The sequence below is a fragment of the Planococcus sp. CP5-4_YE genome (assembly GCF_019042655.1).
In the GTDB taxonomy this organism is placed as follows: domain Bacteria; phylum Bacillota; class Bacilli; order Bacillales_A; family Planococcaceae; genus Planococcus.
Map to the genome: position 1 here is coordinate 288072 of NZ_JAHPZO010000003.1, position 57671 is coordinate 345742.

Genomic DNA, 57671 nt, shown 5'->3' on the forward strand with positions numbered 1-57671 from the left:
TAATACAATAAAGACTAGAAGTGTGAAGTAAGTTGAGTAGCGCTGTGCTTTCTCGGAAACCGTGATTCCCCACGTTACAAAGAAAGACCACAATCCGTTCGCGAAATGGAACGTTGCGGACAAGACACCTACTACGTAGAACGCGAACATAAGCGGATTCGACAGGATGTTTTCCATCATGTTGAAATCTGCTTCTCCCGCTCCAATCGCCACTTGGAATCTTGTCTCAAACACGTGCCATGCGATAAAGACCACTAGGAAAACTCCGGTATAGCGCTGTGCAACAAATAACATGTTGCGCATGTAGCTGTAATGCCCCGGATTGTTTTTCGCCGTGAACGCTATGTATAATCCGTAGAAAGCATGATACATGAGCGGCAAGTAAATGACGAAAATCTCCAAGAAAATAACGAATGGAAGATTTGCCATGAAGTGGGCAGCTTGGTTAAACGCTTCCACGCCTTGCGTAGCGAAATGGTTGACGATCAAATGCTGCGTCAAGAACAAACCGATTGGAATGACCCCGAGTAAAGAGTGCAGCCTGCGCAGTAAAAATTCACGATTGTTATTCAAAAATTTTACCCCCCTCAAAAACATTAGTTGGCAGCGCGAAACTTTCCTATATCAGGAAAATATCTTCGCGTTGCTGTAAGCATCATGTACAAGAATATGACATTTTTATTGTACTCCCCCCCTCTAGGAGCGTCAAGGCAAGTAAGCCTTTTTGAGCGCCCCCAGTCTAGGGTCTGGGAAGGTTTTTTTGGATATTAAATAGGAAAGAATTCATGAAAAGCTATATTTTTATTTCAAAACAGGCGGGATATAGGCATCCGTTTCAAGGTTTTATAAGCTAACATAGGACCGCTATGCGGCCATTTTAAATTTGAACAAAATGTGAATTTTTACACAAACTTTCGAGAACGTAAAAAAGCCCAGCTTGGCTGGGTCTTTTCCTTATCTGACAGACGCTGGCGTCAGTGCGTATGCATCGTGGAGCGCATTTGCTGAACGTTCCATTTCACTCGCAGGCACGACAACAGATACTTTGATTTCAGAAGTGCTGACCATTTTCACTGGCACATCTTGCGCACGCAGAGTATCGAACATTTTCGCTGCAACACCCGGATTCGACACCATGCCGGATCCAACGATCGATACTTTCGCCAAGCCGGTTTCGATGTCGATGGTGTTATAGCCGATTTGCTCATGTGCTTCTGACAGCACCCGCTGCGCTTCAGCCAGGCTTTCCTCTTTTATCGAGAACGAAACAGATGGCGGAAACTCCTCACTGATGCTTTGCACGATGATGTCCACATCGATCAAATGATCCGCCAAGCTCGTAAAGATATTGGCAAGCGATCCGTTAAATGGTTTAGTGTAGCTGACAGTGATGCGGGCGATGTCTTTTTCAAATGCCACACCCCGCACGATAAGATTTTTTTCCACAGTGATCACCTCTTGTATGATAGTCCCCGGTTCGTTCGAGTAGCTGGCCCGTACAGAAAGGGGCACTTGATTGTTCTTAGCGAATTCCACGGCCCGCGGATGAAGGACTGCCGCCCCGAGATTAGCCAGTTCGAGCATTTCGTCGTATGAAATCTGTTCAAGTTTGCGGGCGCCTGTGACATAACGGGGATCGGATGTATAAACTCCGTCAACATCCGTATAAATCTCGCATTTTTCAGCGCTTAAAGCAGCCGCCAGCGCCACAGCGGTCGTATCGGATCCGCCGCGGCCAAGCGTCGTGATGTTGCCGCTCTTATCGACCCCTTGGAAGCCTGCAACCACGCAGAACAAGCCGAGGTCAAGCGCTTCTTCCAAACGCTGTGTGTGGATGGTTTCGATGCGCGCATTGCGCGGGACCGATTCCGTTTCGATTCCTGCCTGCCACCCGGTGAAGCTTAATGCATCATGGCCAAGTTTTTTGAACGCCATCGCCAACAGCGAAATCGTCACTTGTTCCCCTGTCGCGAGCAGCATATCCATTTCGCGCTTTGGCGGCTCAGCCGAAATCTCTCCGGCCAGGCCGAGCAGCGTGTCTGTCGTTTTACCCATTGCTGAAACAACGATGACGACGCGTTTGCCTTGTTGTTTTTCCCGGATGGCGCGTTTTGCCACGCCTAGGATTTTTTCCGGAGACGCTACGGACGTCCCCCCGAATTTCATTACGATTGTTGTCATTCTCTCCACTCCCACTTAAAGTAAGTGGCCCTCAATAAAAAAGAGGCAACTCGCCGATTGCCCGGCAAGCTACCTCTCTTCTCATGTACGATTTCAAACGTCCATGGATAGCCCTCCAGAGTTGAACTCTGACAGCCCTGCATCTTTTAAATGCAGGACCAGCATACGCGCAAGCAGTGCGTGTAAACTTCGGCGGGCGTCCCTTTCGGCATCCTTCACAGATTCTGCAAATCTCGGAATGCTTACTATTGACGTCCGCTCCTCTATCATCACTTTTTACAAGTGATTCAATTGTGTTTTTACAATACCACGAAGTTATTCCTGTTGCAACGGCTGTTCCTTGAAATGCCGCTCGATTTCCACGGCCAGTTTCTCGGGAATGCCGGCCTGCTGGATTTCGCCGGCGTTTGCTTCCTTGATTTTCCGCACAGAGCCGAAATGCTTGAGCAATTGCTGCTTGCGTTTCGGGCCGACGCCTTGCAAGCCGTCGAGCGCGGATTGAATCGAATTCTTGCCGCGCAATTGGCGGTGGAAGGTGATGACAAAACGGTGGACTTCATCTTGAATGCGCTGCAATAAATAAAACGCTTCACTCGTGCGTTTGAGTTCCACCATTTCGACCGGGTTTCCATACAACAGCTGGGACGTTTGGTGCTTGGCATCTTTTGCAAGCCCTGCGATTGGGATATCGAGGCCAAGTTCGTCTTCAACGATTTCGCGCGCCGATTCGATCTGGCCTTTGCCTCCGTCAATGATGATCAAGTCAGGCAAGGGCAAGCCGTCCTTCAGCACGCGGCTATAGCGTCTGCGGACCACTTCACGCATCGCCGCATAATCATCGGGCTTCTGCGCAGAGCGGGTTTTGTATTTCCGGTAATCTTTTTTCGACGGTTTGCCGTCAATGAAGACGACCATTGCGGACACGGCATCTGCCCCTTGGATATGGGAGTTATCGAATGCTTCGATGCGCAGCGGCGTGTGGATATTCATCGCCTCGCCAAGTTCATTGCAGGCACCGACTGTCCGCTCTTCTTGACGCTCGAGCAGCTGGAATTTTTCCTTAATGGCAATTTCAGCATTTTTTTGCGCGAGTTGTACCAAATCTTTTTTCTTTCCGCGCTGTGGGACGAGCACTTTCGCACCAAGCCATTCTTTTAGGAATTCCTCATCTTCCGCTTCTTGCAACAAGATTTCATTTGGCTTAATATGATCCGGTTTTTCATAAAACTGGCCAAGGAAAGTCAAAAATTCCTCGTCCGGGTCTCGGTATAAGGGGAACATCGAAACTTCACGTTCGATCAGCTTTCCTTGTCGCACGAAGAAAACCTGTATGCATATCCAGCCTTTATCGACCGCGTAAGCGAAAACGTCGCGGTTGGTGAAATCGTTCATGGCCATTTTCTGTTTTTCCATGACCGATTCGATATGGCTGATCTGGTCGCGATATTCTTTTGCCCGTTCGAACTCCAAGTTCTCAGCCGCCTCGCTCATCTTCTCGGTCAAATCCTGCTTCACTTCGCGGAAGCCGCCGTTCAGGAATCGGCTGATGCCATCGATCATTTCCTTATACGTGTCTTTCTCCACTGGCTTGACACAAGGCGCCAGGCATTGCCCAAGGTGGTAATAGAGGCAGACTCGGTCCGGCATTGTGTGGCATTTGCGGAGCGGATACAAACGGTCCAGCAGCTTTTTCGTTTCGCTTGCCGCATAGGCGTTCGGATAGGGCCCGAAATACTTCCCTTTGTCTTTTTTGACTTGACGGGTAATGACCAGTTTCGGATGCCGCTCGCCCGTAATTTTCAAATACGGATAGGTCTTATTGTCTTTCAACCGGATATTGTATTTCGGATCATGCTTTTTGATCAAGGTCAATTCGAGAATCAAGGCTTCTTTATCGGATGACGTAACGATGTATTCAAAGTCCTCGATCTCGTTGACGAGGCGCTGCGTTTTTGTATCGTGGCTGCCCGTAAAATAAGAACGCACCCGATTTTTCAGCACTTTCGCCTTGCCAACGTAGATGATGGTCCCTTGACGGTCTTTCATCAAATAGCAGCCGGGTTGGTCCGGCAATACTGCCAACTTATGTTGAATCATCTCATTTTTCATCTTCTCACCCTATTTAAAAAACCGGGTTCCACGAATGGGACCCGGTTTTGGAATTATGCGTGTTTTTCAACCAATTCAGCCAAAGCTTCTTTAGGACGGAAGCCGACGACTTTATCGACTGTTTCGCCATTTTTCATCAAAAGAAGTGTCGGGATGGACATGATGCCGTATTCGCTAGCTGTCTGCTGGTTTTCATCAACATCCAATTTCACGATTTTCACTTTATCGTCCATATCTGCATCGAGTTCTTCAAGAACTGGAGCGATCATTTTACAAGGCCCGCACCATGCTGCCCAAAAGTCTACCAATACGAGTCCTTCTGAAACTTCCTGTTTGAAATTCTGATCTGTTCCTTTAACGATTGCCATGTATAATTCCTCCTTAAGTGATAACCAAACTATATTTCGATTATAGCAGACGTGATTTACGCTAGCTATTTATTTGCCTAGCCCTTCCATACCCGGCTGTTGTTGGCGTTAAACTGCCTGGGGTTGAAGCAGTCAATGTATTTAAAGTCTAGGAAATTCTGCTACAGGGGCACGCTTTACAGCTCAAATTTTAGATTCCTAGTTATTTACTGCTAACATACTCATTAACGATTTCTTTTAAACAGCAACATAGGAGCCTTCATTCTCAAAAGCTTTCTACTGTGTACTTTGCAAAAAGTACTAAAAGGATAAATGAGGCAAGGAGCGATAAATAAGCCGTCGACTTGTTGCCTTCTTTAATATCCGCAATACCACTGAGTAGGAACGATGCTGCTAATAGGCCATAAATGACATTATATAAAATCATTATGTCCGCATTGAATAGATCCCAGATAATAAGCACTAAGGCAATAAAAGATAAGATTCCGCTTATTACTTTTAACATTTCCTCCCCCCCTTCTTTTACATATCCGTTAGAAAAAGTTAGACGAACCCGGAAACCTTGATCAACATACTGTATCATGTCTTTCATCATTAAAAAACAACCCGCATAAATGCGGGCTGCCGTGATTACATAACTTTCTTGAATTCTTCTGTGAGCAATGGGATGACGTCGAATAGGTCGCCGACGATTCCGTAGTCTGCCACTTTGAAGATGTTCGCTTCCGGGTCTTTGTTGATCGCGACGATGACTTTGGAGTTGGACATCCCTGCCATGTGCTGGATAGCGCCGGAAATTCCTGCTGCGATGTAGAGATCAGGTGTAACGACTTTCCCTGTCTGTCCGATCTGCAAGGAATAATCGCAGTAATCCGCGTCACATGCACCACGGGATGCTCCGACTGCGCCTCCGAGAAGGTCAGCCAGTTCTTGCAATGGCTCGAAGCCGTCTTTGCTCTTGACGCCGCGTCCGCCGGCGATGATGACTTTCGCTTCGGAAAGGTCGACGCCTTCTGCGGATTTGCGGACAACGTTTTTGATGATCGTGCGCAAGTTGGTGATATCTACTGACAAGCTCGATACATCGCCAGAACGCTCTTCGCGCTCAAGCGACGCAATGTTGTTCGGACGTACCGTTATGAAGACAACGCCGTCTTCTTTCAGCTTCACTTTTTCAAATGCTTTACCAGAATAGATTGGGCGGATGAAAACTGCGTCATCGCCTTCGCCTTCGATGTCCGTGACATCGGAAATCAAACCGGTTTGCAATTTCGATGCGATTTTTGGCGACAAGTCCTTGCCGACCGCAGTATGGCCGAAGACGATTGCTTCAGGCTGTTCCTGGTCAACAACCGCCATGAACGCCTGGCCGTAACCGTCAGATGTATAAGATTTCAAGTGTGGGTGCTCAACCGTGATGACGCGGTCAGCTCCGTAAGCTACCAATTCGTTTCCGAACTCGCTCACTGCTTCCCCTAGCAAGACAGCAACAACTTCCCCGCCGCCTGAAATTTTCTTGGCTGCGGCAATTGCTTCAAATGATACGTTGCGCAAAGCGCCTTCACGCGTTTCGCCCAATACTAATACTTTTTTCGACATAGTCCGTTAACCCCCTAAGTAGATGTGAAAATGAATGTGGCGTACGTTTATATAACTTTCGCTTCAGAGCGAAGCAAGCTGACCAGTTCAGAAACTTGGCTTGGAATTTCGCCTTCCAAAATGCGGCCGGCTTGTTTTTTCGGCGGCAAGTAAACTTCGATTGTTTCCGTTTTCGCTTCTACATCATCTTCTTCAATGTCCAGATCATCGAGCTCAAGCTCTTCAAGCGGCTTTTTCTTCGCTTTCATGATTCCTGGTAGAGATGGATAGCGCGGCTCGTTTAAGCCTTGTTGGGCTGTGACCAATAGAGGCAATGAAGTTTCAAGCTCTTCTGCATCCCCTTCGATGTCACGGACGATTTTCACTGTTTCGCCTTCGATTTCAAGGCTTGTGATTGTCGTTACGTAGTTGATATCAAGCAAATCAGCTACGCGTGGGCCGACTTGTCCGGATCCGCCGTCGATCGCTACGTTACCTGCTAGGATCAAGTCCGCTTCTTTGTCTTTTAAGTACTCTGCCAGTATGTAAGCTGCCGTAAACTGGTCCATTTCCTCGACATCATCTTCTGTATTGATCAAGACCGCTTTGTCAGCGCCCATTGCAAGTGCTGTGCGCAATTGCTTTTCAGCTTCTTCGTCGCCGATTGTGACTACTGTCACTTCGCCGCCGTGAGCGTCGCGGACCGTGATGGCCTCTTCGATCGCATACTCGTCATATGGGTTAATGATGAATTCAGCACCATCTTCTTGAATCTGGCCACCGGAGACAACCAGCTTTTCTTCTGTGTCAAACGTACGTTTTACCAATACATAAATGTTCATGAACGTAAACCTCCCAAGTATTATTTCCCTTTAAATTGTGCTTCGCGTTTTTCCAGGAAAGCGCTAATGCCTTCCTTCGCGTCTTCCGATACGAAGACCGTACCGAACGAATCTGCTTCTGCTTTGACCCCTTCTTCAAATGCCCCGCGCTTCGAATACTGAAGCATGTCGATGGCCGCCTTGACGGATACCGGGCTCTTTTTCGCAATTTTCTTCGCAATTGAAAGCGTTTGCGGAAGAAGGTCTTCTTCGCCGTAAGAACGATTGGCAAGACCGAGCTGCACTGCTTCTTCGCCTGTAATCGGATCACTCGTCAAGAGCATTTCAGCGGCCTTGGCCACCCCGACATAACGCGGCAAGCGCTGTGTTCCAGCAAACCCTGGAATTAAACCCAATTGCAGTTCCGGCAATCCCAGTTTAGCATTTCCTGTGACAAAACGCATATGGCAACTCATGGCGAGCTCCAAACCTCCGCCAAGTGCGGCGCCATGTATCGCGGCAATGACTGGCTTATGGAATGTTTCCACGCGTTCAAAAACAGCTTGCCCGCTTGCCGACAGTTTCGAGAATTCTTCCCCTGAGGACACTTCCGTAAACTCTTTGATGTCGGCTCCTGCCGAGAAGAAACGCCCTTCCCCGTGCAAGACAATTGCGCGGACATCCGAGTCGTTTTTCACTTCATCCAGAAGTGCATCGACTTCCAAAATCAGCGCGCGAGACAATGCATTTGCCGGCGGCCGGTTGATCGTTGCGATCGCAACCCCGTCTTCTTTTTTCCAGCTGATAAATTCCACCTGCTCATCCCCTCCCTTTACGCTTGCATGCCTTTCAGCAATAAGCGCTGCACTTTCGGTGCGAGTTCGACCAAATCATACTTGTGATCGTTCATCACCCAGGTAGTAATGGTCTCATCCATTGTACCAAAAACCATCTGGCGGGCTAAACGAATATCCATATTTTGATCAAATTCTCCTGATTCGATACCGCTAATCAAAATCCGGTCCATTAACTTCAAGTATCCCCGCAGCACATTATTGATTTTCATGCGGATATCATGATTGGATTGCCGGAGTTCAAGCTGCGTCACGATCGCCAGATGCAAATCGTTTGCAAGCAAACCGAAATGGCTGTTGATCATCATGCCAAGTTGGTCGGCAGCACTTGCGTCTTTGGCAATGATTTTTTCCAACTCACTGACGAACACGCCCATCTTCTCTTGGAAGACGGAAATAAGAATGTCTTCTTTGTTCTTAAAATACAAATAAATTGTTCCGTCCGCTACACCGGCTTGCTTGGCAATTTTCGAAACTTGCGCTTGGTGGTAACCATTCTCTGCGATAACAATAACCGCCGCATCGATGATTTGTTTATATTTCGGTTTATCCTTCTTTACCATCTTGTCACCACCCAAAAAAATATGAAAATATGAATGGCGATTCATTCATATTTTCATATTATCGTTTTGTTTAAATTGTGTCAAGCTTTTGCCTTAGTTAAGAAGGAACTGCTTCATCGCGTTTGGCGACCTCTTCATCCACCAGCGATCTGCGCAGTATTTTACCGACCGCCGTTTTCGGAAGTTCTTTGCGGAACTCGTAAATGCGCGGCACTTTAAATGCAGCAAGATGTTCGCGGCAATGTTTATCCAATTGTTCTTCTGTTACAGTATACCCTTCTTTCAACACGATGTATGCCTTTACTGTTTCGCCTCGGTACGGGTCCGGAATTCCTGCGACGACGCATTCCTGGATCGCTTCGTGTTCATACAGCACTTCTTCGATTTCCCTTGGATAGATATTGAAGCCTCCTGCGATGATCATGTCTTTTTTGCGGTCGACGATAAAGAATTGCCCTTCGTCGTCCATATAGCCAAGATCCCCAGTCAATAGCCAGCCGTCGACAATCGTAGCCGCCGTAGCGTCCGGACGGTTCCAATAGCCTTTCATAACTTGCGGACCTTGAATGGCGATTTCACCGATCTGTCCGTTCGGAACAGGGTCAGTCGTTCCCGGAAGGAAAATTTCACAATCCGTGTCCGGATACGGCATGCCGATCGAGCCTTTTGTCCGTTCGCCCCATACGAGATTCGAGTGGGTGACGGGTGATGTTTCGGTCAGGCCATAGCCTTCGACGAGCTTGCCCCCCGTGATGCGTTCGAATTTCTCCTGCACTTCTGTCGGCAGCGGTGCCGATCCGCTCAAGCATGCTTCAATGGAAGACAGGTCGTATTTCTTGATGTCCGGATGGTTCAGTAGGCCAATGTACAGCGTCGGTGCGCCAGGGAACAAGGTCGGTTTTTGTTTGTTGATGGTTTTGAGCGCCTGCTCTGGGTCGAATTTCGGCAATAGCACCATTTTATTGCCCTGCATGACAGACAAGATCAAGACAGTAGTCAATCCGTACACATGGAATAAGGGAATGATGCCCATGATCGTTTCTTCCCCACGCGTCGATTTATAAAGCCAAGCGTCGCACATCGTTGCATTGGAGATTAAATTGCGGTGCGTCAGCATGACGCCTTTTGGCGATCCGGTCGTTCCCCCAGTATACTGCAGCAGCGCCAAGTCCTCCTCAAAATCAAATGGCGGCTTAGTAATTTGCGGCGAAGCTGTTTTCATGATTTCCGTAAAGAGGTGATTGATTCCCCGGTGCTCAACTTTCACCGTCATGCCGTATTGCTTTTTCTGGATGAACGGGTACACGAGGTTTTTCGGGAATGTCAGATAATCTTTGATGCCCGTGACGATAACGTTCTCAAGATCCGTTTCTTTGATCACTTTATTGATCCGCGGGAACAAAATATCAAGTGCAATGATCGCCTTGGCACCGGAATCTTTCATCTGGTAGGAAATTTCCCGCTCCGTATAAAGCGGATTTGTCATGACGACGACACCCCCAGCGTAAAGAATCCCATAAAAACTGATGACCGCCTGTGGACAGTTCGGCAGCATGATGGATACCCGGTCGCCTTTTTGGATGCCTAGCTTCTGAAGGTAATTGGCCATCTTCATGGCAGATTGGTACAACTCTTCGTAGCTAAGGTCCTTGCCCAGGAAATGAATTGCGGTCTTTTGCGGAAAGTCTTCATAGGCTTTCGTCAAATATTCCTGGACCGGCATGCTCGGATACGTTAGCGTGTGCGGTACTTCCGCCGGATAATGAGCTAACCACGGTTTTTCGGACATACTTTCTACCTCCCCCTCTTTTATCGGAATCGTGAGAATATTCCTACTTTAAGTATAAAGAATTATGATAACGCTTTCAAACATTATTTTCTAAGGAGTTTTAATCCATAAAAAAAACGGCTCAATGGCCGTTTTTAAAACACGAATAGGAAGACGATTCCTACAAGCACAAACAAGATGCAAAAAACGATTAAGATTTTGATCAGGTTTTCCATTCGTTCCAACTCCTATGAAATACTTGCTCCGATAACATACGACAAGCCGACTGAGATGGTCATCGAAATCAAGCCGACCGAACGGTTGTCCCGGGCGATTTCTTCATCCACTTTGAACTTCGGTGTCAGAAATTCAAAGAGAATGTATGCAAAAATCAACAGCACGAATCCGAACAACCCCCAGCCAATCATTTCAAACAGCGTCGTGTGCTGTTCAATCGAAAAGCGGAAAATATTCGTGACGCCGAAAATCTTTCCGCCAGTCGCCATCGCCACGGCCAAATTGCCGCTTTTGATTTCTTCCCAGTTCTTATATTTTGTTACGATTTCAAAAATGACCATCGCTACGATCAAGCATAAGACCACTACACTGAAATAGCCAGCTGTCTCAACGAGCGGATGGGTCCAAAATCCTTCCTCGAACATCTCCAAGCTCCCCTTCCGCCCTTATTTCAATTCAGCGACTGTTACACCCGAGCCGCCTTCACCCGGTTCGCCAAAGCGGTAGCTTTTGACGCGTGGATGTTTTTTTAAATATTGCTGCACTCCTTGGCGAAGGGCGCCAGTCCCTTTGCCGTGAATGATGGAAACTTGGTGGTAATTCGCCAATAAAGCATCGTCCAAATATTTCTCGACGCGCGAAAGGGCATCCTCGTAGCGCTCTCCGCGAAGGTCCAACTCCATTTTCGTATAGCCTTCACGGCCTTTCAAGCTGGTCATCGTGCGGGTTTCTTTTTGCTTTTCAGGTTTTGTGTAACTAAGGTCGGATTCTGGCAACTTCATTTTCAAAATGCCCACTTGGACAATCCATTCGGTGTCGGAAACTTTTTCGACCAAGCTGCCTTTTTGCCCGTAAGACAGTACTTTCACTTCGTCGTTCGGCTTCAAAACAACCGGTTCGTTTTGCTTTTTCGCTTTTTTCAAGACGCGGTTTTCCGGCATGGCATTTTCCAGCCGTTTTTTTGCATCGATTAGTTGGTGTTCTTTGACGCCGGTCTGCTGGGTAAGCTGCATTTGGCGCAGTTCCTTGATGACCGTTTCTGCTTCCGCACGCGCCTGGTCGACGATTTTGCGCGCTTTTTCTTTCGCTTTGTCTTCGAGCAGCTCTTTGCGGCTTTCGTATTCCGTGAGGCGTTTTGCCAAGTCCTCTTTCAGTGTCTCGGATTCTTCAAGTACAGAACGAGTTTCTTCTGCATCCCGCTCGGCCTCGCGCCGGCTTTTCTCAAGTGAAGCGATCATCGAGTCGACTTCTTTGCGGTCAGTTCCGGTAAAACTTTTTGCGTGTGAAATGATATGCTCCGGCAAGCCGAGGCGTTTGGATATTTCAAACGCGTTGCTGCGCCCCGGCACGCCGATGAGCAAACGGTAGGTCGGGCTCAATGTCTCGACATCGAATTCAACACTAGCATTGGCGACCCCTTCCCGGTTATAGCCGTAAGCTTTCAGTTCCGGATAATGGGTCGTCGCGATGACGCGTGCGCCTCTGCCATGTACTTCATCCAATAATGAAATGGCAAGCGCAGCCCCTTCCTGCGGGTCGGTACCGGCACCAAGCTCATCGAAAATAACGAGTGAGTTCTCGTCGAATTGCTCGAGGATGTCTACGATATTGACCATATGGGAAGAAAACGTACTCAAGCTTTGCTCGATGGATTGCTCATCGCCGATATCGGCAAAGATCTGGTCGAATACAGCCAGTTCCGAACCTTCGAGCGCCGGTACAGGCAGCCCTGCCTGCGCCATCAACGTCGACAAGCCGACCGTTTTCAAAGTAACGGTCTTTCCGCCTGTATTCGGTCCGGTAATGACAATCGCCGTAATGTCCCGGCCGAACTCGATATCGTTCGGCACGACTTCATCTTGTGGAATAAGCGGATGGCGCGCTTTTCTTAAATTGATATAGCCTTCCGTGTTCATTTCAGGCTTCGAGCATTTATGCGCTTGGCCATACTTCGCTTTGGCCAGGATCAAATCGACTTCCGCCAATACGCCGACTAACGTGAACAATTCATGAGCGACTTCCTGCACTTTCATAGACAACATCAGCAGGATGCGGTCGATTTCTTCCCGTTCTTTCAGTTTCAACCGGCGCACTTCATTGTTCGCCTGCACGACGGCGTCCGGTTCGATGAACAGCGTCTGGCCCGACGATGATTGATCGTGGACGATGCCGCCGTAATGGCTTCTGTATTCCTGTTTGACAGGGATGACGAAACGGTCGTTGCGGATGGTGACAATTGAATCCGACAGCATTTTCGATGCATTGCGGCCACGGATCAAACTCTCCAGTTTTTCGCGCACGCGGCTTTCCTGCGCGCGCAGTGATTGGCGAATGCTGCGCAATTCCGAGCTGGCGCTGTCGACCACTGTCCCATTATCGTCGATGCAGGCATTGATATCGTGCTCGAGCTGCGTCAATATCGGCATGCTTTCTTTTTTCTCCATGAAATGGGGAATGTCGATATCTTCTTCCGCGTCGATAGCTTCAAGGAAATGGCGCAAGATACGGCTTGCGCGGATCGTCGAGGAAACTTCCATCAATTCCACCGGGCTCAAACTGCCGCCGATCTGTGCGCGTTTCGCGTGGGGACGGATATCGGAGATCCCGCCCATCGGCACATTGTTCTTGATGCGCAATAATTGCGCCGCTTCGTCCATTTCTTCCAGTAAACGGTTCACTTCCGCGATGTCCGTAGACGGCAGCAATTCTTTCACTAAATCTTTTCCAAGTGATGAAGTGCAAAATGCAGCCACTTCTTCACGGATTTTATAAAATTCGAGAGTTCGTAATGCGCGCTCTGCGATCATATAAACTCCTCCTTTATCGTTTCAAGAAATCTCGTAACTTCTCAAGCGGCCATGTATTGACCACATTGTCTTTTTTCAGCCATGCTTTCTGCGCGTGGCGGACGCCAGTTGCCATGACCTCCAGCCCTTCGATTGCATGGGCATCGGTATTGATGGCGACCGGCACGCCTTTTTCCTGTGCCATGATCAGCCAATCTACGGCGAGGTCGAGGCGATACGGGCTCGCATTCAATTCCACGATTTTGCCGTATTCTTTCGCCCAATCCAAAATCTGTTCAACATCCGGATTGTAGCCGTCGCGTTTTCCAACGATGCGGCCGGTCGGATGTGCGATCATATGCACGTAAGGGTTTTTCATCGCCGTCAAGATGCGCGCCATGATCTGTTCTTGCGGCTGTTGGAAACTCGAGTGGATGCTCGCGATGACAAAATCCAATTGCGCGAGCACTTCATCTTCGAAGTCCAAGCTGCCATCCGGCAAGATGTCCATTTCCGTCCCAGACAATACTTCGATGCCATCGTGTTGTTTGTTCGCTTCACGCAATTTTCCGTTCTGTTCAATCAAGCGCTCTGGCGTTAAACCGTTCGCGACTTTCAAGTACTGAGAGTGGTCGGTAATGACCATGTATTCGTAACCGAGGTCGCGACAAGCTTTAACCATTTCATCGATGGAATGCGCCCCGTCAGACCAGGTTGTGTGCATATGCAAGTCGCCGCGGATATCGTCGAGTGAGACGAGCGACGGCAATTCACCAATGCGGTCGATTTCACGGCCATCTTCGCGCACGGTGGGCGGGATGAACGGCAAATTGAAATGGGCGAAAAATGCCTCTTCTGACTCGAATGTCAACATGGAACCGCCTTCCTGTTCAACCCCGTATTCGCTGATTTTCTCTTTTTTCGCTTTGGCCAATTGGCGCATGCGGACATTATGATCTTTGGACCCGGTAAAATGATGCAGCGCTGTCGCAAATTCATCCGGTGCAACGAGACGGAAATCGACATCGATCGGCTCAACCACTTCTACTGCAACAGAGACTTTCGTGTCTCCTGAAGCGATGGTTTCTTTCACAGGCAAGCCGGCGAGCAGCTGTTCTTTCACTTTTGCCGGTTCATCGGTCGCTACGATAAAGTCGAGGTCTTTGCTCGTCTCTTTCGTCCGGCGGAAACTTCCAGCAACCGAAAATTTCGCCACTTCGGAAATTGTCGTCAATAAGTTTTCAATAAATGCTACCGTTTCTTCCGTTTTCCAGATCGGATGGCGTCCCGGGTCGGTTTCGAAGTTCTCCAGTTCGAGCAGGATTTTCTCTTCGGATTTTGCGCCGAATCCTGGAAGCGCTTGTACGCGCCCGTCAATGCACGCCTGCTTCAAAGATTCCATGGAATCCACGCCGAGTTCTTTGTAGAGCTTGGCAATTTTTTTGCCGCCGAGCCCTTGCAGTTTGAGCATTGGCACAAGCCCTTTCGGCACTTCTTCTTGAAGCTCTTCAAGGACAGAAGATTTTCCATCGGTAAGCAATTCCGTGATGACATCGCCCGTCCCTTTTCCGATACCTTTTAGCTTCGTGACATCTTCAATCTCATCCAGGCTGCGCTGGTCGAGTTCAAGTGCTTGGGCGGCTTTGCGGAACGCCGATACTTTAAACGGGTTGTCCCCTTTTAATTCCATGTATAACGCAATATTTTCCAGTGTGCGGATAATGATTTTTTTATTCATGCCAAACAAACCTCCCTAATCGGTTCATAAAAAAACTTCCCTCGTAAGAGAGAAGTTCCTACTACATATAAATATACCACCATTCCTTCACTTTCTCAGAGAAATAAGGCGTGTGTTCGAGGATGGCACGGGCGATCCCGGAATTTTCGATTTGGTTTTGAATCACATCGATCGGCAATAACGCAAATACGTAGAGTCCGATAAACAATAGGATGTGCGCTTCGATGAGCCCAAGGACAGCACCGAAAATACGGCTCAGGAAGCCGAGCACCGGTATGTATTTGATGAAATCGAACATCGATGCGATCAGCGTCAGCAAAAATTTCACAACGAAGAAAATAAGTGCAAATGCCAATAGCTGATAAAAAGTTTGGTCCAGATTCAATTGTTCGAAAGCCATCGCAAAGCGCGAGGTTTCGTCGACTGTTGGGTATGGAACCCACAACACAAAGTTTTCCGATAGCGGTTTATAATACGTGTAGGCGACAATGAGCGCGACAACAAAGCCGACCATGTGCAGAAACTGCAGCACCAGCCCTCGCTTGAAGCCGACCAAAATTCCCGCCAGAAGCAATACCAATAAGATTAAATCAAGCATATCCGTCAGCCCTTCAAGTTATTCAATTCAATTTCCATTTGTTCTAGCTGCTCTTTCAGTTTAAGATATTCATGTGTCGCATTTACCGCGGTCAATACGGCAAGTTTCGCTTGGTCAAGCGATGGATTGGCGGCGTTGATCTCCCGCATCTTGCTGTCGACCATGGAAGCGACAAGCCTCATATGGCCGGATGTCTCAGTGCCGAGCATCTTATATGTATGACCATATATATCAACGACAGTGCGAATTTTATGCTGCTCTTGCAATGCGCGTTCCCCCTTTGGAATTCTATAGACCATCATAACACGAACACGAGCGGATTGTGAATCATAAGAAAGGGGACTCCCAATGACCAATAGCGTCTTGAAACTGCCAGAAGAAGCCTTGAAACGGTTAATTTCACACTACCAGAATAAGGAAATAAAAACCAAGAATCCCCATGCCCGCTTTGCCGCTAAACTGCCGGATGCGATGATTACCGTTTACACCTCCGGAAAAGTCATGTTCCAAGGCGCTGGCGCTGAACGTGAAACTGCCAAATGGGGCGCTGCTGACAAGATCAAAGAGAAAACCGCAACAGCGAAAGGCGATCAATTGCCTCCGGATTTCGCTAAGCGTTCTGTGCTCGGCTCCGATGAAACCGGCACAGGCGATTTTTTCGGCCCGATTACCGTCGCCGCCTGCTATGTGCCCGCACACCAAGTCGAACTCGCAAAAGAACTCGGTGTTAAAGATTCCAAGCAATTGACGGATGACTACATGCGGAAAATCGCGCCAGATTTGAAAGCGGCGTTCACCTATAGCGTCCTGACCTTGGACAATGAAAAATACAATCAAGTACAGGCGCAAGGCTGGTCTCAAGGCAAGATCAAAGCATTGCTCCACAATCAGGCGCTGAAGCATGTCTTGCGGAAGATGGCGCCGGAAAAACCCGAAGCGATCCTGATCGACCAATTTGCAGAGCGTGGCATTTACTATCGGCATATCGCCAAAGAACCAGACATCATCCGCGAGAATGTGCTGTTTTCCACGAAAGCGGAAAATCTTCATGTTTCGGTCGCCTGTGCATCGATCATTGCGCGTATCGCTTTCTTAGAGGAAATGGATCGTCTCAGCACAGTTGCAGGCGTCTCTTTGCCAAAAGGCGCCGGCGCGATTGTTGACGAAGCCGCAGCCAAAATCTTGTTGTCGCGCGGCGAAGCGTTCCTGAAGAGCATCACGAAAGCCCATTTTGCCAATACGAAAAAAGCGCAAGCCTTGGCAGCGAAGAAAAAACGCACATAAAAAACTGTCTTGGGCTCATAGCGAGTCCAAGACAGTTTTTGCTTTTAGCGAAGTTCCGCTCCTGATTCCGTAAGCGCTTTGATGATTTTCTCATGCGCCGCATTCACTTCATCATCGGTGAGGGTTTTCTCTGGATCGAAATAGGTCAGCGAGAATGCCAAGGATTTCTTGCCTTCTTCCATACGATCGCCTTCGTACAGATCAAAGACACGGACATCTTTCAAAAGCTTGCCGCCCGCATTGCGGATGACCCCTTCAATCGTCTGCGCTTCCACAATATTCGACAAGACCAAAGCCACGTCGCGTGAAATTGTCGGGTAGCGGGACACTTGTATATAAACAAGCGCTTCCGTTTCGCGCGTCAACAAAGTCGCCAAGTTCAATTCCACGGCAATCGTTTCTTTTAAATCGCGCTTTTTCTGCTCGGACGGGTGCAAGGCGCCGATTACGCCGATGCGCTTGCCATCAAGCAGGATAAAGGCGGTTCTGCCTGGATGCAAACCATCCATTTCGCCCCGTTCGAATGATAATTCAAGACCCAGCTTTGCAGCCAGCCCTTCCACGATGCCTTTTGCAACGAAGAAGTCGACAACTTTCTTTTCACCTTGCCAGCTATGGTCGACCCACAGCCCTGTCATGACGATCGCCAAATGTTCTTGTTCGTCGAGCAGTTCGTCCTGCCCTTTCAAGAACACGGAACCAGTTTCATATAATGCAACCGAATCGGTGCGGCGCGCCGTATTGTATGAAAGCGACTCGAGCAGATGAGGCAATAGGCTTTGGCGCAAAATGCTGCGCTCTTCGCTCATCGGCATCAAGAGACGTGTCGTTTCTGTCGGCTCTAATGCAAATTGTGTCGCTGCAGCTTCTGAGGTTAAGGAATAAGTCGTTGCCTGCAATAAGCCGGCGCCTTCCAGGAAGTGCCGTGCAATGCGGCGTTTCGCCTGGTAAGGGCTCAATCCGCCTGGCGTGGCATCGGTGCGCGGCAAAGTCGCCGGAATCTCATCGTAGCCGTAAAGGCGAGCGATTTCTTCTACGACATCCTCTTCGATTTGGATGTCCTGGCGGCGCGTCGGCACTTCGATGATCAATTGGTTATTCGCCGCTTCCGTATTGAATTTCAAACGGCTGAGGATATCAAGCATGTCCTCTAAGCGGATCTTCATGCCAAGGCGGCTATTGATGAAATCCGGAGAGACTTTGACGATGCGCTCTTTTTTATCAAGCTGGTCGAATACGAGTGATCCGCCGAGCACTTCACCGTCTGCCAGTTCAGCCAATAATTGAGCAGCTCGTTCTGCTGCCGGAATGACGCGGTTCGGGTCAACGCCTTTTTCATAGCGCGAGCTCGCGTCGCTTCTCAAGTTATGGTCTTTTGATGTGCGGCGAATCGAATCGGAAGCGAAATAAGCGGACTCGATGACGACCGTTGTCGTATCTTCGCTCACTTCTGAATTTGCGCCGCCCATGACGCCTGCAAGTGCGACAGGATCCGTGCCGTTGGTGATGACCAATTGATGCGCAGACAAGGTGCGCTCCGTGTCATCCAAGGTCGTGATCTTTTCGCCTTCTTTGGCGTGGCGCACGGTAATATTGCCGGAGCCGAGCGAATCATAGTCGAACGCATGGAGCGGCTGGCCATATTCCATCAAAATATAGTTCGTCACATCAACCACGTTGTTGTGCGGGCGCACGCCCGCGGCCATTAAACGCTGTTGCAGCCAAAGCGGAGATTCCTTCACTTTGACATTGCGCACGACTTTCGCGACATATAAAGGATTCGCTTCAGGCGCATCCACTTCAAGAGACAGCATGCTTTCCGCACGCTCTGCCGCTTCAGCGTATACGATTTCAGGCAAGCTTACGTCTTCTTCCAAAATCGCGCCCACTTCATATGCCACCCCGAGCATGCTCATGGCATCCGCACGGTTCGGCGTGAGGCCAAGTTCAAGGACGGTGTCATCCAAATCTAAATAGGACAGCACATCTGTGCCAGGCTCGGCTTTTTCAGGCAGGACATAAATGCCTTCTGCGTAGCTTTTCGGGACCAATTTCGTTTCGATTCCAAGTTCTTGAAGCGAGCAGATCATGCCGTTCGACACTTCGCCGCGCAACTTCGCTTTCTTGATCTTCATGCCGCCCGGAAGTTTCGCGCCCGGACGTGCCACGATGACCGACTGGCCCTGTGCGATGTTCGGAGCACCGCAGATAATCTGGTCGATCTCCCCGCCGCCGACACCCACTTGGCAAATCGATAATTTGTCCGCTTCCGGATGCTTCACGCATTCCGTCACGTAGCCGACGACCAAATTTGCCAGTCCTTCCGAACGGTCGATCACCGCGTCGACTTCAATTCCTGCACGCGTAATTTTCTCCCCGAGTTCTGCAGGGGGCAAACCTTGTGTATTTACATATTCTTCCAACCATTTTGTCGATACTAACATGAAAGTTCCTCCTTAAAGTTCCGTCCGTTGAAATTGCGTCAAGAAACGCACGTCGTTCGTGTAGAAATGGCGGATGTCCTCGATGCCGTATTTTAGCATCGCAATGCGCTCCGGCCCCATGCCGAATGCAAATCCTGTCAGGCGCTTCGAATCATAGCCGGCCATTTCCAGAACGTTTGGATGCACCATGCCGGCGCCCAGAATTTCGATCCAGCCGGTCTTTTTGCAGACATTGCAGCCAGACCCGCCACATTTGAAGCAGGAAATGTCCATTTCAACGGAAGGTTCCGTGAACGGGAAGAAGCTCGGACGCAGGCGGATTTCGCGGTCATCGCCGAACATCTTCTTGGCAAAGATGGACAACGTCCCTTTCAAATCGCTCATACGGATGTCTTCACCAACAACAAGCCCTTCGATTTGCGTGAATTGATGCGAATGCGTCGCGTCATCATTATCCCGGCGGTATACTTTGCCTGGGCAGATGATCTTGATCGGCTCCCCGCCTTTTGTTTCCATCGTACGCGCTTGCACGGGTGACGTATGCGTGCGCAGCAAAATGTCTTCAGTTATATAGAAGGAATCCTGCATATCACGTGCCGGATGTCCTTTCGGCAAATTGAGTGCTTCGAAATTATAATAATCTTTTTCGACTTCCGGGCCTTCTGCGATCTCGTAGCCCATCGACAAGAACAAGTCTTCGATTTCCTCGACAACTCGCGTCAACGGATGCGGATTGCCTGTCTTCGCAGGGCGCCCCGGCAAGGAGATATCGATCGTTTCGCTTTGCAGCTTTTCGTTGATCGCCTGCTCTTCCAAAAGGACCATGCGCGCTTCGAGCGACTCTGTCACTTCCGCACGCACTTCGTTTACAAGCGCGCCCATCTTCGGCCGCTCTTCCGCCGGTAATTTGCCCATACCTTTCAGGACATCGGTGATCGGCCCCTTTTTCCCTAAATACGCTACGCGCACGTCCGTCAATTCCTTGACTGTTTGCGCTGCCTGGATTTTCTCCAATGCTTCATTTTTCAATTCCTGCAATCTTGCTTCCATCTTCTCTCCTCCTTGAACATAAAAAAGCCCCGCCCCCAAAAAGGGACGAGGCATTGATTCGCGGTACCACCCTAGTTATCGCGCGTAGGCGATCACTCCATTGAATAACGGCTCATCACCGGCCAGACTTTACGGCACTCGGCCGGTCCCCGTCTAGCAGCTCGCGGGGTGAACTTCCGGAGTTCCTGCATATCCGCGCTTTCAGTCGAGGGCGGACTTCCTTGGATGCAGGGGAACTACGTACTTTTCCCGGTCAACGCTTGTTTATTTCTCTTCTATTATAATGAACTTTCACCGGTTAATCAAACACCAGTTTTTGGAACGAGGCTGTACAATAGAATTCCAGTTGCTACGGCTACGTTCAATGATTCTGCCGGGCCGTAAAGTGGCACCATGAGATTCTGGTCGGTCTGTTCGAGCAGCTGCGGCTCGACGCCGCTTCCTTCATTTCCAACGATAAGCGCGAAACGCTCTTTTGACTCCGCCTCGTACATTGGCACCGATTGGTAAAGCGCAGTCCCGTAAACCGGAATGTTCCGCCCTTTCAAGCGTTCAACCCAATCGAACAAATCGCCTTTGACAATCGGCACCTGGAAATGAGCGCCTTGCGCCGAGCGAACTGTTTTCGGATTGTAGGCGTCTGCCGAACCTTTCCCGAGGACGACTGCGTCAATTCCGGCCGCTGCGGCGGTGCGGATCATCGTCCCGACATTGCCCGGGTCTTGCACGGCGTCGATCAAAAGCAAGGTCTGCCATTGCTCTTGGATGGATTCATCGTATTCCTGCTGTGTGCAATGGGCGAATATCCCTTGCGTATGTTCAGTTTCCGCAATTTCTTTAGCGATCTGTGCCGTCACAACATAAAGCTCGAGACCCTCGATATCCCAAGCATCCGGAATATCCGTACCTTCCCGCACGATCAAGCCTTTGATGCCGTCTTTCTTATTCAACGCCTCTTCCGTCAAATGAAATCCTTCGATGAGAAATTCCCCGAATTTATCGCGCTCTTTACGGGTTGTGCTCAGTTTCTTCCAATGTTTGACGAGCGAGTTCTGCAATGATTCAATTCGTTTCATAATACGTTCACCACTTTTTTCAGAATAGCTCCAGTATAGCATAGGGCCGATTTACGCAGTAAAGAAATCAAAGCCAAGTGCTGTCAAAATCCCGAACGCGAGCGTCCAGATACCGATGCTGATAATCATCCAGACGGTCGTATTGCGCTTCGTCGCACCTAAAGTCATGCCGATGAATGCCGCGATATGCGTACCGATCAAAATTGGCCCCAAAAGCGACAGACCCGGTAGCCCGTATTTGTTCCAGATGCGCACAGCGCGTTCGTTTTTCTTCGACGGCTCCTTACCTTTCGCTTGCTGGCGTTTGTCGTACCAGATGCGGAATTTGTCGAAGCCGATAATGAGCAGCATCACCGTCAGCATATTGCCAACGAAGGCCGTAATCATGACCCATACCGGCGACAAGCCCCAGACGATGCCAAGCGGGATGACGAGTGCGATTTCAAGCCACGGAATCGCCGCCCCGAGGAAAATTAATGCGTATTCATAAATCATTCAGCCGCCTCCTTCAGATGCCTGCGCATTTCCAAATAGTAAATCAAGTTCTGGCCGAATGCGATAGCGAGGATTCCCCAGATGATTAACAGTTTGGGAACGGGCGCCAGCATGACAACCACTGCAAAAAACGGCAAGGACCACGTGATGAACGTATATACTTTTTGGACCGCTTTTCTCGTGATAAAGGTCATGCCTTCGTCTTGTTCCATATATTCAGGAGGCCGGATTGAGAAAGCTGAAATTTTCTTATCTGGATTTTTCCGGTTATATGATCCTAAGGCAATCAAATAAATCGTAATCAATACTAAATACGCCATCAATGCCGCAAACAGCACAAATCCTTCAAACGCTTGTGCTTCGATGCTCAAGCTCGAATCCGTCTTTGTGACATTGACGAAGCTTGAAGTGAATCCGACCGCCATCACTGCCAATATCAAAATAAATGCCATATTCCAAAGCGAATACGTCATGCGGAAATCTTGTTTCATCTTTACTCCTCCTCCAGCCAAAATAAGTCGCCTACTTCCACTTGCAATGCTTGTGCAAGTTTTAATGACAAGGTGATCGACGGTGAAAATTCACCTTTTTCGATGAACGCAATCGTCTGCCTTGTCACATCTACTTTTTTGCCCAGCTCACTTTGCGTATAGCCGTAGCGCGCCCGTAGCTCTTTGACACGGTTCCTCAGCATCCGCTTCATCCTTCCCTTTGAAATGTTAGGTTTATATTACATAATGTACATTAAACTTAACATTATATCAAGTGAAGCTAAGACAGACGCAATTATTTAATTGGGGGAGTTTCGATATATTTGCGGAATACGGAGTATTGTTTGTCGAATGCATTAGCTTATTAGTGAAATTCGTTGAGTTATTTGCGGAATACTATTCATTGTTTGCGGAATACATCGATTTATTTGCAAAACCTCCAAAAAATCTTCTCGCACTTCTTGAAAAGCTAGTCTTTTTTCTTTAACGAGTATGTTCGGTTGCGCAAAGCACCAGCAGACTCTAATTCATATGCCGCCAACAGACGGGAAGTAATATAAGGCGATTCGAGCTTGCAGAATTTCCGGAGTTGCCTATTGCTAAGGTGTGTATTAATGAGCGAAAAATATTCCCGGACTGTATGTTGAAAAGCGAGCGGATCCACCGCTTGGCAGTCGGCACAAATCCATCCTTTCTTATGCTTTCGCATCATGCTAAGATTTTTACAGCTTGTGCACAGGATGCCCGTATACAGCTCGGTTTCATCTATTGAATATAACTGACACAATGGTTTTCTCTTATAAGGGGTACAAGATTGCTCGAGGAGCTTCTGAATTTCCGATAAATCATGAGGGTTGCTTTGTAGGGGGAATTCCTGAAGGACGTTGAATAAATAATCGATCAATTGATATGTTTTGCAGATGTGGTGTTGCTTTGGCTTAGCCAGAAATTCACAATGTTTCGATGTAAACACGACAATTCCCGAAATGGGCAAATCGATATTCTGCTGTTTGAAAAATAATCTCAAGAAACGAATATGCTTGTTCAACTGAATCGTCGGGTCCTCCATTATCGTTTTGACGCCTTCTATATTGGTTCTTGAAAACTCACCGGTTTCATCATCAAAATAAAGTTGGCCGCTAATATTTTTCGATTCGATGACGATCGCCCCGCGCTCTGTCAATAACAATCCATCCACTTGGACTTTCCACTGATCCCTCGACAAGCATACATTTTTCAAAAATCGGTGCTGTTCCTCTATCTCGAATTCAATCAGTTTCCGGTGCAGCCTCTCTTCGCCTCTTTTTCCGGCCCTTGCCTTGAAAATTTCAACTTGGATAAATTCCCGGCGCGAATGATTATCAGGCAATCGATATAATAACCTCTCCAGCGACTCTATTTCAGACAATAATGCTATTTCTTTTTTGTTCATTGAACACCTCCTAATATGATAGTTGAAGTATAGCATTCGGCGAGGCCTCTTTCACCACAAATTGGCGCTTGTGGACTTTTACAATCATTTTGTTTGCGCAATGGTTAAGGTTCTTTGCGAAACCCTATGATCTATTTGCGCTATTCCTCTGATTGTTTGCCAATCAGCTCATTTTATTTGCGGAATAAGAACGTTATTTTGCCGATTCGACTTCGTCTTTCAACCAACAAAAAACCCCTCCGCAAAAGCGCGAGGGGTTCCATTATTCAATCGAATGTGATTTTCGTTACCGTATCGCGATCTAGTTTCTTAATTACTTCAATGATCAATTTAACTGCATTTTCATAATCGTCGCGGTGCAAGATGCCTGCGTGTGAATGGATGTAGCGTGTGGCTACACCGATTGACAAAGCAGGTACGCCGTTTGCCGTCAAGTGGATCGAACCGGCATCTGTTCCGCCGCCTGCAATCGTTTCGAACTGGAACGGGATTCCTGATTCTTCAGCCGTATCGACAACCAATTCGCGCAACCCGCGGTGAGACACCATCGATGCGTCGAATAACAGGATTTGCGGTCCGTCGCCCATTTTGCTGTTGGATTCTTTTGACGTGACGCCTGGAGTATCCCCAGCGATCCCGACATCCACTGCAAAACCGATGTCCGGTTGGATGAATGAAGTCGCTGTTTTCGCGCCGCGTAAGCCTACTTCTTCTTGAACCGTTCCAACGCCGTATACCACATTCGGGTGGTCGACGCCTTTCAAGCCTTTTAAGACGTCAATCGCAATGGCACAGCCAATACGATTGTCCCAAGCTTTTGCCATCAATAGCTTATCATTGTTCATGACCGTGAACTCGAAATAAGGAGTGACCATATCGCCTGGCGTTACGCCCCACTCTTTCGCTTCTTCACGTGAAGATGCGCCGATGTCGATAAACATATCCTTGATTTCCACCGGTTTTTTGCGTGCTTCCGGAGACAGGATGTGTGGCGGTTTAGAGCCGATCACGCCTGTCACTTCCTTACCGCTTCTTGTCGTAATGGTTACACGTTGTGCCAGCATAACTTGGTTCCACCAGCCACCGACTGTTTGGAATTTCAAGAATCCTTTGTCGTCGATTTGAGAAATCATGAATCCGACTTCGTCCAAATGTCCAGCGACCATGATTTTCGGCCCGTCAGCAAGTCCTTCTTTTTTGGCGATCAGGCTGCCAAGATTATCCGTCTCGATCGTGTCGGCAAATGGCTCTATGTATTTCTTCATAACCTCGCGGGATTGGCGTTCATTGCCGGGAATGCCATTAGCATCTGTAAGCTCTTTCAACATTTGTTGCGTTTCATCTAATTTCGACATTATTTCGACCTCCTAAATAGTCATTACTTTTTCAGTATATAGGAAAGCGGTTACGTTATCAAAAGATTCATTTAATACCCTTGTTGCTGGCGCTTGTAATTGGTTTCATTCTTCTCCACATATGCCGTCAGCACTTCCTCATAGCTGAAACCGAGTGCTTCTGCCAATGCGCCGAACGTCCGCCACAAGCTCAGGTATTCTTCAAGCGTTGCTTGTTCTGCAAATCGGCCAACGCCTTGATGCGCAGAGAGGAACAGTTCCGTCAGGTCTTGTTCACTCGTCGGTGCTGGCCATTGTTCAAGGGAATCAAATTCTTTCTCAATGCCGAGCGATAGGATGAAATGAATGCAATCGACATACTCCTCCAATAAAGTCTCTTTGTCGGACGGGCCTTTCGTGCTCCAGAATTTGAAGCATCTCGTTTCGTTCGCAAGCTCCGACAATTCCACTTGAAGGGCCAGCACTTTCTTGCGGAACACCGATTCCTCGACATTTCGGTTGGATTGGATATAGCGGTCGAGTTCCCGCTGCATGTGAAATAATTCCTGTAAGTTCATAGACTTTCTCCTTTTCGATTAAAATAGTGAAACTTCCAAGCTTCTGCTACGTATTATACACAAGACTATCTTGATAAGGGGGGCAATCCGATGGCATTTTTGATCCGCTTGATCATCATCGCCTTGATCATCTACCTATTTTACCGTCTCCTCAAATTCATATTTGACCCGAAGCGCAAGCTCGACGCTGCGCTTGAATCCGGCACTTATTACTTCCATGACGATGTGGGGAATGTCCGCAAGAACTTTTTCATCGCCATGCGAGGCGTTCTTTTTGAAGGCGAGAAATATTTAGGTACAACGAAAGAAGCATTTGATGTCGTCTCCATTTTCGTGTGGACAGAGACACCGGATAAACTGATTGGCTTTTCAAAAGAAGATTTTCATTTTCTGGAGAAGGAAATTCGCATGAATTACCCCGATGCGAAAATCTCTTGGAAAAGCCCAATTGAACAATTGATGAAAAAAGAGGAAGAAGCCTGAGCTTCTTCCTCTTTTCTTATGCCATTGCGAGCCATATGAGCAAGCCAGCCTGGATTACTGCCAAAGCAAAAAATCCGATGCGGAAATTCGTGTGCTTTGTTTTATGTCTGAACATCATCATTCCAAGATATGCTCCGATGCCACCGCCAATGGCTGCGACAAGCCACAGACGTTTTTCAGGGATGCGCGGACCACGCGATTGCGCCTGCCGTTTGTCCGCCCACATCATGACAAATGCGAAACTCGACATAGCTGCGAAATACGCTGCCAAAATGATCATTTTCTTTCCTCCCGATAAGCTTCAATAAAAAAAGGCCGGCAATTAGCCGGCCTTCCTTCTATCCAACCAGGCGCTAGGCCCAGCGTGAATTAGTTGTTAGATGCTTTTTTCGCTTGGTCAACCAAAGCAGTGAAAGCAGCTGCATCAGATACAGCGATTTCAGCTAGCATTTTGCGGTTGATGTCGATACCAGCAAGTTTCAATCCGTGCATCAAGCGGCTGTAAGAAATATCATTCAAACGAGCTGCTGCGTTGATGCGTGTGATCCACAATTTGCGGAAATCACGTTTTTTGTTGCGACGGTCACGGTAAGCATAGTTACCTGACTTCATGACTTGTTGGTTCGCTACTTTAAATAGTAAGTGTTTCGAACCGTAATAACCTTTAGCTAATTTTAATACTCTTTTACGACGCTTGCGCGTCACTGTTCCGCCTTTTACGCGTGGCATATTGAATTACCTCCTGCTTGAATATGAAAAATTCGATTTTTGTAGTTGTGGGTGTTGTCTAGACTGCAGCGCCCAGATTCTCGGGGTCATAAGTCAAAGTGGCTATTCGGCAAAGAACGCCGCTTCGCCCCTTCGTCTTATGCCCGTCGAATCTAACCGGGCGCTTACGCTTTTCTAGGTTTACTTCATGTTGTAGATCAATGATTTGATGCGTTTCAAGTCGCCTGCAGAAACCAACGAGCCCTTACGGAGCTTACGTTTTTGCTTAGTAGACTTGTTAGCGAACAAGTGGCTTGTGTGGGAACGGTTGCGTTTTACTTTACCAGTTCCAGTTTTCTTGAAGCGTTTAGACGCTCCACTGTGGCTTTTCATTTTCGGCATTTCGGGTTCCTCCTAAACAATTATGCTATTATTCCTTCTCGTTGACCGGGTTCAGCATCAAGAACATGCTGCGGCCTTCCATTTTAGGGCGCTGTTCAACCGTCGCAACTTCCTTGCACTCTTCTGCGAAGCGTTCAAGGACGCGTTGTCCGATTTCTTTGTGCGTGATTGCACGGCCTTTGAAACGGATTGAAGCTTTCACTTTGTCGCCTTTTTCAAGGAACTTGATGGCATTGCGGAGCTTCGTGTTAAAATCGTGGTCGTCGATGCCAGGGCTCAAACGAACCTCTTTAACATTGATGATTTTTTGGTTTTTACGAATTTCGCGCTCTTTCTTTTGCTGTTCAAATTTGAACTTGCCGTGGTCCATGATCCGTGCGACCGGCGGCTTAGCTTGAGGAGCCACTAGTACTAGATCCAAGTTGACACGGGCTGCAATCTCGAGCGCCTCGTTGCGTGATTTGATTCCGAGCTGTTCACCATTTTGGTCAATAACCCGTAATTCACGTGCACGAATGCCTTCGTTTACATTGTTGTCTCTGCTAATAATGATCCACCTCCGGGTAGTGTCGCGAATAGCTTAAATGTGTAAACCGGACGATCCGGTTCACAGGCGCAAACAAAAAGCGGGCGAACCCCGAGGAGTTCGCCCGCCATAATATGACACATGCTAGTTGCATGTAAAAGTCAATCGTGTCTACCTGCCAACAATCGGTCGATCAGGTGAGAAGCGGGCGCTCCTGCTTGCACATATAAGTATTCAATAACCTAAATAAGAATATCACGCAGCGCTTTTACTGTCAAGCGCTTTAGCGAAGTTCAGATTGGACGAGTTTAAGGAAGTCTTCGAATGGCATGCTCTCCGAGTTCTGCTCGCCGTATTTGCGGACGTTGACCGAGCCGCTTTCGAGCTCCTTATCGCCGATAACGAGCATATATGGAACTTTTTGCATTTGTGCTTCGCGGATTTTATAGCCCAGTTTTTCGTCGCGCTCATCGATATCAACGCGCAATTTATGCTGCTGCATTTTCTCTTGAAGCTCTTTTGCGTATTCGCTGTGCACATCGAGCGATACCGGGATGATTTCCACCTGTACAGGTGCGAGCCAAGTTGGGAATGCGCCTTTGTATTCTTCGATGAGGAAAGCAACAAAACGCTCCATTGTCGAGACGACGCCGCGGTGGATGACGACTGGGCGGTGCTGTTTGCCATCTTCGCCGATATACGTCAAATCGAATTTCTCCGGTAATAGGAAATCGAGCTGGACAGTCGACAAGGTTTCTTCTTTGCCGAGCGCTGTTTTCACTTGAACGTCGAGTTTTGGCCCGTAGAATGCTGCTTCACCTTCTGCTTCAAAATAATCGAGGCCCAGTTCATCCATTGCCTCTTTCAGCATCGATTGCGCACGGTCCCACATGGCGTCATCGTCATAGTATTTTTCTTTATCCGCCGGATCGCGGTAGGATACACGGAACGAATAGTCTTTCAAATCGAAGTCTTTGTATACGTCGATGACGAGGTTGACGACACGTTTGAATTCTTCTTTGATCTGATCCGGGCGCACGAACAGGTGGGCATCGTTCAATGTCATGCCGCGCACGCGCTGAAGGCCGGACAAAGCACCGGACATTTCGTAGCGGTGCATCAATCCAAGTTCTGCGATACGGATCGGCAATTGGCGGTAGGAATGGATGCCTTGTTTGTAAATCATCATATGATGTGGGCAGTTCATCGGGCGGAGGACTAGATCTTCATTGTCCATTTCCATGACTGGGAACATATTTTCCTGATAATGATCCCAGTGGCCGCTTGTTTTATACAATTCAACGCTGCCCAACACCGGCGTATAAACATGATCATAACCCATGCGTTCTTCCTTATCGACGATATAGCGTTCAATGATGCGGCGGATTGTTGCGCCTTTCGGCAGCCACATAGGCAAGCCTTGCCCCACTTTTTGTGAGTTCATGAACAAGTTAAGCTCTTTGCCGATTTTACGATGGTCGCGTTCTTTCGCTTCTTCCAGCATTTCAAGATGAGCTTTCAATTCTTCTTTTTTGAAGAACGCTGTTCCATAGATGCGCTGAAGCATTTTATTGTCGCTATCGCCGCGCCAGTAAGCACCTGCGACACTCAAAAGTTTGAACTCTTTCAACTTGCCAGTCGATGGTACGTGGATACCACGGCATAGGTCGAAAAATTCACCTTGTTCGTAGATCGATACTTGCTCATCTTCTGGAATCGCTTCTAGCAATTCTAATTTATATGGATCGCTGATTGCCTCGAAACGTTGTTGTGCTTCATTTCTTGATACTTCCACACGGACGATGTCCAAGTTTTCGTTGATGATTTTCTTCATTTCTTTTTCAATGACTGGTAGATCTTCAGCCGTGATTGCCGACTCTGTATCGATATCATAATAGAAGCCGTTTTCGATGACCGGCCCTACACCCAGCTTGGCATCTGGATACAGGCGTTTGACTGCTTGAGCCATCAAATGCGCTGAGCTGTGGCGAAGCACTTCCAAAGCTTCTTCAGATTCCGGTGTAATGATAGCGATGTCGCCGTCCTCTTCAAGAGGTGCTTTCAAATCGACCAAGTTGCCTGAAAGCTTGCCCGCTACCGCTTTTTTGCGAAGGCCTGGGCTGATCGATTGTGCGATATCTTCAGTGGATGTCCCTTTGGCGAACTCTTTGACTGCGCCGTCTGGGAATGTTAATTGAATCATGTCTGCCATGTGAATCTCTCCTTTGAATGATTTAGATGAATGCGCTGAACCACAGGGTCTGGTTCAGCTCTTCGGCTTTTCTTGGTGTCTAGCTTCAGCGCCTAGCTCCTCGGGGTCTTAAGTCACCCTGGCTGTGCGGCATAAAGCGCCGCTTCGCCAGTGCGCCTTAATCCTGTCGGAGGGCCACAGGATGTGGGTCAGCTAACCGTTGCGACAGGACGTCGCGCACTTAGGTTAGCTTCCTCTTTCGGCAGCTTCCGCTTTTCTTTTTTTCCACACAAAAAGCCCCATCCCAAAAGGGACGAAGCTCTGTTCGTGGTTCCACCCTTCTTCTCTTCCACACAATTTTTGCGTGCGGAATGAAGCTCTGCATCGGCTAACGGGCCGGTACCGTCGCCTGCTACTGGTGTTCGCAGGCGCTGCTCGAAGGGGGTAAACAAAAACGCTGTGCCAGGAAGCTTTCAGCCGTGTCTTCCCTCTCTGTGTGCCATGCGCGATCGCTCATGTCCTTGTCATTGCATGTAAATCATTATTGATGATTCTTACTATACGATGAAAAAAATCAAAAGGCAATAGTTTCTCTTACTTGTTGCGGCGGTTTTCACCTTCAAGTTTGACGGGGACGGTCAATGCCTGGATGCGCTCCATGATGCGCGCTGCTTTCAAGTCTTCTTTTTCGCCGCGCTGTGAATAAGTCAAATGGTGTGCGAGTTCAGAATAGCTGAAGTTCGAGCTCATGAAAGTCGGCAATTTCTCCGCCATCCGGTAATGAAGGATCGTACCGAGCACTTCATCGCGCGTCCAGCTCGACATCGCTTCAGCGCCGATATCATCGAGCATGAGCACGTCGGCTCGTTTGACGTATTCGATTTTCTCTTGCAGCGTATGGTCGCCGATCGCTTGCTTCATTTCGCGCATGAATTCCGGCACGAATACGAGGACTGTTTTAACGTTGATCTCTGCCAGCTCATTCGCGACTGCGCTCAGCAAATAGGATTTACCAGTCCCGAACTTGCCATATAAATACAAGCCTTTTTCAGGGAGCGAGTCTGGCCCGGTTGCTTTCTCTAGGAAGTCATCGACCGCGCGGAAAGCAGGCAGCCTGCGGTCGTCCAGCTCGAAGTTTTCGATTCTCGCCGCCATCACTTCTTTTGGCATATACATGCTATGGATAAGTGAAGAGGCGTGGCGCTTATTGTCTTCAGCGGTCTTCAGACGGCATTTGGTGTATGAAATGCCAATATTGCCCCGCTCCAATACGAGATTCGGTTCGAATCCTTTCAGATGATTGATGCAGCCGCCGAGGTTCGGGCATTTATTGCAGTCATGGGATTGGTCGATATATTCGTATAGCTTGCCCAGTCCTTTATCCACTGTCGGCCCGTCGATTTCCTCTTCGTGTTCTTTGAGGAATTTAAGGACGCCGGGATGTTCCATTACTTCTTTCTTCATTGAATCATAGCGCTCGGAAAATGAGGGCGCATTGACCACTCGCTTCATCGTTTCACGAATCGGTTCCATCTAATCACCCTTTCTTTTCTTCAACGCAAGCTTCGCAAGCAATTTCTGTTTTTCCTGTTCGAGCTGTTCACTTGAAGCTCCTTGTCCAGGCGTTTCCACTTCGTCTTTCTTATTGAACCATTCAGGCAGCTTTTCTTCGCGGATCGGCTTACGGCCGGCAGATGCCGCTTTTTTAGGGGCGGCACCTGATTCGTTTTTCCATTTCATGTACTGTGTATGCTCGATGCGTGCAAATTCCATCGCCTGTTTGGCTGTCGTGACATTTTTCCTCAACCAATGTGAGGCAATTTTTTCTACATACGCTTTTGTCAGTTTCATATCCGTGCGCAACAGGACGTATTGAAGCAATACATTGACGACAGCCGGCTCCATGCCATGCTGTGTCACCAATTGGTTCGCTAATTGCACATCGGCCGGCAGCGGTTCTTTGCCGTCTGCAATATCGCGCAGCACTTGAAGCGGCGATGCCGATTCCAAATATGCGATCAACTCGTCTTCTTTATTTGCAGGCGCTTGTGGTGTGTCCGGTTGCTGCGTTTTCGGTTCTGCCTTTTTAACTGGCTCGAGTTTCGGCGCAGTGGTCGTGACGGTCATTTTATAATAATCGGAAGCAGCCTTGCGCAGCCCCTCTTCATCTATCCGGTAATCATCTTCGATCGCGAGCAATACGACTTTTTGCATTTCAAGCGGGCCAAAACCATAGAGAAACGAAAGCTTTACGATAAAATTGCGGATGGCCGGCGTCAACACACGCTTTGGCACAAGTTGTTCGGACAGTCCCTGGCGAAGTAGCGTAAAATCAAAGTCCTGTTCCATCTCATATTCCCCGTCCGTGCGTGCTTCAAGCTCTTTTTGGTCTGCAGGGTAACCAGACTTTGCATGAACCGGCTGGAAAATATCCGTGAAGGTTCTGGAAACTTCCTCGTATCCAGCAGTAAGCGGTGCTTGGATGACAAAACGGTCGCGAACCCGTCGATAAGAAGATTCGCCGATCTTGCTGAACAGGAACATCGACAAAAGCGGATCAGCAAAAAAGGTTTTGGGATCGAGCGGTGGGCATAGTTCATATATGAAGGAACGGCCTTCCCCGCCTTTCCGGAAAGTTTTCAATAGGCCTATCGCTTCGAGCTGGATGCGGGATTCGAAAATTGCCTTGGCCGGTTTTCCTAGCGTATTCATTAATGTGTAATGCGTCGAATCCTCTGACCGCATTTCCCCGTCCGCCCACAATGTCAAATAGAGGGAGATGGCATCCGACCCGATCATCGGTTGATAGAGCAACGTCAGCAATTGGCGGTCGTAATTGGAAAATGGATACGGCATGCGGATCCGATACAAGTCGGCGGGCTGGAGTTCTTTGTACATCGTCATGTATTCACCGCCTTATTTGGTGTCCTTGTCACCGGGATTGCGGTCAAGCAGATCCTTAAGTTCGTCAATGAAGACCGTAATATCTTTGAACTGGCGATAGACGGAAGCGAAGCGGACATAAGCCACTTCATCGATATCTGCCAAACGGTTCATGACCAGTTCTCCCACTTCTTCTGATTTCACTTCAGGATTGCCGCTCCGGCGAAGTTCTTTTTCGATATCGAAAACGACCTCTTCGAGCATGTCGAGCGAGACTGGGCGTTTCTCACACGCACGGATCAATCCACGCAACACTTTCTCGCGGCTGAATTCTTCACGGGAGCCATCTTTTTTCACGACAATCAGCGGCATTTCTTCCACTTTCTCGAATGTGGTAAACCGGTAACCGCATGCTTCACATTCCCGACGCCTGCGGATTGATTTCATTTCATCTATTGGCCGCGAATCTACAACGCGGGTGCCGTTATGCTGGCAAGCTGGACATTTCATGGTAGACATCTCCCCGAAAATTCTCTATCTGGTAGTAACAGTATAACAAAAAAATTCCCCAAACATTAGAAAAAGCAGAGGATTTTCTCCTCTGCTTGTGTTTTGCAATATTAGCGGTCAGTTACACCGTCAGTGACACTTTTGTCGCTCCGGCGCCGACTGGTCCCATGCCGCGTGGCACTTCAGTTACTTCGCTTTGCTTTGAGTTTAAAGCTTGTGCAATGTAATCAGCTGCAATTGTTGGATCAAGATCTCCACAAGTATATACATCAACACTTGCATACCCGTGTTCCGGGAAGCTGTGGATTGTCAGGTGTGATTCTGAAATAATGACTACGCCGCTGACACCCTGAGGTGCAAATTTATGAAAAGCGACTTCGCGGATTTCCGCACCTGATTTGAGTGCTGCATCAACAAAAGTCTTTTCGATATAGTCCATATCGTTTAATTTGTCAAAATCACACTGCCAAAGTTCTGCGATTACGTGACGTCCCATTGTTTCCATGGTTCGTTTCCCCCTTTGATAACATTTTGGTTTTGCGCAAAATATTCAAAGTTGACTACCACGGGGGAAAGTTAGTCCAGAGAGGTCCTAACCCTTTAAGCAGTCATAAGAATAATAATATACGCTCCTAATTCCTTGCTCTACGAATAAATAGAATTGAGAAGTGGCAGCCGTTTTTAGCTACGATTCATAGTATATGATGAATGTTTTCGAAATGCAATAAATAAATGCTCTCTTAGGAAAATTTTTTCAATACAAAGACAAAAAAAGATTCCGCTTTTCAATAAGAAGAAAAGCGGAACCTTTTTGCATTATTTTGAAGCGACAGCCATAGAATTGGCTACTTTTTTCATCAAGTCGACCACACGTGCCGAATAGCCCCATTCGTTGTCATACCAAGCGAGCACTTTGACTTTGCGATCGCCCATGACAATGGTTGTCAACCCATCAACAATGGCGGAACTTGGGTTCGTATTGAAGTCGATTGATACCAGCGGCTCCATCGTCAAATCGAGGATGCCTGCAAGCGCCCCTTCCGATGCTTCCGTGAACGCGCGGTTGACGTCTTCAACCGTCACATCCTGCTGGACATCGACGACAAGGTCGACAAGCGACACATTCGGCGTTGGGACACGAAGCGCCAAACCATGCACTTTCCCTTCCAGTTCAGGTAGAACCAAGGACAAAGCTTTCGCAGCCCCTGTCGAAGTCGGGATAATCGACTGTCCACAAGCACGTGCGCGGCGAAGATCCTTATGAGGGTTGTCCAAATTCTTTTGGTCATTGGTATACGCGTGGACAGTCGTCATCAATCCGTTTTCGATGCCGAATGCATCATTCAGCACTTTAGCGACAGGCGCCAAGCAATTTGTCGTGCAGCTGGCATTTGAGATGATGTGGTGTTTTTCGACATCCAATTTGTCATCATTGACGCCCATTACAATGGTGATGTCTTCGTTTTTACCTGGAGCAGTCAAAATGACCTTCTTTGCTCCCGCATCCAAATGAAGTGCAGCTTTATCGCGCGAGTTGAACTTGCCCGTCGCTTCGATGACGATATCGACGCCCAATTCCCCCCATGGGAGTTCCAATGGGTCGCGCTCGTTAACCAATTGAATACGCTTTCCGTTTACAACCAACGCATTTTCTTCCGCTTTCACTTCACCGGAGAAGGTACCGTGATTTGTGTCATACTTAATCAAGTGGGCAAGTGTTTCTGCCGGATAACCGGCGTTTACCGCCGAAATTGTCACGTCATCCATCAAAACTGCCTGTCTGAAAACCATACGGCCGATGCGGCCAAACCCGTTAATTGCAATCGAAACTGTCATGTATTTGTCCCCCAATTAAATAAGTCATACTCATATTTTCAATTCGATATATAGTATAACACATTATTCATTTTAGAGAACCTGAAAACAAAAGAAAGCGCATACTTTTTTATGGATGTGTCTGCCAATCATCCAATATGCGCATTAATTGGCGCTTTGTGTTATCCATAGATCCGTTGTTATCCAGCACTTCATCCGCACCTTGTTCTTTGACACTAAAGGGCAACTGCGATGCAATTCGCACTTTGGCTTCCTTTTCGGCTAATCCGTTGCGCTCCATGAGGCGCTTTAATTGCTCCTGTTCCGATACACTGACGACCAGAATTTTGTTGACCATATGCTGGAGCTTGCTTTCGAATAACAGCGGAATGTCCATGATAACGGTTTCATATCCTTCATCCAAAAATGCCTGGCGCTGCCTAAGCATTTCCCGGCGTATTGCCGGGTGGATAATGTCATTCAATTTTTTTCGGCTGGCTGGATCGTTGAAGATGATCGCACCGACTTTTTCACGGTCCATCGAACCATCAGCCCGTATTACTTCCGGGCCGAAAGCTTGTCCGATGCTGTTCAATGTCTCCGTTCCGGGCTCGACAACTTGTCTGGCGACCAGATCTGCGTCAACGACCGGATATCCCAAATCCTTGAGCATTTGCGAGACGGTGCTTTTGCCGCTCGCGATGCTGCCGGTGAGTCCAATGATCATGTATGTTCCTCATTTCTGGCAAGACGGGCAATAGACTGACGCCCGGCTCGCGATTTTCACTGTCTTGGTTTCGGCTCCACAAACCGTGCAAGTCTTTTTACCGTACATGCCAAAACGAGTCTGCATGCTGCCTGATTCCCCGTTAATATTGCGGTAATCGGAAATCGTGCTCCCCCCTGCTTCGATACTCTCGAGCAAAATAGCGGCAATAGCCTGGAACAATTCGATTTTGCGTTTGCGGCTGATGCGGTTTGCGGCACGTTTTGGGTGGATCTTCATGCGGAACAGCGCTTCTGTCGCATAGATATTGCCGCATCCTGAGATGACGGCGCCGTCCATGATAACTTCCTTAATTGGCTTATTACGGAATTTCGGGCTTTCCGCTTGCTGCAAAAACCATTCGAGGGCACCGTCGGCAAACGGCTCAGGTGCCATCAATAAGAGCGGCGGAAAATCCGCTTCCGTATCCAACACCCTCATTTCCCCAAAACGCCGGATATCTGAGAATGCCAGCAAATTGCCGTCATCTAGCGTCAGTACCACATGGACGTGGCGCCTGAATTTATCTTCTGGGATCGACAGCAGGCTGTCGACGAAAAACCATGCCCCCGACATGCCCAGATGATTGACGAGCAAAAATTCCTGCTCATTTTTCAAGGTCATATAAATATATTTGCTGCGTCGTTCGACAGCGAGTATTTGGGCACCAGTCAAGCGTTCTTGAAAGCTATCTGCTTCGATGCGCTTTAAGATCGCTTCTTTTCCTAAGTGCTTCGATTTTCGGATCGTCTCGGACACATCAACAGAGACGATGCGTTTGCCGATCGATACGGGGCGGATTTGCCGGACCACCCCTTCTACTTCCGGAAGTTCCGGCATCTTGCATTCCTCCTTATTTCGTATCGTACCAAGTATCTCCTGAAGCGATATCGACCTTCAATGGCACATTAAGCTTCACAGCCGACTCCATCACTTCAGGCACCAATCCCATGAGTTTTTCAAGCTCCTCCGCAGGCGCTTCAAAGATCAGCTCATCGTGCACTTGCAAGATCATCTTCGACTGAAGTCCTTCGCGTTCAAGCGCGATATCCATTTCGATCATTGCCTGCTTGATGACATCGGCTGCACTTCCTTGAATCGGCGTATTCATCGCCGTCCGTTCCGCAAAGCTACGCAAATTGAAGTTCGAGCTATTGATGTCCGGCAAATAGCGGCGGCGATTCATCAAAGTCGTGACAAACCCATCTTTTTTCGCTTGTTCGACGATTGATGTCATATAGCCTTGGACACCTGGAAAACTGGCTAAATACTGTTCGATAAATTCAGCCGCTTCTTTTCGCGTGATGTTCAAGTTCTGCGACAAGCCGTAGTCGCTGATGCCATAGACGATGCCGAAATTGACCGCTTTGGCAGCACGGCGCATGTCGGAAGTCACTTCTTCAAGCGGCACATTGAAGACGTCACTGGCCGTCTTCGTGTGGATGTCCAGATCAGATTGGAATGCTTCGATCAAGCTCTGGTCTTTCGACATATGGGCGAGTACACGCAATTCGATCTGTGAATAATCTGCCGCGACCATGATCCAGCCTGGGTGTGACGCGACAAACGCTTTACGGATTTTACGGCCTTCTTCCAGGCGCACCGGGATATTCTGCAAGTTCGGGTTCGTGGAACTGAGCCTGCCGGTCGTCGTCAAAGCTTGTTGGAAACGCGTATGGACCTTGCCGTCCTCGTGAATCTCTTTCAATAATCCTTCAATATACGTCGACAGCAATTTACCGAGCTGGCGGTACATCAGAATATGGTGGATGATTTCGTGCTTGCCTTCCAATTTCTCCAGCACATCCGCTGCAGTCGAGTAGCCGGTTTTAGTCTTTTTGATTGCCGGCAAGCCCAATTGCTCGAATAAGATAACTCCAAGCTGCTTCGGCGAATTGATATTGAATTCCTGTCCGGCAAGCGAATAGATTTCCTGTTCGATCATGCCAAGTTTGCGTTTCAATTCCACGCCCATGTCAGCCAATTGGCCGCGATCCACTTTGACTCCGAGCGATTCCATTTGGCCGAGTACTTTTGCAAGCGGCAGTTCCAATTTATCGTATAAATCGAATTGCTCGTTTTCTTCCAGCTTTTTGACGACAACAGGGCGTACATTGTAGATAGCTCTCGCTTTTCTCGCCATATGCTCATTCAGATCAGCTGCTTCTGGAACTTTTTTCTTTGCGCCTTTGCCGTAGACCTGCTCGTTGGTCGATACATCCGAATAGCCGTATTCACGCACAATGTCAGCCAAATCCGTATACTTTAGCGACGGATTGACGATATAAGCCCCGAGCATCAAATCAAAGTCAACACCATCGATTTTGATGCCTTTTCTGAGGAACGCCGCAGTCGCCGCTTTTGAATCCGACATGTATTTATGGGCAGCTGCATCCTCGAGCCACGCTTTCAACGCGTCCGATTGCTCCGCCACTTCCATCGGAATGACATAAGTCGCTTTGTCGGATGCTAATGAAACGCCAAGCAAATCGCAGCTATGGTAATGCTCATCGTATAGTTCCAGATGAACGGCCATGCCGTCTTCGAGCAAACTCTTATCGACTGTTTCTAGCACTTCGTAACGCAATTCTTCTTTCTCGGTTTCCTCAGCCGTATAATCCAGCTTCTCCAGTAATGATTTAAATGCGAGTTCATTCCATATGCGCACTAGCTCATCTTGGTCTGGGCCTTCATAATCGAGTTCATCGATTGACACTTCAACTGGCGCTTGGCGTTCAATCGTCGCTAGCTTTTTGGACAAATAGGCAAGCTCTTCATTTTCCACGAGCTTTTCTTTCATTTTTCCTTTTTGTTCCTCGATCGCTTCGTAAACGCCTTCCACCGACCCGTGTTTGGCGAGCAGCTTCAAGGCCGTTTTTTCCCCGACGCCTGGAACGCCCGGAATGTTATCGGAAGAATCACCCATCAAGCCTTTCATATCGATGATCTGCAACGGCGTCAGGCCGTATTTTTCTTGGATGTGATCCACTGTGTATTTCTCGATATCAGTGATGCCTTTTCGTGTAATGTAGACGACCGTCGAATCCGAGGCGAGCTGTGTTAAATCCTTATCTCCAGACACGACAACTACCTGATCACCCGCTTGTTCCGCCTGCAGGCTGAGGGTACCGATGATATCGTCCGCTTCGTAATTATCCAGTTCGTATTGTTTGATTTGGTAGGCTGAAAGCAGCTTGCGCAAATATGGGAATTGCTCAGACAGTTCCGGCGGAGTCTTTTGCCGTCCGCCTTTGTATTCTTTATACGCTTCGTTGCGGAAAGTTGTTTTCCCGGCATCGAACGCCACCATCATATGTGTCGGCTTTTCTTCCTCCAATAGCTTTTGCAGCATCGTCGTGAAGCCGTATACTGCATTCGTGTGCACACCATTATCGTTGGTCAATAGCGGCAGCGCGAAAAATGCGCGGTATGCCAGGCTGTTGCCATCGAGCAATAAGATTTTCTTTGACACAAAATTACCCCTTTCCATAAAAAAAGCCGTCATTCCCTTTATTTTATCACGCAGGCAAATAGAAGAGAAATGACGGCTCATTAGCTATTCAAGATTTCCGGATAACAGTCTTGCATATGGTGAATCCGACGGCATGATGATGACCGTATCTTCACCCACCGTTTTCGAATACGACTCGAGTGAACGGTATAACTCATAAAACTCTGGGTCTTTCGAGAACGACTCGTTGTAGATCTGGGCGGCTTCCGCTTCCCCGTCAGCTTGGATCAAGGCCGCTTCTTTTTTGGCGGTTGCAATGACTTCCTGAGCTTCGCGGTCGGCTTGCGCTTCGATCTCACGCTTGCGTGCATCGCCTTGCGACAAATAATCCTGCGCAGTTGAATCACGTTCTGAGATCATCCGCGTAAAGACGGCTTGTTCGTTTTCTGCCGGCAAATCGGTACGTTTCATGCGGACATCGACGACTTCAATGCCATATTGATCCGTTTCTAGCAATTCATTGACTCTTGTAGTCACCGTGTCATTCAAGCTGCCGCGCGAGGAATTTTCATCATTGATGATTTCATCATAATTCAGTTGGCCAAGCTCGGTGCGCACGACGGAATAGATAAACTCTTCCATGCGCGATTCGGCGTTGATGATCGTGCCGGCATTGGAAATCATGCTCAACGGGTCGGTCACATGCCAAACTGCGTAATTATCGATGAGAATTCGCTTTTTGTCCCGCGTGTTGATCTCAGCTTCCGTCACATCATAGGTCATCTGGTATTTCGGGATGGTCGTCACGCTTTGAATGAACGGAATCTTCATTTTGATGCCGGGATCTTCCTGAACTTTGACGACTTCGCCAAACTGGCGGACGACGCGGTATTCATTTTCTTTTACGACATAGGTATTGGTCAAGACAATCAGCAGTGCGAAAAAGATAATTGTCGAGATGAGGATCGGTTTCCAGTATTTCCGGTAATTGATTGGTTCTCTCGGCTCTCTAGGTTTTTTTGGCTGGGTTTTGTTACCGAAGATATCCGTCGTATTGGAATTGCCGAATGGCTGTTTTGGATCCATTAGTTGCCGCCCCCTTCTTCAGTTTCTTCTTCCGCAACTGGCGGTATTGCAGTCTGCATTTCACCGAGCGGCAAATATTTCATTGTTCCTTCATCATCATTCATAATATAGAGTTTAGCGTTCGGTAGCACCGACTCCAAGGTTTCCATGATCAAGCGCTGCCTAGTTACTTCGGGATTGCCTTCGTATTCGGCATACAATTTATCGAATACCGCGACATCCCCTGTCGCTTGCTCGACGCGTTCCACTTTTTGCGCTTCCGCCCTTGAGTTGATGGCCGATTTCTCACCTAAAGCTTCGTTGCGTTTCTGGTTTTCGTATTTATTCGCTTCGTTGATTTTTGTGTTCATCGTCTCACGTGCATCCGTCACGTTCGTGAATGCCGCGCGGACTTCCTCGTTTGGCAATTCCACATCCTGCAGCTTCACTGCCAAGACGGAAATGCCGATATCGTATTCTTCAATAAGTGAAGATAAGAGATCGCGTGTTTCCGCTTCGATTTCCGCTTTACCAGAAGTTAGGGCATCATCGATTAAAGAACTGCCGATAATTGAACGGATCGATGCTGATGTGGCATCATGAAGCATCTCACGAGGATCTTCTGCATTGAACAGAAATTTTTTCGGATCAGTGATTTTCCACTGTACGACCAGATCCGTCAAGACGATGTTTTCATCTCCCGTGATCATCTTAGTTTCTTTGTCATATGCAGTGACTTCGCCATCTTCGTTTTGATCATAGCCAAATTGAAGGCTGTAAGTTTCTTTTGACATCACTTCCGCTTTTTGGATCGGCCAAGGCATCTTGAAGTGAAGCCCTGATTCCGTGACCGGCTCACCCGCCTCTCCGAATGTAATGATGACTGCCTGTTCCGACTCATCGACGGTATACCAGGATGTAAAGACAGCGACCAATAACAGAATGGCCACAATCGATAGCCCGATAATCGACAGGATTCGTTTCGTCGTCATGTTGTTTCCCCCTTTTAATCTTTATAACTATGTATACGGAATAATAGTGGAATAGTTTCAGCAAAATAGAAAAAGAGCCCGGGGAGGGGCTCTTTTTCAAGTCATGCGGTTGAAGGGGGTTCTATTAAAGAATAGCACCCGATTGTGAAGCTGGTGTTAAGCCTGTGTAAACTTACCATTGATTGTTTTTATATTTTTTATAATAATTCACTTGGCGCGCAAAAAGATACAGTTTGCGCTTCATGTGGGTGTCTTTTTTATAAAATAACGGATTGCCGTATTTTTTTTCCTTGATCAAACGCTTAATGTCTTTTTGCACAGCCTGATTTTGGACGAAGTTGCGCAGTACCACTTTCGGGACAACCGTAAACAAGAAGTCTTCATTTAAATATGTAACCGGCTTATCTGTTTTGTAGATCAGATCATCGACCAAGTACTCCGCCATATTATGGCCGAGCGCCGTTACGTAATAGCTAGAGCGCCCTTGGCGGATGTTCACTTCAAAGACCTTAAATTTCTTGTCGCGCGAATCGTATTTTAAATCGAAATTGGCAAAACCGGTATAGCCGACCGCTTCAAGAAAATGCTGGAGCTTTTCCATCATGTCCTTGTCAAAGCGCGTGATGAGTGCCGTGTAATTTCCAATAGCTGTGACGGTGTGTTCCTGCAAGACGACTTGTGCATAAGTCACCAATTGGGTCTGGCCTTTCGAATTGGCGTAAATGACCGAATCCCACATATATGTATCATCGCCAGGAATGAAATCCTGAATGATCAATTCGTCACGATATCCGCTTGCTTTAATTTTCTGAACGACTTCGAATAATTCTTTCGGGCTGTCCACTTTATAGACTTTTTCCTGGCCTTCAAACTTATTGCGGCTGTATTCGATACCGTTGCTCGGCTTGACGACGACCGGATACATCATGTCGCTATCGTCGAATGGCACATCCTGGCTGCAATCATAAAAATAAGTTGTCGGTGTATCGATGCCATGTTGTTTGCACAATTCGTAGAAATTCGCTTTCATCTGCAGTTGATTCATCAACGGTTCGGTCGGATAGTTGAACACATAATGCTCGCGCAGTACTTTGGCATTTTCGATGATCAAGCGTACGTATAAATCGTTTGTTCCGACCAGCAGCAAAGTTTTGCCGGGAGCTCTGTATTTATCTGCCATGCCGATCAGAATATCAGCGAAATGTTCCGGTTCGGATAGTTTTTTATCAAATTCGATGGTTTCAGTGATCGAGCTCATCTCCGTAAAGGACAATGGCTCTTTGCCGATCAAAATTGGTTTGATGCCGTATGCTTCATGAAATGAAATTGCCATATTATAAGCATTCATATCGGTGCCGACAATGATCGGCAAAAATGGGTGTTTGGTTTCCATATGTTCCTCCTAAATTTCTTCCGCAAGCGGCAAATAGACGGTAAAGGTCGTGCCGAATCCGACTTCGCTTTCCACTTCGACATTGCCATGATGCGCTTCAATGATGTGTTTGACGATCGAAAGCCCAAGCCCAGTGCCACCCGAATTCCGGCTACGAGCCCGGTCAACTCGGTAAAAACGCTCAAACAAGCGGCCGATTTCGGATGCTTCGATGCCGATTCCCTGATCTTCCACTTTTACAATCGCCTGGTCGCCTTCTGCAAAAAGCATCAGTGATACCTTTGTGTTTTCCTGAGAATAAGTGGAGGCATTGATCAATAAATTGACGATTACTTGGATGAGCCGGTTGCCGTCGCCGCTCACGGTAACCGGTGCCAAATCCAATTCAAGGGTAATATTCTTTTCTGCCAATTTCGGGTGCACCGTTTCGACAGCCCGTTCAATGATAGCTTTCATGTCCGTCGGCTCCAGTTCAATGTGGAATGCGGAACGCTCCATATTCGACAAGTTGAGCAAATCATTGATGAGCATTTCCAAGCGATTGCTTTCTGTCTGGATAATTTCCAAAAAGGACAATAGAGTATCCGTGTCCTGATAAGCCCCATCCAGTAAGGTCTCGGAAAAACCTTTTATGGATGTGACGGGCGTACGCAATTCGTGTGAAACATTCGCCACGAAATCCTTACGCACTTGCTCCAATTTTTTCAACTCAGTTATATCATGAAAAACGATGACTACACCGAGCCAACGCTCATGTTCACCGATGACCGGCGCGCCGTAGACATCCAAGTTCTTCATTTTCAACCCTTCTGCAAACTCAATTTGATCGCGCGAACGGGTCTCAGTCATGAACACTGTTTCAATGAAGGATTTTAGCTCGGGCGCGATATCGATTTCACGGTACAAACTACCAAGAACCGCGTCACTGCTCAAGCCGGTTTCTTCCAGAAAGGCTCGATTGACCAAGGAAATCGTCCCTTGCCGGTCGATCATGACCAGTGCGCTGCCCATATTCTCGATCAAAGTTTTCAGCCGTTCCTGTTCCATAAGGCGAACAGCGGTAACTTCCTGTAAATTGCGGGCAAGTACGTTGATCGTCTTGTTCAACTCTAAGCTGCCCTGGGCATCGGACTCATAAGCGCGTGCGCGGTAATTCCCCTTCACAAGCTCTACTGCAGTTGCGGTGGCATTTTCTATCGGCTCCACTTGCAAACGGATAATACGGTTGCCGATGACGGCAGATGCCCCTAGACCTATCAGGAAAATAAGCCCAAGCGCCGACCACACGGCGGATTTATTTGCTGCCACCTCATATAAAGGAAGAAACTGGAGCACGATTAAATAGAGACCGACAAGCAGCGTACCGTTCCACAGCAGCAAGGAAATCAGCAGGCGGCGCCGGAAAGTCATGAACTTTTCGGCTCCTCGAATTTATAGCCCAATCCACGGATCGTTTTGATATAAGTAGGCTTTCGCGTATTCGCTTCGATCTTTTCACGTAAATGACTGACATGAACATCGACAATCCGGGTATCGCCGGCAAAATCATATTTCCACACAGCGCTCAATAATTGATCTCGGGTCAATACCCTATTTTTATTTTCTGCCAAGTAGACCAGCAATTCGAATTCTTTCGGAGTAAATTCTAATTGCTTCTCATCCAAAAATACTTCGAATCTATCAGGAAAAATTTGTAATTTACCGAACACATATGGGGTTGCCCCGTCCTGCTGGATAACAGGGCTTGTCTCAGCCCGGCGCAATACCGCTTTGATGCGGGCAACTACTTCACGTGGACTGAATGGCTTGGTCATATAATCATCGGCACCAAGCTCCAAGCCGAGCACTTTATCAAATTCATCGCCTTTTGCTGTCAACATGATGATTGGGATGTTCACTTTCTGCTGGCGCAATGATTTGCATACTTCTACGCCATCCATTGACGGCAGCATTAAATCTAGCACGATCAAATCCGGTTTTTCGCTCAGCGCAAGATCATAGCCTTGTTTTCCATCATTCGCAATAACCGTTTCATATCCAGCTTGCACCAGATTATAGGATAACAATGTTGCAATTGAATGTTCGTCTTCAATAATCAAAATTTTCTTCGGCATATAGCATCCTCCACACTCAATTTGGAACCCCCATCCCAAACTGCTTTAGAAATTCTCCATCGCCTGGGTCGTTAATTTGTTTGAAGTCTTCGGCGGCTGTGCCACAATTTTCCCTTCAATGCAAACGGTTCCTTCTTCGTCCGTGCCTTCAACACGGATGGTCACCAAATTGCCCCTTAAGTCTACATCCGCCACTTCCAATAAAAAATCGACTGTCGCGTAATGATAGACCGGCTTTTTGAAAACCAAATGCTGTTCGCAAATATACGAACCTGGGCCTGGCATGTACTTGGATACCGCTGATGTGACGATTCCCGTCAACATGATATTCGGCACGACCGGTTTTTCAAAACTGGTCGTTGATGCAAAATCATGCTGGATATATAAAGGATTTCCATCGTTCGTCAGACCGAGATACAAAAGCAAATCCTTATCTTCGACTTTTTCCGTCAACTTCAACTTCTCACCGACTGTAATATCTTCAATTTTTCTGCCTAATTTGCGTTTTTTTCCGAGCAACACAGGCGTTCCCTCCCCTTGAGTCGTTCATATCCTTATAGTATCAATTTCTAGAGCACAAGTGCAAGCTCCCTCGCTTTGTCACAGCGGGAATAAACACTTGAAACTAGCTTCTTCTATGTAAAGAAAAAGCCGGACAGGATATCCTGCCCAGCTCGTACGTCAAGCCAATACATCCATGACTGCCTTCACGGAGGCAGCCGACTTATCGAGTGCTTGCTTTTCTTTTTCATTCAATTCGATTTCAATGATTTTTTCGATTCCCGAAGCACCAAGAACTGCCGGCACGCCAAGGTAGATGCCGTCCATGCCGTATTCCCCCTGCAAATAAGCAATGGATGGCAACACTCGTTTTTGATCAAGCAGAATCGCTTCGGCCATTTCAACAAGAGAAGCAGCAGGCGCATAATACGCCGAGCCATTGCCAAGAAGGTTGACGATTTCCGCCCCGCCTTTACGCGTCCGCTCGACGATTTGATCCAGGCGGTCTTTTGGAATGAGAGTTTCTAGCGGCACGCCGCCAGCTGAAGAATAACGGACAAGCGGCACCATGTCATCTCCATGCCCGCCAAGCACAAACCCTGTAATGTCTTTAACCGACAGATTGAGCTCTTGTGCCACAAAACTGCGGAACCGTGCGGAATCTAGCACGCCGGATTGGCCGATGACTCGTTCTTTTGGAAAACCGGATTCTTTAAAGACAGTATAAGTCATTGCATCAACTGGATTGGTCAGCACTAGGATGGTCGAATTTGGCGAGTGGGCAACGATTTCTTTAGTGACTGATTTCATGACTTTCTGATTGGTCTGAACTAAATCATCCCGGCTCATTCCCGGCTTTCTGGCCACCCCTGCTGTGATAATGACGAGGTCGGAATCTTTCGTGTTCGCGTAATCCGAAGTTCCTGTAATATGTGCATCAAAATTCAATACAGGTGCTGCTTCCGCCATATCCAGTGCTTTGCCTTTTGCAGGATCTTCCATTGCAGGAATATCGACGATGACGACATCCCCCAATTCCTTCTGCGCCAGCAGGAATGCTGTCGTAGCACCAGTAAATCCAGAACCGATTACCGAAATCTTTTTCCGTTTGAATGTCATACAAAACTCCCCTTTCCGTCGGATGATACAACAAAGAGGAGGCAAAAGCCTCCTCTTTCATTTTACATGTTTTTAATTAACTCATCAGCGAATGCAGAAGTTTTAACTTCTGTCGCGCCGTCCATTAGACGAGCGAAGTCGTAAGTAACAACTTTAGACGCAATGGTTTTTTCCATTGAAGCAGAAATCAAGTTAGCCGCTTCCGTCCAGCCAAGGTGCTCAAGCATCAAGACGCCTGAAAGGATGACAGAAGATGGGTTTACTTTATCAAGTCCAGCATATTTCGGAGCTGTACCGTGAGTCGCTTCGAAGATGGCATGTCCTGTGTCGTAGTTGATGTTCGCGCCTGGCGCGATTCCGATACCGCCAACTTGTGCAGCAAGTGCATCAGAGATATAGTCACCATTCAAGTTCATTGTTGCAACCACGTCGAACTCGCTTGGACGTGTAAGGATTTGCTGAAGGAAAATGTCAGCGATGGAATCTTTAACAAGGATTTTGCCAGAAGCCAAAGCATCTTCTTGCGCTTTGTTCGCAGCATCTGTTCCTTTTTCGTCTTTGATTGCATCGTATTCGTTCCATGTGAAGACCTTGTCGCCAAACTCTTGTTCAGCCACTTCGTAGCCCCAGTTTTTGAAAGCTCCTTCAGTGAACTTCATGATGTTTCCTTTGTGGACAAGTGTTACCGAGTCGCGGCCTTCAGTCAACGCGTAGTTGATCGCAGCGCGTACTAAGCGTTTTGTGCCTTCTTCAGAAATCGGTTTGATACCAAGACCTGATGATTCAGGGAAGCGGATGTTTTTAACGCCCATTTCATCTGTAAGGAATGAGATCAATTTTTTCACTTCGTCGCTGCCGTTAGCGTATTCAATACCTGCATAGATGTCTTCAGTGTTTTCACGGAAGATGACCATATCTGTATCTTCAGGGCGTTTCACCGGTGAAGGCACGCCTTCGAAATAACGCACTGGACGCAAGCAAGTGTATAGATCTAGCTCTTGGCGAAGTGCCACGTTCAATGAACGGATACCGCCGCCGATTGGCGTAGTAAGTGGCCCTTTGATAGCGATCAAGTATTCGCGGATAACGTTAAGTGTTTCTTCTGGAAGCCACTCGCCTGTTTCGTCGAATGCTTTTTGGCCAGCCAAAACTTCTTTCCAGACGATTGATTTTTCGCCGTTATAGGCTTTGTTTACCGATTCTTCCAATACGCGTGAAGCTGCGTTCCAGATATCCGGTCCAGTTCCATCACCGATAATGTACGGGATGACTGCATTGTTAGGGACGTTCAAGACGCCATTTTCTACTGAGATTTTTTCACCGTTAGTCATGTGTAAGTTCCTCCTGATTTCAAAGTCATGGGGCTGCACAATGTGTCAGCCCCATCAAATTTTATTGTATTGCCTGAATTAACGTTCTTCAACCGGCACATAAGTTTGCATGCCAGGCCCGATGTATTCCGCACGCGGGCGGATCAGACGGTTATTTGAGTATTGCTCAAGAATGTGCGCGAGCCAGCCCGACGCACGGGACACTGCAAAGATCGGCGTAAACAAATCGTGTTCAATGTTCAAGGAATGGTAGACCGAAGCCGAGTAGAAATCGACATTTGGCGGAAGCGGTTTAGCGTTCGTCACCAATTCTTCAATTTTTACAGACATGTCATACCATTTCGATTCGCCGCGAAGCTCTGTCAGTTTTTGAGACATTTCACGCAAATGCTTGGCACGCGGGTCGCCTTGTTGGTAGACGCGGTGGCCAAAGCCCATGATTTTTTCTTTGTTTGCGAGTTTTTCGTTGATAATTGGTTCGACTTGGTCGACCGATCCAATTTCTGTCAACATCTTCATTACTTGTTCGTTGGCACCACCATGAAGTGGTCCTTTCAAAGCACTGATTGCCGCTGTTACACCTGAGTAGACGTCAGACAGTGTCGCAACCGCAACGCGCGCAGTGAACGTAGAAGCGTTCAGTTCATGATCTGCGTGAAGGACGAGCGCTTTATTGAACGCTTCGACTTCGATGTCTTTAGGTTCTTCGCCAGACAGCATGTAAAGGAAGTTTGCTGCAAAGCTATAATCCGTTTTTGGTTGGATCGGCTCTTGGCCAGAACGGATACGACCAAATGCTGTTACAAGTGTCGAGATCTTCGCCTGGATTTTAATGGCTTTGCGGTAGTTCGCTGCATCTTCCATTACTTCCGCTTCTTCGTCGAAGAGGCCAAGCATGGAAACTGCTGTACGCAATGCCGCCATTGGATGAACGTTTTTGATGTCGTATGACTTAAAGTGGTCAAGCACCGCTTGTGGCACCGCCATGTTATCTGCGAGTTGCTGTTTCAACTCAGCAAGTTCGTCCGTTTTTGGCAAACGTTGGTGCCAAAGCAGATAAATTACTTCTTCGAAACTGGCATTGTTCGCCAGATCGTCGATATTGTAGCCGACGTATGTAAGTGTGTCATCGATGATCGAGCTGATCGCCGATTGGGTAGCGACTACACCTTCTAAACCTTTTGATGATGTCATATAAATCTCTCCTTCTACATTCTACTTCATCATTCCAAAAAAAAAGACAGAATAATGAGCCATCTGTTTTCATGTACTTTTCCGTAAATGGACTTACCTAGCCATTATAATCAACTTTGTACAATTTGTGAATGAAAACGCTTGTTAAAATTTAAAAACCGATTGGCTGATGATGAATGAACCCGGAATTATCCTACGATAATCCGGGTATTTTTCATCTTCTTCTGAAGCATTCGATAAACCAACGGCTTGTAGAGCTTTTGCGTCGGGGTGAACAATAAGCTAAACCCGACGGCATCTGAAATAAATCCAGGCGTCAGCAACAAAGTTCCGCCGACCAGGATAAAAGCAGCGCCGATCAGGCGGTCGCCTGGCGGCTGCATCTGGTTCATGCTCGATTGGATATCACGGATTGCTTTCAGCCCTTGGCGTTTTGCTAAGAAAGCCCCAAGCAACCCAGTCGTCACGATCAAGGCGAGTGTCCAGAAGAATCCAATCTGCCCGCCTGCCCAGATTAAAATCGCAAGCTCAAGAGTCGGTACGATCACCAATGCCAGAAAGATCCACTTCATCATAGTCAATCGACCTCCAAGTTTTCTTTACTATACGCTTGCATGCCCGTGATAAATGACGCCTGCATCTGCATCGATCGTGATTTCCTGGCCGGATTCCACTTTCGTCACTGCATCTTTAACACCGACGATTACAGGAATCCCAAGACTTAGCCCCACTACTGCAGCGTGGCTTGTCAAACCGCCTTCTTCCGTCACGATGCCCGCGCAATTATTGATAGCATCCATCATGTCGCGGTCAGTACCGTAAGTGACGATGATTTTGCCTTCGGTATCTACTGACAAGGCTTCTTCAGCATTGCGCACAACCACTGCTTCACCGAAGCCAACGCTCTTGCCGATGCCCTGCCCTTTCGCCAAAATGTCACCGATGACGCGCAGCTTCATCAAGTTGGTTGTCCCAGCTTCACCAACTGGAACTCCAGCGGTAATGATGACAAGGTCACCGTGCTTGATCAAGCCGTGCTTAAGCGCTTCTACCACTGCGACGTCGAGCATTTCATCTGTCGATTCAACGCGTGTTCCGACAATCGGCTGGACGCCCCAGATCAAGGCCAGCTTGCGCGCCGTTCGTGTCGTAGATGTTACTGCAATGACCGGTGAACCTGGACGGTATTTGGAAATCATCTTAGCCGTATGGCCGCTTTCGGTCGGCGCCAAAATTGCCTGCACACGCAAGTTTAGTGCAGTATAAGCAACGGCCTGGCCGATCGCTTCTGTCATATTCGACTCTTTCTCTTTGCGGCGGTTAGAAACGATTTGCTTATGGTTAAGTGCAGCTTCCGTCGTCTCTGCAATGCGGTGCATCGTTTCGACTGATTCTACCGGATAAAGCCCTGCTGCCGTTTCGCCTGATAGCATAATTGCATCTGTGCCGTCAAAAATGGCATTCGCTACATCGCTTGCTTCTGCACGTGTCGGGCGTGGGTTGCGCTGCATGGAATCCAGCATTTGCGTCGCCGTGATAACTGGCTTCCCTGCACTATTGCATTTGTTTATCATCGATTTTTGAACAATCGGCACTTCTTCTGCAGGAATTTCTACACCGAGATCTCCACGTGCAACCATCAGGCCGTCTGAAACCATAATGATTTCATCCAAGTTATCGACGCCTTCCTGGTTTTCGATCTTCGGAATGATTTGAATATGAGACCCACCATTTTTCTCCAGCAAACTGCGGATTTCCATGACATCTGAACGTCTGCGGACAAATGATGCGGCAACGAAGTCGACATCCTGTTCAATGCCGAATAAAAGATCGGCAGCATCTTTTTCAGTGATTCCTGGCAATTGAACAGATACGCCTGGAACGTTAACGCCTTTCTTCGTTTTCAGTGTGCCGGCATTTTCAACGACCGTATGGATCTGGCCTTGTTCTTTGTCGATGCTTGTAACGCGTAATTCGATCAATCCATCATCCAACAAAATCATCGAGCCTTCATGGACATCTTCAATCAATTTTTCATAAGTAATCGAAAACATCTCTTTTGTGCCCAACACTTCCGTCATAGAAATCGTAATTTCCTGGTGAGTTTCGAGTTCAATTGAATCATTTTCCATTTTATGGGTTCTTATTTCCGGACCTTTTGTATCCAGCAGGATTCCCACTGTAATGCCAGTTTTTTCGGAAGCTTCGCGGATGCGCTTGATGCGTAATGCATGCTCCTCGTGGTCGCCATGCGAGAAGTTTAGGCGGGCGACGTTCATGCCTGCTTTCATCAATTGTTCTAGTACTTCCGGTGATTCACTTGCCGGCCCGATTGTGCAGACGATTTTCGTTTTTCTCAATAGACTCACTCCAATTAGCTGTTTAAATTGATAATTCTTTAGAAAGCTGGTACAAACTCATATCGGCATCGTGCTCTTTTTCGAACGCCGTTGTCATATCATAGTCTACCACCTGATGATTTTTCATGCCAATCGCCAGTCCGCCTTTTCCTTCGAGCAGCACTTCCACTGCTCTTGCTCCGAACAGGCTGCCAAGCACACGGTCGCGGCCAGTCGGTGTGCCGCCCCGTTGGATATGGCCAAGCACCGAAACACGCGTTTCAACATTGGTCTTGTCCGAGATGAGCTCAGCCAGTTCTCCGCCACTCATGACGCCTTCTGCCACTATGATGATGCTGTGTTTTTTGCCACGCTTGCGGCCGCTTTCGAGGCGTTCAAGCATATCATCGATGTCGTATGGATCTTCAGGGATGAGGATGGTTTCGGCACCGCCGGCAAGTCCAGCCCATAAAGCCAAGTCGCCAGCGTCTCTACCCATCACTTCGATGATGAATGTCCGCTCGTGGCTCGTCGCCGTATCGCGAATCTTATCGATCGCTTCGATGACAGTATTCAATGCCGTATCAAAACCGATCGTGTAATCCGTCCCAGGAATATCGTTATCAATCGTTCCCGGCACCCCGATGCTCGGGAATCCTTTTTTTGTCAAAGCCATCGCCCCGCGGTATGAACCGTCTCCGCCAATGACCACCAAGCCTTCAAGCCCTTTTTTCTTCATCTGTTCAATTGCTTTCCATTGCCCTTCATCTGTCCGGAATTCATCACAACGGGCAGAATAGAGCTTTGTACCGCCGCGCTGAATAATATCACCGACGTCCCCAGCTTGCAGGTCTTTAATATTGCCTTCAATCAAGCCTTGGTAGCCATAATAAACGCCAGCCACTTCGATGCCGTGGTAAATACCTTTCCGAACGACTGCGCGAACCGCCGCATTCATCCCCGGCGAATCGCCGCCACTTGTCAACACTCCAATTTTCTTCACCAAAACCGCCTCCTGCACTTCCTTTTACTTTATTCACCTTACCACGCAGGGCCTGTGCTGTCAGTCCATAACTCCTGTTCAGCGTGCGTTTTTTGTTGAATCCCGAAAAATAAAAAAGCCGCATAACGCGGCCTGATTTTTATTCTGTGAAAACGCCGATTGCCCTGAATTTCTCGTAGCGCTGTGAAATCAATTGTTCTGCGCTCAAGCCTTCCAATTCCTTCAATGAATAACGGATTGCTCCGCTGATCAATTGTGCCTGGCAGGTGGTATCGTGATGGGCGCCGCCGCGTACTTCAGGAATCATATGCTCGATGATGCCCATCTTCAACAGATCAGGCGCCGTGATTTTCATGGCTTCCGCTGCAGTTTTAGCAAGTGCCGCATCTTTCCATAGAATCGACGCCGCTCCTTCAGGCGAAATGACCGAGAACGTCGAGTTTTCGAGCATCAAGATTTGGTTGCCGACACCAAGCGCGAGCGCCCCGCCGCTGCCGCCTTCTCCGATGACAATGGAAAGCACCGGCACTTCAAGCCCCGCCATCTCGACCAGATTGCGCGCGATTGCTTCGCTTTGCCCACGTTCTTCTGCAGCTCTTCCCGGATAAGCGCCTTTTGTATCAATCAGGCAAATGACCGGGCGCCCGAATTTCTCCGCTTGCTTCATCAAGCGCAGCGCTTTCCGGTAGCCTTCAGGATGCGGCATCCCGAAATTGCGGCGGACGTTTTCTTTTGTGTCCTTGCCGCGCTGATGACCGATGATCGTCACTGGCTGCCCTTCAAAACTCCCGATGCCACCGATGATTGCCTCGTCATCCCCGTAGACCCGGTCTCCATGAAGTTCGATGAAGTCCTTGAAGACGAGCGGCAAATAATCTAAAGTCGTCGGTCGTTCCGGGTGGCGTGCCACTTGAACCCGGTCCCATGGTTTCATGTTCTCATAGATTTCTTCCTCGAGTTTCGCAAAACGCTCTTCTAAAGAAGTGATTTCCGAACTAAGATCGACATCTACCGTTTGCGTATATTCCTTCAACTCGGAAATCTTTTTTCTCAATTCAATCAATGGCTCTTCAAACGCCATCGTCTTCATTTTCTTTTTAGACATCGGATCCAGCCCCTTTCACATGCAATTGCACAATGGTCGACAGCGTCTCGCGCATTTTAGAGCGATGCACGACCGCATCGAGCTGGCCATGGTCAAGCAAAAATTCTGCCGTCTGAAAGTCCTCCGGTAATTTTTCGCGCACCGTTTGTTCAATGACGCGGCGCCCTGCAAAGCCGATCAATGCTTTCGGTTCTGCCAAATTGATATCGCCAACAGAAGCAAAGCTGGCAGATACGCCGCCAGTTGTCGGATGAGTTAAGATCGATACGAATAATAGACCCTCATTCGAATGGCGTTTTAAAGCGACACTAGTCTTCGCCATCTGCATGAGCGACAGCACGCCTTCTTGCATACGTGCGCCTCCGCTTGCCGTAAAGATCAAAAACGGCACTTTCAATTTAGTAGCCAACTCAACAGCACGCGTGATTTTCTCGCCGACCACCGAGCCCATCGAGCCCATGCGGAAGTGCGAATCCATTACAGCCACGACCACCTGTTGGCCATTAATCGAACCCGTCCCTGTTAAAACAGCTTCGTTCAATCCGGTTTTTTCACTGTCGGCCTGGACTTTTTCGCTATAACCCGGGAAGTTCAAAGGGTTTTCAGATTTCAAATGATCGTCCACTGAATCAAAACTCAATTCGTCCAAAAGGTGGACGATTCGTTCGCGGGCCGTCATTTTGAAATGATGATCGCATTTAGGGCACACTTTCCCCAAATTCTCCAATTCTTTCGTCAAGGTAATGTGTTTGCAATTCGGGCATTTCGTCATCAAGCCCTCCGGCACATCTTTTGCCGCTTTGGAAGGAATCGTCGCTTCTTTTTCATCTCGTTTTTTCTTGAATATATCGCGTATCATTGCCATTGTGCATTCTCTCCTTTAATTAAGACACTGCTCCAGGCTTTAAAATCCCGGATGGCCGTTTCAGCATCCTGCTGCTCGATCGCCTGCAGGATGTTTTTCAGCAAGGGTCTCTCTTCCGGCATGACTTCGCCGTCATAAGGGTTGCCCCCATATTGCTTTAATAAGAACCAAATTTTCAGCGAAAGGCGGTTGCCAGACAGTACCATCAATTCGCGGACAAAGTCTTCCCTTATGAATTCATGCCCATCCAGCCGCTCACGTAAACTTTCCCATACCGGAAGTTTTGATGCATCGCTTGCGCAGATAACCTGGATGGCCGCAGTTTCGTGTATGCACATCGTTTCCCACACATCTTCTAAGGTTTTATTGTCCTGCAATATGAAGGTCGCGAGCAATTCGACGAGTCGGTGTTTTCTTGGGTCAGTTAAAAATGTCCCTTCCCCTCGGCGAGTTTCGATAAGCCCCAGCAATTCCAAGCTCCGGAGCGCCTCACGGATCGTCGAACGGCCGACCGCTAACTTCTCAGCCAACTCCCGCTCTGAAGGAATCCGGTCTCCCGGCCGAATGTTCTGTTCCCGAATCATATCCCGCATTTCACTTACAATATTTAAATAGCGTTTTGGCTGACTCATGAAAACTCCTTTTGTTTCCATTTTTTTGAAAGTGGTCTGACCACTAATCTTTCTATACCTTACAAAAAATTTCGGCTGCCGTAAAGAAAAAACTGCATTTCTTTTTAAGAAATGCAGTTCCTTGTCGATCCCCTTATGTGAAACTAGCTTGTTGCGCTGCTTTACACAATGGTTTTGCAGATGATGCTCGTCTTACCTTGGCGGGTTTCAGCTGTTCCTTGGATTTCGAGCAAGGCATCTTTATCGAGCGTTTCGTTGTATTGCGCATACTCTTTCGGGAACAGCGTAACCGATGCCACTCCGCTTTCATCCTGCAACGTGACAAACGCCATCGCATCGCCTTTTTTTGTACGGATGCGCCGTACGTCTTCCACCAGCCCGAGCACTTCTACGCGCTCACGGTCTTTTTTCTCCGGCAGGTCATTGAGTGCTGTATATGCTTTGTTGCGCTGCTCTTTTTCCCGTTCCACGGGATGCGTGCTCAAATAAAAACCGAGCGCTTCTTTTTCAAAGTCGAGCTTAAGCCCATCCGGCATAGGTTCGGCTTTGGTATATTTCGGTTTCATGAAGCTAGATCCCATGTCATCAAATAATCCAGGGGCCTCATTCGGCTTGACCAGTTCCGCATGCTTGATCGCGCTGTCAAGAGACGCGAGCAGGACGGCACGGTCTTTTCCGAGTACGTCCAGTGCCCCGGCTTTGATAAGCGGCTCGAAAGCCTTACGGGTGAAATGCACTGCTGATATTCGTTCAGCGATATTGAACAGGCTCTGGAAAGGCCCTTCCTTTCTCGCTGCTAAGATGGCTTTGACCGCCGTTCCAGGAACGCCTTTTACGATGCTGAGGCCTGCCCGGACTTGTTGTGCCTCTGACGAAAACCCATAGCGGCTATTTGCGATGCACGGTGCGGCAAGTGAAATTCCACGCTCTTTCATTTCACGCATAAACTGGGCCGTTTTCTCATTATTCCCTTGGCTGTTCGATAATAGGGCAGCATAGAACTGCACAGGATAATGGGCTTTCATATAGGCGAGTTGATAGGAAATCATACTGTAAGCGACCGCATGGCTTTTCGGGAAGCCGTAATCAGCAAATCGCACAATCAGGTCATAGACGTCTCCCGCTTCTTTTGCGGTATAGTCGTTTGCGGTAGCGCCGCTGACAAAATGCTGTCGCTCTTCATCAAGGATTTGGCGATTTTTTTTGCTGACCGCACGGCGCAATAAATCGGCCTCGCCTAAGCTGAAGCCCGCCATTTCGGCAGCGATTTTCATAATCTGCTCCTGGTAGACGATGACGCCGTACGTTTCCGACAAAATCGGCTCCAGCACCGGATGGATATAGGCTACCGCCTCTTCGCCGTGCTTGCGTCGTGCGTAAAGCGGGATAAATTCCATCGGGCCCGGACGGTACAAGGCATTGACTGCGACAATATCGCCGAATGCGCTCGGCTTGATGAGCATCAACGCGCGTCGCATACCAGGCGACTCAAGCTGAAAAATCCCTGCTGTATCGCCCTTCGCCAATAAAGCATAAGTTTCTTTGTCGTCGAGCGGCAAACTTCGGTAATCAATTGCCAAGTTCCGATCGCGTTTCAGCATATGTGCCATGTTTTCAAGAACCGTCAAATTTCGCAATCCGAGAAAGTCCATTTTCAATAAGCCGATTGCTTCAAGTTCCTGCATCGGCCATTGGGTAATGAAAATATCATCATTGCCTTTTTCAATCGGAACGTAATCCACCAATGGGCCTGGGCTCAAAATGACACCTGCTGCATGAATCGAAGAATTTCGGGGCAAGCCTTCCAGCTTCAACGCAGTCTTGAACCAGCGTTCGCGTGTTTCATTGCCGATGATCCAATCCTCCAGCGCTTTCGATTTACGGAGAGCTTCGCGTAAAGTGATGCCCGGTCGGCTCGGGATGAGTTTGGAGATCTTGTCGAGCTCTTCGACTTCAAAACCGAATACCCTCGCCGTGTCTCTCGCGACCGCTTTTGTGGATAAAGTGCCGAATGTGATGATTTGTGCGGTCTGCAAGGCGCCGTATTTTTTCGCGACGTACGCAACGACTTCATGGCGTCGGTGGTCTGCGAAGTCGATGTCGATATCCGGCAAGGTGACCCGCTCAGGATTCAGGAAACGCTCAAACAATAACCCATGGGCGAGCGGATCGACATCCGTAATGCGCAACGCAAAAGCAACGAGCGAACCAGCGGAAGATCCGCGACCCGGGCCTGTCAGGATGGCTCTTTTTCTCGCATAAGCCATGAAATCGGAAACGATGAGGAAATAATCGATATAGCCCATGGACGAAATGACGCCTAACTCGTAATCGAGCCTGTCCGAATAGCTTTGTTCCAATTTCCCGAGACGTTCTTCCAGCCCCTTCAAGCAAAGTGTACGGATGAGCTCGTTTTTGTCGCTGCCTTCTTTTACCGGATATTTCGGCAGCAATTGGCGGTTTAATGGGATGGTGACACGGCAGTTCATGAGCAGTTC

Annotated in this window: 55 protein-coding genes, 1 riboswitch and 1 other annotated feature (2 of these 57 cut by a window edge); of the genes, 2 read left to right on the forward strand and 53 right to left on the reverse strand. The window is 48.1% G+C overall.

Annotated features, from left to right (window positions below; all coding sequences use genetic code 11):
* The 15 genes from KTG14_RS05820 to zapA all read right to left on the reverse strand — a co-directional run.
* Window positions 1-573, reverse strand: partial view of a succinate dehydrogenase cytochrome b558 subunit gene (locus KTG14_RS05820; protein ID WP_302054928.1) — the 5' portion only. The gene continues 39 nt to the left of window position 1, outside the view; only the first 573 of its 612 coding nucleotides appear in the window; the start codon lies at window positions 571-573; the stop codon falls past the left edge of the window.
* A 381-nt stretch (window positions 574-954) separates the two neighbouring features.
* Window positions 955-2181 carry an aspartate kinase gene (locus KTG14_RS05825; protein ID WP_216970044.1) on the reverse strand — a complete coding sequence of 409 codons (1227 nt, stop codon included), beginning with the start codon at window positions 2179-2181 and terminating at the stop codon, window positions 955-957.
* A gap of 100 nt (window positions 2182-2281) precedes the next feature.
* Window positions 2282-2455, reverse strand: a riboswitch (Lysine riboswitch).
* Between the two features lie 41 nt (window positions 2456-2496).
* Window positions 2497-4290 (reverse strand): excinuclease ABC subunit UvrC, encoded by a 1794-nt coding sequence (uvrC, locus tag KTG14_RS05830; RefSeq protein WP_216970045.1) that lies wholly within the window; start codon window positions 4288-4290, stop codon window positions 2497-2499.
* Between the two features lie 53 nt (window positions 4291-4343).
* Window positions 4344-4658, reverse strand: coding sequence for a thioredoxin (gene trxA, locus KTG14_RS05835; protein ID WP_058381042.1), 315 nt, complete (start codon window positions 4656-4658; stop codon window positions 4344-4346).
* 265 nt (window positions 4659-4923) lie between these two features.
* Entirely contained in the window at window positions 4924-5253 is a 330-nt protein-coding gene (locus KTG14_RS05840) for a hypothetical protein (RefSeq protein WP_216970046.1), read from the reverse strand.
* Between the two features lie 35 nt (window positions 5254-5288).
* Entirely contained in the window at window positions 5289-6257 is a 969-nt protein-coding gene (locus KTG14_RS05845) for an electron transfer flavoprotein subunit alpha/FixB family protein (protein ID WP_216970047.1), read from the reverse strand.
* 47 nt (window positions 6258-6304) lie between these two features.
* The gene (locus KTG14_RS05850) at window positions 6305-7078 is read right to left on the reverse strand and encodes an electron transfer flavoprotein subunit beta/FixA family protein (RefSeq protein ID WP_101805170.1); all 774 of its coding nucleotides are present in this window, start codon (window positions 7076-7078) and stop codon (window positions 6305-6307) included.
* 20 nt (window positions 7079-7098) lie between these two features.
* Window positions 7099-7872, reverse strand: coding sequence for an enoyl-CoA hydratase (locus KTG14_RS05855; protein ID WP_216970048.1), 774 nt, complete (start codon window positions 7870-7872; stop codon window positions 7099-7101).
* A 17-nt stretch (window positions 7873-7889) separates the two neighbouring features.
* Window positions 7890-8474, reverse strand: coding sequence for a fatty acid metabolism transcriptional regulator FadR (locus KTG14_RS05860; RefSeq protein ID WP_216970049.1), 585 nt, complete (start codon window positions 8472-8474; stop codon window positions 7890-7892).
* 97 nt (window positions 8475-8571) lie between these two features.
* Entirely contained in the window at window positions 8572-10263 is a 1692-nt protein-coding gene (locus tag KTG14_RS05865; RefSeq protein WP_216970050.1) for an AMP-binding protein, read from the reverse strand.
* A gap of 227 nt (window positions 10264-10490) precedes the next feature.
* Window positions 10491-10904 carry a DUF350 domain-containing protein gene (locus KTG14_RS05870; protein WP_211653886.1) on the reverse strand — a complete coding sequence of 138 codons (414 nt, stop codon included), beginning with the start codon at window positions 10902-10904 and terminating at the stop codon, window positions 10491-10493.
* Between the two features lie 21 nt (window positions 10905-10925).
* Window positions 10926-13286 carry an endonuclease MutS2 gene (locus KTG14_RS05875; protein ID WP_216970051.1) on the reverse strand — a complete coding sequence of 787 codons (2361 nt, stop codon included), beginning with the start codon at window positions 13284-13286 and terminating at the stop codon, window positions 10926-10928.
* A gap of 13 nt (window positions 13287-13299) precedes the next feature.
* Window positions 13300-15003: a DNA polymerase/3'-5' exonuclease PolX gene (polX, locus tag KTG14_RS05880; RefSeq protein WP_216970052.1), complete on the reverse strand. Its 1704-nt coding sequence runs from the start codon at window positions 15001-15003 to the stop codon at window positions 13300-13302.
* A 61-nt stretch (window positions 15004-15064) separates the two neighbouring features.
* Window positions 15065-15601 (reverse strand): CvpA family protein, encoded by a 537-nt coding sequence (locus KTG14_RS05885; RefSeq protein WP_216970053.1) that lies wholly within the window; start codon window positions 15599-15601, stop codon window positions 15065-15067.
* 5 nt (window positions 15602-15606) lie between these two features.
* The gene (gene zapA / locus KTG14_RS05890; protein WP_058381052.1) at window positions 15607-15867 is read right to left on the reverse strand and encodes a cell division protein ZapA; all 261 of its coding nucleotides are present in this window, start codon (window positions 15865-15867) and stop codon (window positions 15607-15609) included.
* A gap of 82 nt (window positions 15868-15949) precedes the next feature.
* Here zapA and rnhC point away from each other — a divergent pair, with 82 nt between their 5' ends.
* On the forward strand, window positions 15950-16885 hold the full coding sequence (rnhC, locus tag KTG14_RS05895) for a ribonuclease HIII (protein ID WP_216970054.1): 936 nt from the start codon (window positions 15950-15952) through the stop codon (window positions 16883-16885).
* 44 nt (window positions 16886-16929) lie between these two features.
* On the opposite strand, the gene pheT is transcribed toward rnhC, so the two are convergent.
* From pheT to KTG14_RS05940, 9 genes are all read right to left on the reverse strand, one after another.
* Entirely contained in the window at window positions 16930-19329 is a 2400-nt protein-coding gene (pheT, locus tag KTG14_RS05900; RefSeq protein ID WP_216970055.1) for a phenylalanine--tRNA ligase subunit beta, read from the reverse strand.
* Window positions 19330-19341: 12 nt separating this feature from the next.
* The gene (gene pheS / locus KTG14_RS05905; RefSeq protein ID WP_216970056.1) at window positions 19342-20379 is read right to left on the reverse strand and encodes a phenylalanine--tRNA ligase subunit alpha; all 1038 of its coding nucleotides are present in this window, start codon (window positions 20377-20379) and stop codon (window positions 19342-19344) included.
* A gap of 38 nt (window positions 20380-20417) precedes the next feature.
* Window positions 20418-20645 (reverse strand) — a binding site (T-box leader).
* 36 nt (window positions 20646-20681) lie between these two features.
* Window positions 20682-21455 carry a TrmH family RNA methyltransferase gene (locus tag KTG14_RS05910; RefSeq protein ID WP_216970057.1) on the reverse strand — a complete coding sequence of 258 codons (774 nt, stop codon included), beginning with the start codon at window positions 21453-21455 and terminating at the stop codon, window positions 20682-20684.
* A 51-nt stretch (window positions 21456-21506) separates the two neighbouring features.
* Window positions 21507-21950, reverse strand: coding sequence for a small multi-drug export protein (locus tag KTG14_RS05915; RefSeq protein WP_216970058.1), 444 nt, complete (start codon window positions 21948-21950; stop codon window positions 21507-21509).
* Window positions 21947-22441 (reverse strand): hypothetical protein, encoded by a 495-nt coding sequence (locus KTG14_RS05920; RefSeq protein ID WP_216970059.1) that lies wholly within the window; start codon window positions 22439-22441, stop codon window positions 21947-21949. Before KTG14_RS05920 ends, KTG14_RS05915 begins: the two co-directional genes overlap by 4 nt.
* A gap of 2 nt (window positions 22442-22443) precedes the next feature.
* Complete coding sequence (locus KTG14_RS05925) at window positions 22444-22644, reverse strand: helix-turn-helix transcriptional regulator (RefSeq protein WP_216970060.1); 201 nt, start codon at window positions 22642-22644, stop codon at window positions 22444-22446.
* Window positions 22645-22910: 266 nt separating this feature from the next.
* The gene (locus tag KTG14_RS05930) at window positions 22911-23873 is read right to left on the reverse strand and encodes a nuclease-related domain-containing protein (RefSeq protein ID WP_216970061.1); all 963 of its coding nucleotides are present in this window, start codon (window positions 23871-23873) and stop codon (window positions 22911-22913) included.
* A gap of 266 nt (window positions 23874-24139) precedes the next feature.
* Window positions 24140-25228: a M42 family metallopeptidase gene (locus KTG14_RS05935; protein WP_216970062.1), complete on the reverse strand. Its 1089-nt coding sequence runs from the start codon at window positions 25226-25228 to the stop codon at window positions 24140-24142.
* A gap of 71 nt (window positions 25229-25299) precedes the next feature.
* Window positions 25300-25785: a dUTP diphosphatase gene (locus KTG14_RS05940; protein WP_216970063.1), complete on the reverse strand. Its 486-nt coding sequence runs from the start codon at window positions 25783-25785 to the stop codon at window positions 25300-25302.
* A gap of 90 nt (window positions 25786-25875) precedes the next feature.
* Here KTG14_RS05940 and KTG14_RS05945 point away from each other — a divergent pair, with 90 nt between their 5' ends.
* Window positions 25876-26268 carry a sigma-w pathway protein ysdB gene (locus tag KTG14_RS05945; protein ID WP_211653874.1) on the forward strand — a complete coding sequence of 131 codons (393 nt, stop codon included), beginning with the start codon at window positions 25876-25878 and terminating at the stop codon, window positions 26266-26268.
* A gap of 16 nt (window positions 26269-26284) precedes the next feature.
* On the opposite strand, the gene KTG14_RS05950 is transcribed toward KTG14_RS05945, so the two are convergent.
* The 29 genes from KTG14_RS05950 to dnaE all read right to left on the reverse strand — a co-directional run.
* Entirely contained in the window at window positions 26285-26548 is a 264-nt protein-coding gene (locus tag KTG14_RS05950) for a DUF1294 domain-containing protein (RefSeq protein WP_216970064.1), read from the reverse strand.
* A gap of 89 nt (window positions 26549-26637) precedes the next feature.
* Entirely contained in the window at window positions 26638-26997 is a 360-nt protein-coding gene (rplT, locus tag KTG14_RS05955) for a 50S ribosomal protein L20 (protein ID WP_058381063.1), read from the reverse strand.
* Window positions 26998-27177: 180 nt separating this feature from the next.
* A complete protein-coding gene (gene rpmI / locus KTG14_RS05960; protein ID WP_058381064.1) occupies window positions 27178-27378 on the reverse strand; it encodes a 50S ribosomal protein L35 in 201 nt (66 codons plus the stop codon).
* A gap of 28 nt (window positions 27379-27406) precedes the next feature.
* The gene (infC, locus tag KTG14_RS05965; RefSeq protein ID WP_083509123.1) at window positions 27407-27925 is read right to left on the reverse strand and encodes a translation initiation factor IF-3; all 519 of its coding nucleotides are present in this window, start codon (window positions 27923-27925) and stop codon (window positions 27407-27409) included.
* A 262-nt stretch (window positions 27926-28187) separates the two neighbouring features.
* A complete protein-coding gene (gene thrS, locus KTG14_RS05970) occupies window positions 28188-30116 on the reverse strand; it encodes a threonine--tRNA ligase (RefSeq protein ID WP_216970065.1) in 1929 nt (642 codons plus the stop codon).
* Between the two features lie 573 nt (window positions 30117-30689).
* Window positions 30690-31628, reverse strand: a complete 939-nt coding sequence (gene dnaI / locus KTG14_RS05975; protein WP_216970066.1) for a primosomal protein DnaI — start codon at window positions 31626-31628, stop codon at window positions 30690-30692.
* Window positions 31629-32999, reverse strand: coding sequence for a replication initiation and membrane attachment family protein (locus KTG14_RS05980; protein ID WP_216970067.1), 1371 nt, complete (start codon window positions 32997-32999; stop codon window positions 31629-31631).
* A gap of 12 nt (window positions 33000-33011) precedes the next feature.
* Window positions 33012-33488 (reverse strand): transcriptional regulator NrdR, encoded by a 477-nt coding sequence (gene nrdR, locus KTG14_RS05985; protein ID WP_216970068.1) that lies wholly within the window; start codon window positions 33486-33488, stop codon window positions 33012-33014.
* Window positions 33489-33609: 121 nt separating this feature from the next.
* Window positions 33610-33993 (reverse strand): adenosylmethionine decarboxylase, encoded by a 384-nt coding sequence (speD, locus tag KTG14_RS05990; protein WP_068461696.1) that lies wholly within the window; start codon window positions 33991-33993, stop codon window positions 33610-33612.
* 311 nt (window positions 33994-34304) lie between these two features.
* The gene (locus KTG14_RS05995) at window positions 34305-35324 is read right to left on the reverse strand and encodes a glyceraldehyde-3-phosphate dehydrogenase (RefSeq protein ID WP_216970069.1); all 1020 of its coding nucleotides are present in this window, start codon (window positions 35322-35324) and stop codon (window positions 34305-34307) included.
* A 109-nt stretch (window positions 35325-35433) separates the two neighbouring features.
* Entirely contained in the window at window positions 35434-36030 is a 597-nt protein-coding gene (gene coaE / locus KTG14_RS06000; protein ID WP_216970070.1) for a dephospho-CoA kinase, read from the reverse strand.
* Between the two features lie 9 nt (window positions 36031-36039).
* Window positions 36040-36909 (reverse strand): bifunctional DNA-formamidopyrimidine glycosylase/DNA-(apurinic or apyrimidinic site) lyase, encoded by an 870-nt coding sequence (mutM, locus tag KTG14_RS06005; RefSeq protein WP_216970071.1) that lies wholly within the window; start codon window positions 36907-36909, stop codon window positions 36040-36042.
* Between the two features lie 13 nt (window positions 36910-36922).
* On the reverse strand, window positions 36923-39559 hold the full coding sequence (polA, locus tag KTG14_RS06010) for a DNA polymerase I (protein ID WP_216970072.1): 2637 nt from the start codon (window positions 39557-39559) through the stop codon (window positions 36923-36925).
* 66 nt (window positions 39560-39625) lie between these two features.
* On the reverse strand, window positions 39626-40606 hold the full coding sequence (hflC, locus tag KTG14_RS06015) for a protease modulator HflC (RefSeq protein ID WP_216970073.1): 981 nt from the start codon (window positions 40604-40606) through the stop codon (window positions 39626-39628).
* A complete protein-coding gene (hflK, locus tag KTG14_RS06020) occupies window positions 40606-41577 on the reverse strand; it encodes an FtsH protease activity modulator HflK (protein WP_216970074.1) in 972 nt (323 codons plus the stop codon). The genes hflC and hflK overlap by 1 nt, the downstream gene beginning before the upstream one ends.
* Before the next feature lie 172 nt (window positions 41578-41749).
* Entirely contained in the window at window positions 41750-42970 is a 1221-nt protein-coding gene (locus KTG14_RS06025; protein ID WP_216970075.1) for a carboxylate--amine ligase, read from the reverse strand.
* 9 nt (window positions 42971-42979) lie between these two features.
* Window positions 42980-44380, reverse strand: coding sequence for a two-component system histidine kinase PnpS (pnpS, locus tag KTG14_RS06030; RefSeq protein ID WP_216970076.1), 1401 nt, complete (start codon window positions 44378-44380; stop codon window positions 42980-42982).
* A complete protein-coding gene (locus KTG14_RS06035; RefSeq protein ID WP_216970077.1) occupies window positions 44377-45084 on the reverse strand; it encodes a response regulator transcription factor in 708 nt (235 codons plus the stop codon). Before KTG14_RS06035 ends, pnpS begins: the two co-directional genes overlap by 4 nt.
* A 45-nt stretch (window positions 45085-45129) precedes the next feature.
* The gene (locus KTG14_RS06040) at window positions 45130-45606 is read right to left on the reverse strand and encodes a MaoC family dehydratase (protein WP_216970078.1); all 477 of its coding nucleotides are present in this window, start codon (window positions 45604-45606) and stop codon (window positions 45130-45132) included.
* 159 nt (window positions 45607-45765) lie between these two features.
* Complete coding sequence (gene mdh, locus KTG14_RS06045; RefSeq protein WP_216970079.1) at window positions 45766-46704, reverse strand: malate dehydrogenase; 939 nt, start codon at window positions 46702-46704, stop codon at window positions 45766-45768.
* 62 nt (window positions 46705-46766) lie between these two features.
* Entirely contained in the window at window positions 46767-48035 is a 1269-nt protein-coding gene (gene icd / locus KTG14_RS06050) for an NADP-dependent isocitrate dehydrogenase (protein ID WP_216970080.1), read from the reverse strand.
* A 78-nt stretch (window positions 48036-48113) separates the two neighbouring features.
* Complete coding sequence (gene citZ / locus KTG14_RS06055) at window positions 48114-49229, reverse strand: citrate synthase (protein ID WP_216970081.1); 1116 nt, start codon at window positions 49227-49229, stop codon at window positions 48114-48116.
* Between the two features lie 188 nt (window positions 49230-49417).
* Entirely contained in the window at window positions 49418-49804 is a 387-nt protein-coding gene (locus tag KTG14_RS06060) for an FxsA family protein (RefSeq protein ID WP_216970082.1), read from the reverse strand.
* A gap of 27 nt (window positions 49805-49831) precedes the next feature.
* On the reverse strand, window positions 49832-51589 hold the full coding sequence (pyk, locus tag KTG14_RS06065) for a pyruvate kinase (protein ID WP_216970083.1): 1758 nt from the start codon (window positions 51587-51589) through the stop codon (window positions 49832-49834).
* 22 nt (window positions 51590-51611) lie between these two features.
* A complete protein-coding gene (gene pfkA, locus KTG14_RS06070) occupies window positions 51612-52571 on the reverse strand; it encodes a 6-phosphofructokinase (protein WP_216970084.1) in 960 nt (319 codons plus the stop codon).
* Window positions 52572-52710: 139 nt separating this feature from the next.
* Window positions 52711-53676: an acetyl-CoA carboxylase carboxyl transferase subunit alpha gene (accA, locus tag KTG14_RS06075; RefSeq protein WP_216970085.1), complete on the reverse strand. Its 966-nt coding sequence runs from the start codon at window positions 53674-53676 to the stop codon at window positions 52711-52713.
* Window positions 53669-54541: an acetyl-CoA carboxylase, carboxyltransferase subunit beta gene (gene accD / locus KTG14_RS06080; protein ID WP_216970086.1), complete on the reverse strand. Its 873-nt coding sequence runs from the start codon at window positions 54539-54541 to the stop codon at window positions 53669-53671. Before accD ends, accA begins: the two co-directional genes overlap by 8 nt.
* Complete coding sequence (locus KTG14_RS06085; RefSeq protein ID WP_216970087.1) at window positions 54532-55173, reverse strand: FadR/GntR family transcriptional regulator; 642 nt, start codon at window positions 55171-55173, stop codon at window positions 54532-54534. Before KTG14_RS06085 ends, accD begins: the two co-directional genes overlap by 10 nt.
* Window positions 55174-55334: 161 nt before the next feature.
* On the reverse strand, window positions 55335-57671 hold the 3' portion of the coding sequence (gene dnaE / locus KTG14_RS06090) for a DNA polymerase III subunit alpha (protein WP_216970088.1). Its footprint extends 717 nt past the window's final position; the window shows 2337 of its 3054 coding nt (coding positions 718-3054); its start codon lies off the right edge, out of view; its stop codon occupies window positions 55335-55337.

Coding starts and splice junctions, on each gene's coding strand:
- KTG14_RS05825 (WP_216970044.1), bottom strand. CDS start 2,181: ATGACAACAATCGTAATGAAATTCGGGGGGACGTCCGTAGCGTCTCCG.
- uvrC (WP_216970045.1), bottom strand. CDS start 4,290: ATGAAAAATGAGATGATTCAACATAAGTTGGCAGTATTGCCGGACCAA.
- trxA (WP_058381042.1), bottom strand. CDS start 4,658: ATGGCAATCGTTAAAGGAACAGATCAGAATTTCAAACAGGAAGTTTCA.
- KTG14_RS05840 (WP_216970046.1), bottom strand. CDS start 5,253: ATGATGAAAGACATGATACAGTATGTTGATCAAGGTTTCCGGGTTCGT.
- KTG14_RS05845 (WP_216970047.1), bottom strand. CDS start 6,257: ATGTCGAAAAAAGTATTAGTATTGGGCGAAACGCGTGAAGGCGCTTTG.
- KTG14_RS05850 (WP_101805170.1), bottom strand. CDS start 7,078: ATGAACATTTATGTATTGGTAAAACGTACGTTTGACACAGAAGAAAAG.
- KTG14_RS05860 (WP_216970049.1), bottom strand. CDS start 8,474: ATGGTAAAGAAGGATAAACCGAAATATAAACAAATCATCGATGCGGCG.
- KTG14_RS05865 (WP_216970050.1), bottom strand. CDS start 10,263: ATGTCCGAAAAACCGTGGTTAGCTCATTATCCGGCGGAAGTACCGCAC.
- KTG14_RS05870 (WP_211653886.1), bottom strand. CDS start 10,904: ATGTTCGAGGAAGGATTTTGGACCCATCCGCTCGTTGAGACAGCTGGC.
- KTG14_RS05875 (WP_216970051.1), bottom strand. CDS start 13,286: ATGATCGCAGAGCGCGCATTACGAACTCTCGAATTTTATAAAATCCGT.
- polX (WP_216970052.1), bottom strand. CDS start 15,003: ATGAATAAAAAAATCATTATCCGCACACTGGAAAATATTGCGTTATAC.
- KTG14_RS05885 (WP_216970053.1), bottom strand. CDS start 15,601: ATGCTTGATTTAATCTTATTGGTATTGCTTCTGGCGGGAATTTTGGTC.
- rnhC (WP_216970054.1), top strand. CDS start 15,950: ATGACCAATAGCGTCTTGAAACTGCCAGAAGAAGCCTTGAAACGGTTA.
- pheT (WP_216970055.1), bottom strand. CDS start 19,329: ATGTTAGTATCGACAAAATGGTTGGAAGAATATGTAAATACACAAGGT.
- pheS (WP_216970056.1), bottom strand. CDS start 20,379: ATGGAAGCAAGATTGCAGGAATTGAAAAATGAAGCATTGGAGAAAATC.
- KTG14_RS05910 (WP_216970057.1), bottom strand. CDS start 21,455: ATGAAACGAATTGAATCATTGCAGAACTCGCTCGTCAAACATTGGAAG.
- KTG14_RS05915 (WP_216970058.1), bottom strand. CDS start 21,950: ATGATTTATGAATACGCATTAATTTTCCTCGGGGCGGCGATTCCGTGG.
- KTG14_RS05920 (WP_216970059.1), bottom strand. CDS start 22,441: ATGAAACAAGATTTCCGCATGACGTATTCGCTTTGGAATATGGCATTT.
- KTG14_RS05925 (WP_216970060.1), bottom strand. CDS start 22,644: ATGCTGAGGAACCGTGTCAAAGAGCTACGGGCGCGCTACGGCTATACG.
- KTG14_RS05930 (WP_216970061.1), bottom strand. CDS start 23,873: ATGAACAAAAAAGAAATAGCATTATTGTCTGAAATAGAGTCGCTGGAG.
- KTG14_RS05935 (WP_216970062.1), bottom strand. CDS start 25,228: ATGTCGAAATTAGATGAAACGCAACAAATGTTGAAAGAGCTTACAGAT.
- KTG14_RS05940 (WP_216970063.1), bottom strand. CDS start 25,785: ATGAACTTACAGGAATTATTTCACATGCAGCGGGAACTCGACCGCTAT.
- KTG14_RS05945 (WP_211653874.1), top strand. CDS start 25,876: ATGGCATTTTTGATCCGCTTGATCATCATCGCCTTGATCATCTACCTA.
- KTG14_RS05950 (WP_216970064.1), bottom strand. CDS start 26,548: ATGATCATTTTGGCAGCGTATTTCGCAGCTATGTCGAGTTTCGCATTT.
- rplT (WP_058381063.1), bottom strand. CDS start 26,997: ATGCCACGCGTAAAAGGCGGAACAGTGACGCGCAAGCGTCGTAAAAGA.
- rpmI (WP_058381064.1), bottom strand. CDS start 27,378: ATGCCGAAAATGAAAAGCCACAGTGGAGCGTCTAAACGCTTCAAGAAA.
- thrS (WP_216970065.1), bottom strand. CDS start 30,116: ATGGCAGACATGATTCAATTAACATTCCCAGACGGCGCAGTCAAAGAG.
- dnaI (WP_216970066.1), bottom strand. CDS start 31,628: ATGGAACCGATTCGTGAAACGATGAAGCGAGTGGTCAATGCGCCCTCA.
- KTG14_RS05980 (WP_216970067.1), bottom strand. CDS start 32,999: ATGACGATGTACAAAGAACTCCAGCCCGCCGACTTGTATCGGATCCGC.
- nrdR (WP_216970068.1), bottom strand. CDS start 33,488: ATGAAATGTCCAGCTTGCCAGCATAACGGCACCCGCGTTGTAGATTCG.
- speD (WP_068461696.1), bottom strand. CDS start 33,993: ATGGAAACAATGGGACGTCACGTAATCGCAGAACTTTGGCAGTGTGAT.
- KTG14_RS05995 (WP_216970069.1), bottom strand. CDS start 35,324: ATGACAGTTTCGATTGCAATTAACGGGTTTGGCCGCATCGGCCGTATG.
- coaE (WP_216970070.1), bottom strand. CDS start 36,030: ATGATCATTGGACTCACCGGCAGCATCGCGAGCGGCAAAAGCACCGTC.
- mutM (WP_216970071.1), bottom strand. CDS start 36,909: ATGCCGGAACTTCCGGAAGTAGAAGGGGTGGTCCGGCAAATCCGCCCC.
- polA (WP_216970072.1), bottom strand. CDS start 39,559: ATGGAAAGGGGTAATTTTGTGTCAAAGAAAATCTTATTGCTCGATGGC.
- hflC (WP_216970073.1), bottom strand. CDS start 40,606: ATGGATCCAAAACAGCCATTCGGCAATTCCAATACGACGGATATCTTC.
- hflK (WP_216970074.1), bottom strand. CDS start 41,577: ATGACGACGAAACGAATCCTGTCGATTATCGGGCTATCGATTGTGGCC.
- KTG14_RS06025 (WP_216970075.1), bottom strand. CDS start 42,970: ATGGAAACCAAACACCCATTTTTGCCGATCATTGTCGGCACCGATATG.
- pnpS (WP_216970076.1), bottom strand. CDS start 44,380: ATGACTTTCCGGCGCCGCCTGCTGATTTCCTTGCTGCTGTGGAACGGT.
- KTG14_RS06035 (WP_216970077.1), bottom strand. CDS start 45,084: ATGCCGAAGAAAATTTTGATTATTGAAGACGAACATTCAATTGCAACA.
- mdh (WP_216970079.1), bottom strand. CDS start 46,704: ATGACATTCAAACGGAAAAAGATTTCGGTAATCGGTTCTGGATTTACT.
- icd (WP_216970080.1), bottom strand. CDS start 48,035: ATGACTAACGGTGAAAAAATCTCAGTAGAAAATGGCGTCTTGAACGTC.
- citZ (WP_216970081.1), bottom strand. CDS start 49,229: ATGACATCATCAAAAGGTTTAGAAGGTGTAGTCGCTACCCAATCGGCG.
- KTG14_RS06060 (WP_216970082.1), bottom strand. CDS start 49,804: ATGATGAAGTGGATCTTTCTGGCATTGGTGATCGTACCGACTCTTGAG.
- accA (WP_216970085.1), bottom strand. CDS start 53,676: ATGTCTAAAAAGAAAATGAAGACGATGGCGTTTGAAGAGCCATTGATT.
- accD (WP_216970086.1), bottom strand. CDS start 54,541: ATGGCAATGATACGCGATATATTCAAGAAAAAACGAGATGAAAAAGAA.
- KTG14_RS06085 (WP_216970087.1), bottom strand. CDS start 55,173: ATGAGTCAGCCAAAACGCTATTTAAATATTGTAAGTGAAATGCGGGAT.